Source organism: Bradyrhizobium sp. LB11.1 (assembly GCF_040549385.1).
Lineage (GTDB): Bacteria > Pseudomonadota > Alphaproteobacteria > Rhizobiales > Xanthobacteraceae > Bradyrhizobium.
Genome location: NZ_JBEPTH010000012.1, coordinates 170990 through 228660, shown reverse-complemented (window position 1 = coordinate 228660; position 57671 = coordinate 170990). Strand labels below are relative to the sequence as shown.

Sequence of the window (57671 nt, the reverse complement as noted above, 5' to 3'; positions counted from 1 at the left end):
CAGCCTCACGCGCCCCATCGTGCGTTATTTGGAGACGGCGGGCGGCGTCAGCCGGATGGGCGTCAGGGGACCGCTGCGCATCCTCGGGATGATCGCCGATCCCTCGACCAGCGAATGGCCGAAGCTCAACGTCGTCAAGGAGCGCGACCGCATCAACAAGGGCATCGATGCGCTCCAGCACGAAGGCAAGGTCGATTTCCAGTGGGTCCCCGGCGGGACCGGCAAAGACCTGATGAAGAAGCTGTTGGAAGGCGACTGGCACATCTTCCACTTCATCGGGCATGGCGGCGTCGAGGAAGCCTTGCCCGGCGCCGGCGCTTCCGGGTTCGTCGTCATGGTCGACGAGGACGGCAAGCCCGTGAAGAAGTTCGCCTCCGACCTTGCGATGATGCTGACGGGGGCACGGCGCAGCATGCGCCTGATCGTGCTCAATTGCTGCGAGAGTGCCAGGATCAATGTCGGCGATCGCTTCGGCAATCCGGCGATCGGGCTGATGAAGACGGGATGGCTGCCCGCCGTGGTGGCGATGCAGTTTCCGATCACCGACAACGCCGCGATCTCGATGTCGGAAGGATTTTACGCAGCACTCGCCGGCAACCGTCCGATCGACGATGCGGTGACGCTCGCGCGCAAATTCATCCAGGAGAAGTCCCGCGTCGAGTGGGGAATTCCAGTTCTCTACATGCGCTCGCCCGACGGCCGGATTTTCGACGTTGAAGCGCAGCAGCCGCCGGGGCCGCCACCCGAGGCGGCGCGCCCTTCGAAGGAGATGCTACGGCAGCGGCGCGACGAATTCATGGAGGCGCTGCTTGTTGCCCCGACGACGGTCGAGGCGCTGGAGGATCTGACACGGCGCGGGCAGGAGCTGCATGGCCTCTTGGCCGACGACGCCGAACTCTCGGTCCGGCTCGCGAAAGTCTATTTCGATCTTGGCACCCTTCAGCACAAGCAGAAGCAGATCCCGAAGGCCGCCGCGAGTTTCGCCTACATGCTGAAGCTCGATCCGGCGAAGCCCGAATATTTCGTGCGCCGCGCCAATTTCAACGTGACGGTCGGTCTCTACGAGAATGCGCTCGGTGACATCACCGAAGCGATCAAGCTCAAGCCGAAGAACGCGGAGTTCTACTGGATCAGGGGGATCGTCAGCATGACGGCCGCCGGCACAGACGACAAGCGCGGCTATGTCGAGGAGGCGATCAAGGCCTTCGGCACGGCGATTGCGACCAACGAGAACGAGCCGAAATATCTGGTGTCCCGGGCCAATGCCTATGCCCAGATCAAGGACGCAGCCAAGGCCCAGAACGATATGGACAGCGCGATTGCGCTGGCTCCGGACAATATCGATTTCCTGGTCCAGAAGGCCAAGATGATCGCCCAGGCCGCGTGACTCTCACGCGACCGCCGGATGCCGCGTCGTCCGGCGCGCCCTTCAACAGCGAACCCTAGCGATAGGAGTTCATCGTGCCGCTTGCTGATGTTGTAAACTCCCTGAATTCGATCTTCGAGTCCTTCGGTGGACCGCTTCTGGTCGTGCTGTTCTACTGGTTCAGGTTTCACACGCTGAAGGGGACCCGCTCGTTCACGACGCGGCCGCTGTTTTTGTTCGGCCTCGCCGTCTTCATCACGCCGTTTCTGGTGGTCTATGCCGTTCTTCCCGACAAGCTGTCGCCGCTCGCCGCGGTCTGGCTCCTGATGTTCGCCTGGCTCATTCCGGTCGCGCCGAAGGCATGGCGGAAATTCTGTCAGGAGCTGGCCGGCATTCCCGTCAGCGCGCTCGCGCTTCGCGACGCGCTGGCCGCCGCACCGTTCCAGGTCGGCCCGGACGACATGCCGAGCCTTCAGCGCAAGCTGTCCAGGGTCGGCTATCAGGTCGAGGATTTCCGCGCCACGCAATCGACCGCGATCCAGTCGCGCTTCCTCAAGATATCGGCGCTCATGCTTCATCTCGAGGGTTGGGCCGCCGAACATCAGGCTTTCATGGAGCGCAATTCCGATCTCTATGCGGAGCTGCTCGCGGTCTACGACTCTCTCTGCTTCCGCACCGTTCGCGTGCTCAAGAGCAGTGCCGAGGTCTACGGTGCGATCATGGAGGATAGCCAGGTCGAGCCGGACGACTGGCAGGCACTCGACCAGCTCTCTACGCGCCACAGCGTGGTCAGCCAGCTTCAGCTGGCCGCACAGACCGCAGCGGGATGCATGCTGGAGGATTTGCGCAAGGACATGGATTCCCTGCTCAACAACCTCCTGCTGTTCGCAGCGCGCGCTGCGCTCGCCCGCGAATGGACGTTTGCCCGCAGCAGAAAAAGGTTAGGGGCGATCGGCTTCACGCTCGAGCCGTCCCCGCCCGGCATCGTGAAGTTCGTGGCGGTCGTGGCGGGCTTCGCTTTCGTCTGGTGCCTGGTGTGGCTGCTCGGCTCGGGCAGGGTCGTCCACACGCCTGGAGACCAATATGTCGGCATGGTGCGGACGCTGCTGATGACGCCGCTGTACCTGATCGTGAACTTCTGGCTGGTCTACTATTTCAAGCGGCAATACGCGTTCGCGAACGAGACCATCTTCGGCCGGCTGCCGATCGGATTCATTCTCACGATCGGTCTCTGGAGTGCCCTGATCCTTTTCCCGATTCAGGCCGCGTTCGACTTCTACCAGTTTCCGCAAAGGCCTTATCCCGACGTGGTCCTTCACGAACTGCCGCTTTTGATCTTCCCTTGGGGGATCGCGGCGATGGCGGCCCTGCTGGTGCAGGATTCGACGTGGGGCAGGCGGTCGCGCAAGACACGGCGGATGCGCGATGGCCTCGTCTTCGGTGGTGGCATGACGGCGCTGCTGTGGGTGCTGCTGGTCATCCACCAGGTCAGCCCGATGCCGGTATTGGAGGTCGTCGACGGCGTCTCCGGCTGGATGTTCTTCTGGTCCTTCGTGCTCCCGACCTTCGCGTTCGGATTCATCATCGGCTACGCGTTGATCGCCTGGCTGCGCGAGGCAGCCGCGCGCGTCCCGGTCAGGAGCCCCGTTCTCGCAAGCCCTGCGTTTGCAGGCGCCTGACGAAACCCCCAAAAAACAAAAACCCCGCCATTTGCGGCGGGGTCCAGGCTGGGAGGAGCGAGCCCGACAGGGGCTCGCGACGTAAACGGATCAGGCGGGGATACGCTCTTCGACCTCGTGCGGCTCGCGCAGCACGTAGCCGCGGCCCCACACGGTCTCGATGAAGTTGCGGCCTTCAGAGGCATTCGCGAGCTTCTTGCGGAGCTTGCAGATGAAGACGTCGATGATCTTCAGCTCGGGCTCGTCCATGCCGCCGTAGAGGTGGTTGAGGAACATTTCCTTGGTGAGGGTCGTGCCCTTGCGGAGCGAGAGCAGCTCCAGCATCTGATATTCCTTGCCGGTCAGATGCACGCGCTGGCCACCGACTTCGACTGTCTTGGTGTCGAGGTTGACGACGAGGTCGCCGGTCTGGATGACCGACTGGGCATGGCCCTTGGAGCGGCGCACGATCGCGTGGATGCGGGCAACCAGCTCGTCTTTATGGAAGGGTTTGGTCATGTAGTCGTCGGCGCCGACGCCGAGACCCTTGACCTTGTCCTCGATGCCGGCGAGGCCGGAGAGGATCAGGATCGGTGTCTTGATCTTGGAGACCCGAAGCTGCTTGAGCACGTCGTAGCCGGACATGTCGGGCAGGTTGAGGTCGAGAAGGATAATGTCGTAATCGTATAATTTACCGAGATCGACGCCTTCTTCCCCCAAATCGGTCGTGTAGACGTTGAAGCTTTCAGACTTCAGCATCAGCTCGATCGACTGCGCGACGGCGCTGTCATCTTCAATCAGCAAAACGCGCATGCCAGTTCCCCATAGTCGCCGCTCCTGGGCGTCAGGTCGGCCGCATTCGCGGCACACAACAAAACGCCTTTGAACAACTGATTCGGATCCTGACAACAGATGGTTAACAAATTCTGATTCTGGAACGCAAGCCCTATGGATGCAATTTTCATCGAATCGCCCTAAGGTCTTGTGTGTGAAGCAGCTTTCGTTACCCGGTTGCGTTCAAGTTCCACTTTAAGAGACGGGCCTAACCGACTCCCGCGACTCAGCCTTCTTCTGAAGGGGAGCCACGCTCAGTCACAAAGACAGTGACGCAATGATTAACGATGCGGGTAAACACGGAGTTAAGCGCCGTTCAGAAATATGGCGAAACTTAAGGATTTCGCCACGAAGGCACCAATCATGAAGGCGCGTCCCTATGAAGGCCCTCTTATGAAGGCTGCTCGATAAAGGCAGGTCCATGAAAGCTCTTGCCGAACAGATCGGCGATATCGACGGCGTCAACATCTATGGCCGTGTGGTCGGCGTTCGCGGCCTGATGGTCGAAGTGGCCGGGCCGATCCACGCGATGTCGGTCGGCGCGCGGCTCGTGATCGAGACCGGCGGCAACCGTTCCATCCCCTGCGAGGTGATCGGCTTCTCCGGCAACAACGCTGTCGTGATGCCGTTCGCGGGCCTCGATGGCGTGCGTCGCGGCTGCAAGGCCGTCATCGCCAATGCCGCCAATCAGGTTCGTCCGTCATCGGCCTGGCTCGGCCGCGTCGTCAATGCGCTGGGCGAACCGATCGATGGCAAGGGGCCATTGCCGCAAGGCGCCTCGCCGATGCCGTATCGCAATTCGCCGCCGCCGGCGCATTCGCGCAAGCGCGTCGGCGCGCCGCTCGATCTCGGCGTGCGCGCAATGAACACCTTCCTCACCTGCTGCCGCGGCCAGCGCATGGGCATCTTCGCAGGCTCCGGCGTCGGCAAATCCGTGCTGCTCTCCATGCTCGCGCGCAACGTCGATGCGGCCGTCAGCGTGATCGGGCTGATCGGCGAACGCGGCCGCGAGGTCCAGGAGTTCCTGCAGGACGACCTCGGCGAGGAGGGGCTGGCGCGCTCCGTCGTGGTGGTCGCGACCTCCGACGAGCCGGCCCTGATGCGGCGGCAGGCGGCGTATCTGACGCTCGCGGTCGCCGAATATTTTCGCGACGAAGGCCAGGACGTTCTCTGCCTGATGGACTCGGTGACCCGGTTTGCCATGGCCCAGCGCGAGATCGGCTTGTCAGCCGGCGAGCCGCCGACCGCCAAGGGCTATACGCCAACCGTCTTCACCGAGTTGCCGAAACTTCTGGAGCGCGCCGGTCCGGGCCTCGGGGAGGGCGCCATCACGGCGATCTTCACGGTGCTGGTCGACGGCGACGACCATAACGAGCCGATCGCCGACGCCGTCCGCGGCATCCTCGACGGCCACATCGTGATGCAGCGCTCGATCGCCGAGCGCGGCCGCTACCCCGCCATCAACATCCTCAAATCGGTCTCCCGCACCATGCCGAAATCGGCGGATCCGCAGTTCTGGCCGACCATCCAGAAGGCGCGGGCGGTGATGGCGACCTATGCCGACATGGAGGAACTGATCCGGCTGGGCGCCTACCGGGCCGGCTCCAGCCCCGAGGTCGACGAGGCGATCCGTCTGCACGAGCCGCTGGAGGCCTTCCTGCGCCAGCGCAAGGACGAAAATGCATCACTTGCGGACGGCTACCTCCAGTTGGCGCAAATCCTCGGTAATTTGGAAACGGAACGCTAACTTTGTCCCGTCATCATCCGATCCCACAGAGTAGCAGAGCCGGTCTTGGCCCAATTGGGCCTGTGGGGAGGCCGGTGTCGTCCCACGTGCAGCTAAGGGACTTCTGGGGAGTACGAGTCGATGAAGTCACGTGATACCCTCATCCGCCTGAAGAAGTTTCAGGTCGACGAGAAGCGCCGCCGGGTCGCCCAGATCGAGTCCATGATCGCCGACTTCCAGCGGATGTCGACCGATCTTGATCGCGAGATCACGACCGAGCAGGACCGCGCCGGGATCAACGATCCCGCGCATTTCGCCTATCCGACCTATGCCAAGGCCGCCATCCAGCGCCGCGAGAACCTGACCCGCTCGGCCGACGAGCTGAAGGGCCAGCTCGAGGAGGCCAAGGCCGCGCTCGGGGAGGCCTTCGAGGAACTGAAGAAGGTCGAACTCCTGGACGAGCGCGATCAGGCCCGCGAGCGCGCCGAGGAAAACGCCCGCGAGCAGGCCGATCTCGATAGCATCGGCCTGATGCGCTCCCGCATCGGCGCCGTCGCCTAAACGACAACCGGCGGTCAGAACCGCCTGAGAATTGGCGAGCCCGGACCCGCAAGGTCCGGGTTTTTGCGTGTGCTGTCCACAGCGTGGCGCGCCGCCCCTTGGTGAGGGGCTTGGCCGCGCGCTATGGTAGTGGAAGTGCCGGGGTCCGCGCGGATGCGACGGGGCCCGTGCGTTGGGGGGCTGAATGCTGACGCCAGCAGAGCTGGTCGGGCTGATTGAGGCGGTGGCGAAGCGCGATCAGGCCGCGTTTGAGCGCCTCTACGTCGCCACGCGGGCGAAACTCTTTGGTGTCGTCCTCCGTATCTTGCGCCGACAGGATCTCGCAGAGGAGGTCATTCAGGAGACCTACGTCAAGATCTGGAACAGTGCCGGCCAGTTCAATCCGACGCTGTCATCGCCGATCACGTGGATGGCATCGATCGCGCGCAACCGCGCCATCGATATCGTACGCAAGAAGACGGAGGCCTCCATCGAGGAGGAGCCGCAGGCGATGGAAGTCGCCGCCGACAGTCCCGATCCCCTGGCGCGCCGGGAGATGTCCGAGGAGTTGAAGCGGCTGCTGGAATGTGTTGGCCGGCTCGAGCCGGACCGTCAGAGGCTCGTGCTTCTCGCGTATTACAACGGCTGGAGCCGCGAGCAATTGGCGGAGATATTTGCCGCGCCCGTCAACACGGTGAAGACATGGCTCCGGCGCAGCATGCTGGATATCCGGGAATGCCTCGGACTATGAGGGCTTCGATGATGATGATGAGGATGGTTTTGGACTGCAATTGATGGCCTACAGTGAGGACCATATCGCGCTTGCCGCGGAATTTGCGCTCGGCACACTCGATGCCGACGAGCGCGCGCAAGTTGCGACCATGATGGCGGTGGACCAGGAGTTCGCCGCAATCGTGCAGGCCTGGGAATTCCGGCTCGGCGTCCTCAATCAGATGGTCGGCACGATCGAGCCGCGGCCGATCGTGTGGGAAAACATCAGGCGCGAGATCGCGGGGATGGTGTCGTCCCACGATTTGCCGGAGGCACCGCCGGTGCTGTCGGAAGCGCCGCCCCCACCACTGCCAGAGTTCTATTCACCGGAGCCTTCTTCGCCGGAGCCTCGACCGTCGGAGGCGCCATCGCGGGACGTGCAGCCGCCGGGGCCGCCCGAATCCGGCTCGGATGCCATTCCGATTTTCCCGCCGCAATTCGTGCCGCAGACCCATGCGCCAGATCCGCGCGTTGCGCCCGTGACGCAGGTGCCGATCGTCGACGACACCAACGTGATCTATCTCGAGCGCCGCGTGAAGCGCTGGCGCAATATCGCCTCCGCCGTGGGTGCGCTCGCGGCCGCGCTGCTGGTGACGCTGTCGCTTCAGATCTTGCTGCCTGATGCACTGCCCGGCGCCTTGCGGCCCGCAGCGCGCATCCAAACGGTCGAGGTCAAGACACCGGTCGTGCCGCTATCCGCGCCCGCGCAATATGTCGCGCTGTTGCAGGGTCAGAGCGGCGGTCCCGCCTTCATCCTCACCATTGACGGCGCGACCAGGAATTTCACGGTACGCAAGGTCGGCGCGACGCCGGAGCCGGGCAAGAGTTTTGAGCTCTGGCTGATCTCCGACAGGCTCCCACGCCCGCGTTCGCTGGGCGTGATCGGCAGCGCCGACTTCACGGCACGTCCGGTGCTCGCCGGCTACGATGCCGATGTCGTCAACGGCGCGACCTATGCCGTCACCGTCGAGCAATCGGGCGGCTCGCCCAACGGCCAGCCGACCTCGGCACCGGTGTTTTCCGGCAAGCTGATCGAGACCGTGCCGCCGTCCCAGCCGCAGGCGCCCGCGAGGAAGTAGTCGCGACAAGGCCGCATAATTGTCGCCAGGGTCCATTTCGTCGTCGCAATCCGACAAGTCTAGCTGAATCCGTCTGTGATTTGAACCTCCATCCATTCTGCGGCGTCAAATGCCCGGAATTTGCAGTCGGCATCGCCGATCATGGTGCCGGAGAGGGGCTAGAAATCAGATGGATGCAGCCAAGCCGCCGGGCATTTTTATTCACCAATATGCAGGCCTGCCGCAGGGCCCGGCGTTCGAACATTGGCGCGACAGGGCCTTGGGGTCCTGTGGCCTCGAGATCGGGCCGAGCCATGGCGGCAGCATCGATTGCCGGCTGCAGATCAGCGTGGTCGACAATATCGCGCTGGCGCTTCCAGAAGGTGCCTCCGCACAATATTCCCGCACGCAGAGCGGCCTTGCCGATGGCAGCGACGATCTCGTGCTGATTGCAGCCCATGCCGGCCTCGTCAGCGTCCGACAGAACGGCCATACGGTCGAGCTTGCGCCGGCGCAGATGGTGCTTGCCGACATGAGCATCACCGGCAGCGTCGGTCACACCGACGAGAACCGCTTCACCACCATCCGCATGCCGCGCCGCGCGCTGCTCGACATCAATCCGCGGGCGGAGGAGAAGCTGTCCCAGGCGCTGTCGGACGGTGCGGTCGCCGAGACCATCGTCCGTTATCACGCGCTCGCTGCCCACCACGCACCTCATCTCGACGCCGTCGGCCAGCGCCTGACCGCGCAGCACATGATCGATCTCGTCGGCCTGCTGCTCGGGACCGACGCCGAGCACGCGGCGCTCGCGCGCGGTCGCGGCCATGCGGCCGCCCGTCTCGATCTCATGCGCGCCGACGTGATGGCCGCACTCGGCCGCAACGATCTCTGCCTCTCTGAGGTCGCCACCCGCTCAGGGCTCAGCCCGCGCCAGGCGCAGCGGCTGTTCGAGCAGGCCGGCACCACCTTCACGGAATTCGTGCTCGATCAGCGCCTGCTGCTTGCGCGAAAGCTGCTCGGCGATCCCCGTGCGCGGGCGCGCAAGATCAGCGACATCGCGCATTCCTCGGGCTTCTCGGATCTGTCCTATTTCAACCGCGCCTTCCGCAAGCGTTTTGGCGCGACGCCGTCGGCGCTGCGCGAGGCCTGAGGCCCGATTGTGTGCAGCGGCGCACAGCTGCCGCAGTTGGTCCATTCGGATGAATGAGCTATATCTGTCTGCGCGGGATCGCCGGATTTTCTCGAACAGCGAAGTCAACGGACATGGTGCGTATCGTCGTGCTCGGCGCCGGTTTGCAGGCCTGTGGGCGGCGATCGGTGCCGCGCGCATGCGCGACGAGATTGGTGCCGCCGGCCGCGACATCGAGATCCGCATCATCGACCGCAATCCATACCATAACATTCGCGTGCGCAATTACGAGGCCGATCTCAGCGAGGTCGCGCTGCCGCTTCCGCAACTGCTCGATCCAATCGGCGTCACGCACGGGATTGGCGAGGTCGAGGCGGTCGATCCGGCGCGGCGCCAGATCTCGCTGGTCACGAGCAGCGGCGAGGAGAAACTGAGCTACGATCGCCTCGTGCTTGCGCTCGGCAGCGAAGTGATGCGTCCCAATATTCCGGGCCTCGCAAAGCATGCGTTCGACGTCGATAGCTATGCTGCGGCGCTTCGGCTCGAGGATCACCTCGTCTCGCTCGGGCGCAGTGCGCCGTCGCCGGGGCGGTCGACAATCGTGGTGGTCGGAGCCGGCTTCACCGGCATCGAGGTTGCCACCGAAATGCCCGACCGGCTGGTGCGCGCCGGCATCACCGGCAGTCGCCGCATCGTCCTGGTCGATCCCAATCTCGTGGTCGGCGCCACGATCGGCGCGCAAGCTTGTCCTGTCATCGAGACGGCGCTGTCGTCGCTCGACGTCGAGACGCGGCTCGGTGTGCGCGTCGCGTCGGTGGAAGCCGCCGGTGTTCGCTTGAGCTCGGGCGAGTTCATCCCGGCGCAGACGGTGATCTGGTGCGCCGGGCTGCGTGCCAGCCGGCTCGCCGAAAACTTTCCGGGCGCGCGCGATCGGCTCGGGCGTCTTCTGGTCGATCCCTTCATGCGGGTTGCTGATCTGCCTGGCGTCTTCGCCGCCGGCGACGTCGCCTCCAGCGTGGTCGATGGCTTGCATCCGACCGTGATGTCCTGCCAGTTCGCCCGCCCGATGGGCCGCTTCGCCGGCCACAATGTGGTGGCCGATCTTGTCGGCCAGCCGATGCTGCCGTTGCAGATCGACTGGTACGTGACCGTGCTCGATCTCGGCGATTGGGGTGCTCTTTACACGGAAGGCTGGGATCGCGACGTGCGGACGACCGGCCATGCTGCCAAGGGGACCAAGCAGATCATCAACCGCAAGCGCATCTATCCTCCGCTCACCGGCAGCAAGGAGGATTTGTTCGCCGCCGCCGCGCCGACGGTGCAGGCGCCGCCGCCGACCTATGGGGCGGCGAGATAGTGTCTAATTGATGCTCGTTGGAAGACGACGGCCGTGCGTCTCACTCCGTCTTTGCGAGCGCAGCGAAGCAATCCAGAATCTTTCCGCGGAGACAGTCTGGATTGCTTCGCTGCGCTCGCAATGACGATGCGGAGGCGGCGTGCCCCAAGCCCTTGCGTTGCCCGACGGGCAAAACACCCAAATATCAGGTCAATCCGCCCCGTCAAAAATATTTCGATTTACAGAAATTCGGATATGGCGTATGTGTCGCGCAACCCGGCCCAAGGAAGAGGGGCGTATCGCGATCGTCACGAACGCGGGTCGGATTGCGGTGGACGTGAGTCACATCGGCGCGAACGTGTATCGCAGGGCGGGCAACCGTGAGCGAAAACGTCGCGCGCACGACCGGTGAGATTTGCGTACGGCAAAATCGTGTGGTCCTGGCGCCCGGGGTCTGAGCGCCAAGTCTCGTGGTGATGCGTCTCGCCCAACCGGGCGCGCACATCAGCCATCTGCGAGGCGACGGGGGCAATAGTGCATCGCTCCCCGGGGAGATCACGACATAAGCCGTCAAACCACTGCGCAGGGAAGGCCGGATGTTGGGCTTCACCTGTATGCCGCTGTGCAAATCTTCTGACTGTTACCGCGCACAGTGGACCGCGGGTGCCAGCCGGCACCCGGTCTTCCCTGCGCCCTCTTTCAGTTGAGGGTGAAGCGACAAGCAAAGCTCGGGCGAGATGAGCCGCGAGAGCGCGAAGGTGCGTCCGTGAGGCTGTAGGATGGGTAGAGCACTTGCGAAACCCATCATGCTTCGGCGAGGAGGCTACGTTGATGGGTTTCGCTTTCGCTCTACCCATCCTAACGACCCGTCATTGAGAGCTACCCCAGACATGAGAAAGCGCCCGTGGGGGGCGGGCGCTTTCTGTAGTCGACTTGGGGTTGGGGTCGTCTACATATCCACGTGGCGACTTTGGGGGGCTGATAAAGAGCCGCGTGAATTCCTGAAACTCAAATCTCCTTAGCGAACGAGGGACGCATTCGCACTCGTGATCACAACCGGCTTGCCGGCCTTGATGACGCGGGCGGTCTGCGTGAGGCCTTCGTCCGAACCCGAGCGCGCCGAGATGCCAAAACCCGCGACTGCGATGCCGGCAACGAGCGCAACGGCCACCACCTTCAGGTGGGTCGAGCGATCTGCGCTGTAAATCGAGTGGTTCATGGAAGGCTCCTGCCGCCATCTACCCGAAGTAGTCGCCTGCTTGATTGGGCAGGTTCATGCTTCCGATGCCCAACAACCTAGTATTGGGAGGATTCGTTCCCAAGAGGTCATCACAAGAGCGTGACAGGACGTGAAAGATCGCGATCAAAAATGGATATTGATCGTTCGATTTCGCAATTATTTCAACGATGTAATGTGCTCGTAAGACGCCTTGTCTGCATTTGGTCGACAAGGCGCCAGGAACTCAAAAACCATTTGCCTGTGGCCGAAAAACACACGGCTTCTTAAGGCAAATCAGATGCTTCCGACCGTTTTCAGCCTCGCTCGCGGGTGGATTTCGGCCTGCGACAGCACGGTCGTCTGGGCCCGGAACCGCTCGACCAGGGAGCGGACGAAGGGGCGAATTGCCGCAGAGGTCACCAGCACCGGCGCCTCGCCCTCGCGGGCGGCGCGCTCGAAGGCCTCGCGCACGCCGGTCATGAACTCCGACAGTTTCGACGGCTGCATCGCGAGGCTGCGCTCTTCGCCCTGGCCGACGATGGATTCGGCAAAGGCCTGCTCCCACCGTGCAGACAGCGCGATCAGAGGCAGGTAACCGCTGTAGGACGTATTCTGCGCGCAGATCTGTCGCGCCAGGCGGGCGCGGACATGCTCGACCATGGTCGCGGGATTGCGCGAGAAGGCGAGCGAATCGGCGATGCCTTCGAGGATGGTCGAGAGGTCGCGGATCGAGATGCGCTCGGCGAGCAGGAGCTGAAGCACGCGCTGGATTCCGGAGACCGTGACCTGTCCGGGCACGATGTCCTTGACCAACTCGCCCTGCTCCTTCGGCAGCTCCTTCAGCAGCTTCTGCACCTCGCCATAGGAGAGCAGGTCCGACATGTTGGCCTTGAGCAGCTCGGTGAGATGGGTCGAGAGCACGGTCGCGGCGTCGACGACGGTGTAGCCCTTGAGCGAAGCCTCCTCCTTGAGGCTGGCATCGACCCAGGTGGCGGGCAGGCCGAAAGTCGGTTCGGTGGTGTGGATGCCGGGGACCTGCACCTGGCTGCCGCCGGGGTCCATGACCATGAACTGGTTCGGCCAGATCTTGCCGGTGCCGGCATCGACCTCCTTGATCTTGATGATGCAGGTGTTGGCTTCGAGCTGGACGTTGTCGAGGATGCGCACAGCCGGCATGACAAAACCCATCTCGATCGCGAGCGAGCGGCGCAGCGCCTTGATCTGCTCGGTGAGGCGGTCGGTGCCGTCGGGGCCGTTGACGAGCGGCAGCAGCGCGTAGCCGAGCTCGATCTTGAGGTCGTCGATCTTCAGCGCCGCAGAGATCGGTTCTTCCGCCGCAGCGCCCGGTGCACCCGGCGTACCGGCCGCCGGCGCGGTCTTGGCCGCTTCTTCGGCCTTGATGGCGGTACGCTTGTGGTTACGCGCCTGCCAGGCCAGCGCGCCGGCGCCAGCGCCGAGCGCAAGGAAGGGGATGGTCGGAATGCCCGGCAGCGCCGCCAACACCAGCATGACCGCCGAGGACATTGCGAGCGCCTGGGGATAGCCGGAGAACTGCTTCATCAGCGCCTTGTCGGCGGCGCCGGAGACGCCCGCCTTGGAGACGAGCAGGCCCGCCGCTGTCGAGACGATCAGCGCCGGCACCTGGGTGACGAGGCCGTCACCGACGGTCAGCAGCGTGTAGCTGCGGCCCGCATCGGCAAAGGACAGGCCCTGCTGCGCCACCCCGATGATCATGCCGCCGACGACGTTGATGAAGACGATCAGGAGGCCCGCGATGGCATCGCCCCGGACGAACTTCGAGGCACCGTCCATGGCGCCGAAGAAGCCGCTCTCGTCCTCCAGTTCCTTGCGCCGGTGCTTGGCGACTTTCTCGTCGATCAGGCCGGCGGAGAGATCGGCGTCGATCGCCATCTGCTTGCCGGGCATGGCGTCGAGGTGGAAACGGGCGGCGACTTCGGCGATACGGCCCGAACCCTTGGTGATGACGACGAAATTGACGATGATCAGAATGGCGAAGACGATGATGCCGATGACGAAATTGCCGCCCATTACGAAGCTGCCGAAAGCTTCGATGACGTGACCGGCCGCGTCCGTGCCCTCATGCCCGTGCGACAGGATCAAGCGGGTCGAGGCCATGTTGAGCGACAGCCGCAGCATGGTCGAGATCAGCAGGATGGTCGGGAAGGCGGAGAATTCCAGCGGCGTCTGGATGAACAACGACGTCATCAGGATCAGGATCGAGAGCGTGATCGAGATCGCCAGAAACAGGTCCAGCACGACCGCCGGCAGCGGCAGGATCAGCACCACCAGGATGGTGAGGACGCCGAGCGCCAGCGCGATGTCGCCGCGCTTGAGGATGTTGACGATCTCGGAGAGGGAGGGGAGGCCCGGCTTCGCGCTGCCTACGCCCTGTCCCGCGGTGACGTCGACCATGGTAGCTGCTCCCCCGCGCGACTGTCGCCCGCGCGCCCCAAACGTCTGCGCGGCGGCCGATGGGCCGCCGCTCCGAAAGTGAGGCACCGCACTGGCGTCCACGGGAACTCCCGTTCTACCCGGCTGACGACACTCGACTCCACTGGGCAATTTTTGCCCGGTGTATGGTTAGCAAACGGTTAACAAGGGGTGCGGGAAGAGGTCAGACCGGGGTGTTTCGGGCGTCGCGCAGGAAGGAAATCGTCATGCCCGGGGCTTATCCCACGGCTGTCGGGTTTAAAGCCCGGCCACCACGACGTGATCGACGGGCCTACTTTGCCTTCTCCATCTTCGTCACCGTGTACCCCGAGGCCGCTTCCTGAGCCTCGAAGGCCACCATGTCGCCGACCTTCACCTGCTTGAGCATCGCGGGGTCCTTGACCCGGTAGACCATGGTCATGGGCTCGTCCATGCCGAGGCTTTTGGCGGGGCCGTGCTTGAGCGTGATCTTGCCGGCGCCTTCGTCGATCTTCTTGACTTGACCGTTGATGGACGCGGCTTGCGCCAGCGCGTTCACGGTCAGGCCCAGCGTCAGCGCGAACGCCGCGGTGAGGCGGATGATCGGTTTCATGGTCGTCTCCTCTTCACTTCACGGTGACGTGGCCGACCATGCCGTAGTCGCGATGGTCGGGGATCAGGCAGGAGAATTCGAAGGTGCCGGCTTTGCTGAAATTCCAGACGATCTCGGCCGTCTTGTTCGGCGCCAGCCGCACCCCGTTCGGGTCGTCGTGCTCCATATGCGGGTGCTTCTTCATCACCTTGGCATGCGCGAGGTTCTCCTTGGCGGTGGCGAGCAGGAACTCGTGATCCTCCTTGCCGACGTTGCGCAGCACGAAGCGGATCTGCTCGCCGCGCTTCACATTGATGTTCGACGGCTCATAGGCCATCTCGCTCAACGCGATCTCGATGGTGCGCGCGGGCTTGTTGGGATCGCCGGGTTCGCCAGCCGAGAAGCCGTGATGATCGTGACCCTCGTGTGCGAACGCGGGGGCGATCGACAGCGCGACCAGCGTCGAGGCGAGTTTGATCGTCTTCTTCATTGTAGTCTCCAGTTGGTGGTTCATCGAAACGCTCACATCTTCATCTTGTGCGCGGACGAGGCCGGCTGCCGCGCCGGCGCTGCCGCGGGCGGGGCGACCTCGTAGGCGACAGTGCCATGCGGGAATTGATAGGGGCCGGGATCACGATAATCGTCGCGCGCGAGGTCCTCCCGGATCTTCATCACCGTGAACATGCCGCCCATCTCGATCGGGCCGAACTGGCCGGCGCCGCTCATCATCGGCAGCGTGTTGTCGGGCGCCGGCATCTCCATGTTGCCCATCGCCATGCCGGATTGCCCCATCACCATGGCGTCGGGCGCGAGCTTGCCGACCGCCTCGGCGAGATCCTTGCGCGAGACGCCGATCATGTTGCGCATGTCGTGCCCCATCGCATTCATGGTGTGATGCGATTTGTGGCAGTGAAACGCCCAGTCGCCGGGATTGTCGGCGAGGACGTCGAACACACGTACCGCGCCGACCGGCACGTCGGTCGTCGTCTCCGGATATTGCGCGCTCTCGGGAATCCAGCCGCCGTCGGTGCAGGTCACGGCAAAGCTGTGGCCATGCAGATGGATCGGGTGGTTGGTCATGCTGAGATTACCGATGCGCACGCGCACCTTGTCGCCGAGCCGGACGGGCAGAGGATCGATGCCTGGAAACACCCGCGCATTCCAGGTCCACATGTTGAAATCGGTCATCTCGTTGACCCGCGGCAGATAGGTGCCGGGATCGACGCGATAGGTGCTCATCACGAAGACGAAGTCGCGGTCGACGGGGCGGAAGTTCGGATCGCGCGGGTGCACGACGACCATGCCCATCATGCCCATCGCCATCTGCACCATCTCGTCGGAATGCGGGTGGTACATGAAGGTCCCGCTCGTCTTCATCTCGAACTCGTAGACGAAGGTCTTTCCCGGCTCGATATTCGGCTGGGTCAGCCCGCCGACGCCGTCCATGCCGCTCGGAACGATCATGCCGTGCCAATGAACGGTGGTGTATTCGGGCAGGCGGTTGGTGACGAAGATGCGGACCTTGTCGCCTTCGACGGCCTCGATGGTCGGCCCCGGCGATTGGCCGTTATAGCCCCAGAGATTGACCTTCATGCCTTCGGCGAATTCGCGCACCACGGGCTCGGCGACGAGGTGAAATTCCTTCCAGTTGCCGTTCATGCGAAACGGCAGCGTCCAGCCATTGAGCGTGACGACGGGGCGATAGTCAGGACCGCTGACAGGGTGCAGCGGCGGCTGCATCACGGCCTTGTCCATGTGGGCAGCTTCCGGAATCGATGCGGCCTGGACGCGGCCGCTGACGGCTGATGCGCTTGCGAGCGCGGCAGTGCCCAAAAATCCTCGGCGGGAAAACATGCTGGCCTCCATGTCAGTGGCCGCCGTCGGCAGGCGCTGCCGCGGCGATATTGGTTGGATTGTCGACGCCGGAAGCAGGCGCGCCGCCGCCATTGACGGCAGTCTTCAATTCGGACTGGGCGACGAAGAAATTTTGCCTGGCGTCGATCGCGCCGCGCAGCGAGGCGAGGCGCTGCCGTGCTTCGGTCAGCAGTGCGAAGATATCGACCTGCATGCTGGAGAAGCGGAGCTGCATCTCCTCGGTGATGATCTTGCGCAACGGCAGGATCTCGCGCTGGTAGTGGCTCGCGATGTCGTAGGTGGAGCGATAGACCCGATAGGCGTCGCGCGCTTCCGAGCGGACGTTCACGGCACGCTCGGTCAGGCGGTTGAAGGCGAGGTTGTAGGTTTCTGCGGCTTGCCGCACGCGCACCTCGCCGCCATCGAAGATCGGGATCTGGAACTGCACATCAAAACCGCGCTCGCGGAACGGCGCGCCTTCCGGATCCTGGGTCCGGCGGGAGATGCCGGCGAGATCGAGCAGCGTCACGAAGCGTGTTGCTTCAGTGAGATTCAACGACTTTGCCAGCGCCGTCAGCTCGAGCCGCGCGATCTGCAAGTCGATGCGATGGCCGACTGCATCGGCCTCGATTGAGGGCAGTGCCAGCTGCCGAATTGGCAGCGGCGGCAACGCGTTGGGCAGACGGAAGTCGAGACCGTCGTCCCACAACCCCATCAGCCGTGCCAGCTTTTCGCGCGCGCTCGTCGCCGACTGGCGTGCGGTGGCGAGATCGGCTGTGGTCTCGGCGTAAAACACCTGCTCGCGCGCCTGGTCGAGCTTGTTGACCGAGCCGGTTTCGCCGAGCTTGAGCGCGAGCCGCGCAGTCGATTCCGCAGTCGTCTTCGCATCCGTGAGCAGCACCACCATCTCGTTTCCGGCGACCGCGCGAACGTAAGCGCGCCGCACATCGGCGGCGAGCCGCAGTGTTGCTAGTGCCGCGCGCAATTGGGCCTGACGAAAGCGCTCGCGCGCGATGTCGGATCGGAACGGCAGCGTGGCCAGCGCCAGAATGTCGCCGACGATCTGGCGCTCGATCTCGCTGGCGCCATTGCCCGAAATGCGCGAGACCGAGAACACCGGATTGGGCGGCAGGCTCTGCTCGACCAGATCGGTCTCTGCCAGCGCCAGCTCGTTATAGGCGGCCTGCAGCCCCTTGTTGTTGAGCAGCGCGACCTGCACGGCGGTCTCTGCGGTCAGCGTCCGTGATAGCAGCCGGCGTACGCGCGCCTCGACCGCACCGGCTCCCTCCGCCGTTCGCACGAAGGCGACGTCCTTCTTGATAGCCTGGCTCGTCAGCTCAGAGACCGCTGTCATGCCGCTATCGGGTGAGAACGCAGCGCAGCCGGAGAGGCTGAGCGCGCCGAGAACGAGCAGGCCTCGTGCAAAATACTGTGCCATGGCGTGCTCCCTACCGGTCTTGCTTTGGCTGCGGAGTGACAGCGTCGTTGCGCTCGCGCCATGGCGCCGGCGCTGCAGGCCGCAGGCTCGTGTAGGGCGCGACTGTCGAGCGATAGTCGAGGCGCGCTGCCTTTGCCGCGGGATCGGCTGGATCCGCGCCGGCCACGGACGTTGTGGCCGGCATGCAGCCGGACAACGCCAATGTGGCTGCTGCCAGCAGTGGCCAATTGAATCGAAAGTGTCCTCCACGCACCGCAGATGCGGCGGCGGACTTCGCCCCGGGAAGCGTAAGCATGATTTATCCCTGATCTGTCTGGAGACCACAGGTTCGCGCGCGCGGATTTCGCGCCCGGCCTGACGTCGTGGAATCAGATCAGATGATGGGAGGGCGGTAGAGCAGGGGCGGCGCCGCGCTGTGCAGGCTGGCCACGATCTCGGGCGAGCAGGCGGAAACCGGCTGAAGCGGCTTCGCAAAGCTCGGCAGATCGGCCGGCAACGCGCTGACGCACATCATGGCGCAGCACGGGCCAACCTTGCCCTTGCCGTCATGATGGTGCGGAATAGGCGTGTCTTGCATCGCCGCCTGATGGTGCGCCTGCATTCCCACGTGGTCATGCATCTCGTCGCCATGCATGTGACCAGACGACATCTGATGGTGCGCCGGCACGAGGTCGGTGAGCACGAGATCGTCGCCAAGGCACGGCGCGGAGCTGTTACCCCAGGCGAGGCTTGCCGCCGGCGCGAGCACGCAGAACAGATAGGCCAGCGCAATGAGGCGCCCCACCCTGATCCGCATCGATCGCGTCAATTGCAACACCATTCCCGCCGACATGCTCTTCGCGCAGCATCCTTGCACACGCAGATTGCAAACTAATGGCAAAGCGCGATTTCGCCAAGCTCTTCTTACCGCAGTGCACCGCGCATGCCCAATATCGCGGCACAATGCTTGACCACAAGGCGATCAGCGAACATGGTCCGCGCCGTGCACGCACCAAATCACCCAGGGCAGAAGCCGGCCTCATTCACCCCTGATTCCCGTCAGGCCTGGGTGCGGCTTTTGCTCGCACTGCTGATCGGCTCGATCGGCGGCGTCGGCATGTGGGCGGTCGTCGTGGTGATACCCGTCGTGCAGACTGAATTCGCCGCCACGCGCGGCGAGGTGTCGCTGGCCTTCACACTGATGATGTTCGGCTTCGGGCTCGGCGGCGTGATCGCCGGCAAGATTACCGACAAGTTCGGCATCGTGCCGGCCATGGCGATCAGCATCGCCTTTCTCGGCGTCGCCAACACGCTGGCGGGGCTCTCGACCCAGCTCTGGCAGTTCGTCGCCGCCTATTTCCTGATCGGGCTCGGCACATCAGCGACTTTCGCGCCGTTGATGGCGGAGGCGTCACACTGGTTCGAGCGCTATCGCGGCCTGGCCGTGACCATCGTTGCGAGCGGCAATTACGTCGCCGGCACGATATGGCCGCCACTCATCAATGCGGGCATCGAGAGGATCGGCTGGCGCACCACCCATATCGGCATCGCCCTCGTCTGCGTGAGCCTGATGACGATCCTGGTGCTGATCCTGCGTGGGCAGATGGGCGACGACAAGGTCCGCAATCACGCCAATGCAGCGCCGCCGCGCGTTGATCTCAGGCTCTCGACCAACACGCTGACGGTGCTGCTCTCGATCGCCAGTATTTCCTGCTGCGTCGCCATGGCGATGCCGCAGGTGCATATCGTCGCCTATTGCGGCGATCTCGGTTACGGCGTGGCGCGCGGCGCCGAGATGCTGTCGCTGATGATGGCCTGCGGCATCGTCAGCCGCATCGGCTCGGGCTATCTTGCGGACAAGATCGGCGGCATTCCGACGCTGCTGATCGGGGCATTGGCGCAGGGCTTCGCGCTGGTATTTTACCTGTTTTTCGACAGCCTCACCTCGCTCTACCTGATCTCCGCGATGTTCGGCCTGTTCCAGGGCGGCATCGTGCCGAGCTACGCCATCATTGTGCGCGAGGCGATGCCGGCGAGCGAAGCGGCGACACGCGTCGGCATCGTGATCTTCGCCTCCGTATTCGGCATGTCCTTCGGTGGCTGGGTGTCCGGCGTCATCTTCGATGCCACCGGCTCCTACGCGGCTGCGTTCGCCAATGGCGTGGCGTGGAATGCCCTCAATATCGGCATCGTATTGACGCTGCTGATCCGCTCGCGCATGAATTCGGTCAAGACAGGACCGGGTTTTGCGACCTAGGACGCCGTCACGTGTCAGCTTCCGCTGGATCTGGCTGATCCTCGCTGTCGTGCTGCTGGATCTGGGTACGAAGCAGCTTGTCGTTGGCTGGCTCGAGCCCGATCGTCCGACGATCATCTTATCGTCCACGGTATTGCCATCCATCGACTTCGTGCTGTCCTACAACAAGGGCGTTTCGTTCAGCTTCCTGCGGTTCGCGGACGATGCCCAGCGTTGGCCGCTGGTTGGTCTGTCGCTTCTCGCCTGCGGCTTGTTGGCCTGGTGGCTTCGTCGCGTGCCGCCTGGCCAACCGATCATGGCAACCGGACTTGCCCTGATCATCGGCGGCGCACTTGGCAACATGCTGGACCGCGCCCGGACCGGCTCGGTGATCGACTTCGTCCACCTATCCTATCAGGCCTGGTCGTTCGCCATTTTCAACATCGCCGACACCGCGATCACCTTGGGCGCCATCGCGACCCTGGTGTCGTTATGCCTTGAGGCGACCTAAACCGCCTGTCCTGCCTTCAGCAGCGAGCAGCCGGTGATCTTGTAGCTTCCGTCCGCCTGCTGCTCGAGCGTGTAGAGCGCTTCCCAGGCTTCGCCATCGGCATCGATGATGTGAACGCGCTGAGCGATCGAGCTGCCTTCGGTCTTGCTGTCGCCGAACTCAAAACTCTTGTGACGATAGACCGGTGCGTAACCCTTCTGCACCATGGACATGAAGATGTCGGGCGCAGGGAAAATTTCCTTGATCGCCGGCGCGGCCTGGGAATAGGCCGCAGTCGCATCGTCGTGCGCAAAAGCTTGTTCCTGAGCCCGGATCACGCCTTGCGCTGTCGCGACATCGTCGGCGCGCGCGGAGATGGGACTGCAAGCAATACTGAGAACGACGAGCACGGCGGCAATGCGCATGGCAGGCTCCGCGTTGAAATCCCGGCGATGCTGATCCTAGCACGACCCTGGCAAATACGGACGCGCTATCGCTTGGGTTTCAGCGCCGGCTTCGCGCGCTTGGCGGCGCGCGCCTTGGCTTTTGCGATCGGCTGTACGCGCAGACCGTCGACAAATACGTCGAGCATTCGTAGTACAGAGGATTGCCAGCCGGGCTGGTCGTGCATGTAGCACATGCCGATCAGGGCCCTGAATAGGTCTTCCGGGCTGATATCGGGGCGCATCTGGCCGGTCGCGACGGCGCGATCGAGCAGCGAGCCGATCGCCTTGGTCAGCCGGTCCATCGAGAACGCAGCCAGGTCCGACGAGCTCTGGAACGTCAGTGCCAGCGCAGCCGACATGCCTTTTTTCGTGGCGACGAATTCGACGGTGGAGCCGAGCCAGCGCCTGAGCGCATCGACCGGATCCTTGGCATTCTTCAACTGCTCGGCAAGCTCGCTGAGCTGCTCGACCTCGCGCCGGTACACCGCCTCGAACAGATCCTCGCGCGTTGGAAAATGCCGGTAAAGCGTGCCGATACCCACCCCGGCACGTTTGGCCACAGCCTCCAGGCTTGCCTCCGGGCCGCCCGCGTTGAACACGATTTTGGCCGCTTCGAGCACGCGCTCGCGATTGCGCACGGCATCGGCGCGGGGTTTTCGGGTCTGGTCGGTGTGGTCGTCCATGCCGGCAATGTAGATCACGAATTGGTTAGATTGAACCCTTGCAATGAACCCATGCAGGGCTGCATCGCGTTGTCTGTGCACGGGCTTTTGACGAATTCCAAATATTTTCCGGCAGCCCTTGTTAAGTGGAGGGTGCCTCCGTATCTTCGCTGGGTGCTGGTCCGGGCCTCCGTCCGGGCAGCGCGATATCGACGGCGGCCACGGCGGTGGCGCGCCGGGCGATGAGCCATGTCCATCTCTGATCGGAGCCTTGTATGAACCACTCCATCAGCCTCACCGTGAACGGTGCACGGCGCGATGTCGTCCTCGACGATCCACGCGTCACGCTGCTCGATCTCCTGCGTGAGCGCCTCCATCTCACCGGAACCAAGAAGGGATGCGACCGCGGCCAGTGCGGCGCCTGCACCATTCTCGTCGACGGCAAGCGCATCAATTCCTGCCTCGCGCTCGCCATCAGCCATGACGGCGCCGACATCCTCACTATCGAAGGTGTTGCGCGCGGCGATCAGCTTCATCCAGTACAGGCGGCCTTCATCGCCCATGACGGATTTCAGTGCGGCTTCTGCACGCCCGGCCAGATCATGAGCGCCATCGGCATGATGCAGGAAGCTCAGGCCGGCAACGATCCCGAGCGCATCCGCGAATGCATGAGCGGCAATCTCTGCCGCTGCGGCGCCTATGCCGGCATCGTCGATGCCGTGCTCGAGGCTCAGGCCGGTGCCGACGAAACCAGCCAGAGGCGGTCCGCATGAAACAGTTCGATTATGTCAGGCCCGCCACGGTCACTGAGGCCGTCGCCGCCGCCGCGCAGCCGGGTGCTGCGTATCTTGCCGCCGGCACCAATCTGCTTGACCTGATGAAGGGCGGCGTCAGCCGTCCGGATCGATTGGTCGACGTCACGCATCTCGATGGTCTCGATCAGATCGAGCATCTCGCGGATGGAGGCGTGCGTATCGGGGCGTTGGTGAGCAATGCCGATCTCGCGCATGATGCAGAGTTTGCAAAATCCTATCCGGCCGTGGCAGAAGCGCTCCTCTCCGGCGCGTCGGCGCAATTGCGTAATGCCGCCACCGTGGGCGGCAATCTGCTGCAGCGGACCCGTTGCGCTTATTTCTACGACACCGCCAGCCGCTGCAACAGGCGTGAGCCTGGCAGCGGCTGCGATGCCCGCGATGGCGAGAACCGGACGCACGCCGTGCTCGGCTGGAGCGAGAGCTGCATCGCCACGAATCCGTCCGACTTCTGCGTGCCGCTGGTGGCGCTCGACGCCATCGTCGAGATCGAAGGCAGGAACGGCCGTCGCGAGATCGCGCTCGACGAACTGCATCGCCTGCCCGGCAAGACGCCCGAGCGCGAGTCTGCACTTGAGCCCGGCGACCTCATCGTCGCAGTTCGCCTGCCGCCCGCGGCGCGTGGTTTTGCCGCGCATGCGCGCTATCTCAAGCTCCGCGAGCGCACGTCCTACGCATTCGCCGTCGTCTCGGCCGCGGCCGCACTGCGGATCGAGAGCGGCAAGGTCGCGGAGGCCCGGCTTTCGCTTGGCGGCGTCGCCGCAAAACCCTGGCGCGCCCGCGCCGCGGAAGACGTCCTGAGAGGCGTCGCACCAACGGCAGATGCCTTCCAGGAAGCTGCCTGGCGCGCGCTCACCGATGCAAAGCCGTCCGGCGACAACGCCTACAAGATCGAACTCGCGCGCCGCATCGTCGTGCGTGCGCTGTCATTAGCTGCAGCCGGAACCCCGGCGCGCCTGCCGGCACTGCCGGCTTCCCCCTTTGCTTCGACGTCTGGAGCCATTCATGCCTGAGCTCAATCTTACCAGCGCTCCCGCCCATCTCCGCCACGGCTCCAGTATCGGCCAGCCGCTGACCCGCCGCGACGGCGTGCTCAAGGTCAAGGGACAGGCGACCTATGCCGCTGACAATCATCCGCCCGGCATGCTGTTCGCGGTGATGGCCGTGTCCAGCATCTCGCACGGCCGCGTGACCTCGCTCGATGTCGCGGCTGCCAAGCGTCATCCCGGCGTTGTCGAGGTCATGACGCCGGACCACAAGCCGCAGCTCGCGATCGATCCTGAAATCAAGACCAACCCGTTCGTGTTCCGGATGGAGGTGTTGCAGAGCAACGAGGTCCGCTACGCCAACCAGCCCATCGCCGTCGTGATCGCCGAGACGCTCGAGGCGGCGACGGAAGGCGCGGTGCTGCTGGCGCCGCGCTTCGAGACGCTGCCCGCCCTCGTCGGCCTCGATGCCGGCGAAAGTTATGTGCCGCCGGTCGTCGGTGTCGGCAATCCCACGGAAAATCATCGCGGTGATGTCGAGGCGGGCCTTGCCTCGGCCGACAAGCAGATCGATGTGATTTATGAGACGCCACCGCAATATCACAACGCGATGGAGCCGCATGCGATCGTAGCTCGCTGGGATGGTGACAGTGTGCAGATCGACATGCCGACCCAGGGTCTCATGTTATCACTTGCGCGCGTCGCCGAATTGTTCGGCATCCCGCATGACAAGATCCACATCCGCAGCCCGTTCCTCGGCGGCGGTTTCGGTTCCAAGGGGCTGATGGCCGGTCCCCCGGTTCTCGGCATCATGGCCGCAAAACTGGTCGGCAAGCCGGTCAAGCTCGTGTTGCGCCGTGAGCAGATGTATGGCCCGGTCGGCCATCGCGCGCCGACGCGTCAGCGTTTGCGCATCGGCGCCGACGGTGAGGGGCGCCTGACTGCGCTTGATCACCATGCGCGCACCGTGTCGAGCACGTTCGACGATTTCTACGAACCTGCCGCCGATGCCTCGCATACACTCTACGCGGCGCCCGCAATCCGCACCTCGCACGATGCCGTCCGCGTCAATACCGGCACCCCATTGTTCATGCGCGCGCCGGGAGAGGCGACGGGATCGATTGCGCTGGAAAGCGCGATTGACGAGATGGCCTGGGCCTGCGGCATCGATCCGTTGGCCTTTCGCTTGATGAATTATGCCGAGGTCGAGCCGATCACCGGCAAGCCGTTTTCCTCGAAAGCGCTGCGTGCCTGTTATGATCAGGGCGCGGCGCGATTCGGCTGGGCGAAGCGCTCGCTCCAGCCCAAGCAGATGCGCGATGATGCCGGACTTCTGGTCGGCTGGGGGATGGGCACCGCGACGTTCCCCGCGCTGATGTTCCAGGCGGAGGCGCGCGCTGTGCTCCGCCGCGACGGCTCCGGTGCGATGGAGATCGGCGCGCATGATATGGGGCAGGGCGCCTGGACGGCGCTGGCCCAGATCGCAGCCGACGCCGTCGGGCTCGATATCGATCGCGTCTCGTTCAAGGCCGGCACGTCCGACCTGCCCGATGCCGGCATCGCCGGCGGCTCGGCTCATACGGCAACCGCGGGTGCTGCGATCCACAGCGCCGGCGCGGCCGTGATCGCAAAGCTCGCCGATCTCGCCACCTCCGACGAGCGCTCGCCGCTGTTCGGCGCCGGCAATGCCGGTGTGATCGCGCGCGATGGCAGGTTGATCCGGCGTGACGACGAGAGCCGCAGCGAGAGCTATGCCGAAACGCTCGCGCGCGCGGGTGTTGCCGAGGTGGAGGCCCGCGGTACCGGTGCGCCGAACCCGGCGGCGATGGAAGAGTATGCGATGCACGCGCATGGAGCGGTGTTCGCGGAAGTGAAGGTCGATCCCGAACTCGGCCAGGTCCGCGTCACCCGCATGGTCGGTGCCTTCGCCGCTGGACGCATCGTCAACCCGCATCTGGTGAAGAGCCAGCTGTTCGGCGGCATGATCTGGGGCATGTCCTTTGCCCTGCACGAGGAGGCGATCACCGATCGCCGCAGCGGCCGGATTATGAATGCCAATCTCGGCGAGTACCACATCCCGGTGAATGCAGACGTGCCGCCGCTCGACGTGATCACAGTCGAGGAGCACGATCCGCACGTCAATGCGCTCGGCATCAAGGGTGTCGGTGAGATCGGCATCACGGGCAGCGCCGGCGCGGTCGCCAATGCCGTCTGGCATGCGACCGGCGTGCGAGTGCGTCGTTTCCCGATTCGGATCGAGGAGCTGCTTACTTAAGCACTGACTGGACTAGCGGCGCATGTCGCGCAGGTTTTGCCGGGCGAGCGCATAGCCCTGCGCGGCCGACCTCTCGAACAATTCCCGGGCGAGCCGTGTGTTGCGCGGCACGCCCTGGGCCTCGTTGTACATCGAGCCAAGACTGTTCAGGGCGGCGTCATCGTTCAGCGCAGCCCCCTGCTCGAACAGCCGGCGCGCTTCTGCATAATTGCGCTCGACGCAGCGGCCCCGCAAATAGAGCAGGCCGAGATTGTTCATCGCCGCCCCGACGCCGGCTTTGACCGCAGCCTCATTGAGCCTGATCGCTTCCGGGCAATTCCTGGCGTTGCCATCTCCGAAGGCATAGAGCCAACCGAGTTCGAGCATCCCGAGCGGGTCGCCAGCGTCCGATGCCTTCTTGTACCAACGCGCGGCCTCGGCGTCGTCCTTCTTGACGCCTTCGCCGGTCGCATAGAGCACGCCGATATTATGCATCGCTGTCGGATAACCAGCAGCTGCAGCCTTCTCGTGCAAATGAAGTGCTTCCAGATAGTCTTTGCGGGCGGTGGCGGCTCGGCCGGCCTGGTAGGCGAACCGCGCTACTTCCGGGTAGCGCTGCATGGCGTCATTGCAGGCGGCGGTCGCTTCAGCCGCCTTGATCTTCTCGAACGCGACTCCCGGCACGCCCTCTGCACCGAGAGCGTCAGAAGGCATGCCTGCCAGGCGATCGCAGTCGGTAATGAGATCACGACGTAACATCGCGTCTGACGGTCGCGCCGACGATACGCCGGTCGGCAGGGTCAGCGCGGCCTGCATCGCCGCAGGCGGCACAGGTTTGCCGGCGAAGTAGAAGCTGGTTGCGATGGGCGACGAAGCTACCCACGGCAACTGTTGACCGTGGGTAGCCTTCTCCACCGCCAATCCCATCTCGTTGAAAGTCTTGAACAGCCCGTAACCCCGGTGCTGCATGGCGTCGGCCAGAGCGCGGGTGTAGGGGCTATGGCCGTTGTCGCCATCGAGCGCCACGCTGCGGGGCTGCGTGGCGAATGAGATCAGTGTGCCTGCTGGGGCCTGCATCTGGGCCAGTCCACCAGCGCCGACGTGAAGGCCATGACCGCCGAACGGATTGTTACGGCACGCATCCAGCAGCATCAGGTTGATCTTGGCGCCGGATTTCTTCATCTGATCGAGCACGCCGGCAAGACCGATCGCCTGGACGAAGACATCGCCTTCATCTGCGGGATGGGCATCGATAGGAACGATGTAATTGAGGCCGTGTGTCTCGACGCCGTGGCCGGCGAAGTAAAACAGCGCGACGTCCGCGCCGATCAGTTCCTTATCGAAGGCTTGCAGCGCGCGGTCGAAGGCCGCCTTGTCGAGATCGACCTGCGCGCCGCCGCCGACCACGAAGAAGCCGAGCGAGAGCAGCGTATCCGACATCAGCCTGGCGTCATCAGCGGGATTGGGCAGTTTTGCGACCGTCAGGTATGCCGAATTGCCGATCACCAGCGCGACGCGCTTCTCGGCTTGCGCCGCGGTGGCGACGCACAGCAGCAGCATCGCGCCGAGCAGGCGCGCCACGAGGCCGGCGCGGGTCGCCATGGTGATGCACTCCACAAGACAGGACGTCCTGGACCTTGGTCGCCTGCTGTGTCTTTTGGGTTCAGGACGTTTGCGGACCCGTCCCGTCCCCGTCCTGGCCAAGCCGGGTCAGTTCATCATCCGGTGGAGAGCCTTGATCTGCTCTCGCTGCTCTTCGATGTATTTCTCGATAGTCTCGCGCAGCTCCCGTGAATGGAGCTTTCGTGTATCGCGCTGGACTTCGTCGAGCGCAGCTTCAGCATTGGTGAGGGTGGCGTTCATCGCGAGCTCTGTTAGGAAGCAGCTCAGCTGCTCGGCTACTGCTCGCAACATATAGAAGACTCACGCGCGGAAATTGAGATGCCTCAAGCTCCGTAAGACACCGGGGCACTCCGTAGGATCCCGGATAATCTTGATGCGCTTCAGAATGTCGGTGGCGTGCAGGCCGAGATCACTTCGCACGGTTTGCCGCCGACGCAGCGGAAGCGATGCGGGCGGCGACTCTCGAAATAATAGGCATCGCCCGGATTGAGGATGCGGCGTTCGTCCTCGACGGTGACTTCGAGCTTGCCGGAGATCACGATGCCGCCTTCCTCGCCGTCATGGACGAGGTGAACGCGGCCGGTGTCGCTGCCGGGCTCGTAGAGCTCCTTCAGGATCTGCAGGCTGCGACCGAACAGATTGTCGCCGATCTGGCGATAGGAGATCGGCTTCTTGCCGACTTCGGTGAGCTCTTCGGCGCGGTAGAAGATCTTGCGCCGGCTGTCCGGCTCGAGCGCGAAGAACTCGGCGAGCCCCATCGGGATGCCGTCCAGGATGCGCTTGAGAGCGCCGACCGACGGGTTCATCTGGTTGGATTCGATCAGCGAAATCGTCGAATTGGTGACGCCTGCGCGCTTGGCGAGCTCGCGCTGCGACAGCTTGTGGCGCGCCCGGATGAATCGCAGCCGTCCACCGATGTCGACGCTCATGCCCCTGGCCCCTGTTGCAGGTGTTGCGGATCGCGCAAATATGGACCGGCTGCCCCAGTGAAATCAATGCCTTGCAGGTGACCAGAAAAGGACTTGTTGCGCTGTCGAAGCCGTGGCTCTGCTATGCCGTCAGCAAAGGAGCGTGGCCGTGACCCTTCATCAGATTCCGAACACTATCAAGACCGACTCGTTCTGGATGCCGTTCACGGCCAACCGTCAGTTCAAGAAGGCGCCGCGCCTCTTTTCGTCGGCCGAGGGCATGCATTACACCACCGTCGACGGCCGCAAGGTGATCGACGGCTCCGCGGGCCTCTGGTGCGTCAATGCCGGCCACGGCCGCAAGCAGATCGCCGCTGCCGTCGAGCGCCAGCTGATGACGCTGGATTTCGCGCCGTCGTTCCAGATGGGCCATCCGCTGGCGTTCGACTTCGCCGAGCGCCTCGCCGAAATCGCGCCGAAGGGCCTCGACCGCATTTTCTTCACCAACTCCGGCTCCGAGTCGGTCGACACCGCGCTGAAGATCGCGCTCGCCTATCATCGCGCCAACGGCCAGGCGAGCCGCACCCGCCTGATCGGCCGTGAGCGTGGCTATCACGGCGTCGGCTTCGGCGGCACCTCGGTCGGCGGCATGGTCGCCAACCGTCGCGCCTTCGCCACCCTGCTGCCGGGTGTCGATCACATGCGCCACACCCACGATCTCGGCCGCAACGCCTTCGCCAAGGACCAGCCGGAGCATGGCGCCGAGCTTGCCGACGATCTCGAACGTCTGGTGGCCTTGCATGGCGCCGAGACGATCGCTGCCGTCATCGTCGAGCCGGTGCCGGGCTCGACCGCGGTGCTGCCGCCGCCGAAGGGTTATCTCCAGCGCCTGCGCGCGATCTGCGACAAGCACGGCATTCTCCTGATCTTCGACGAGGTCATCACCGGCTTCGGCCGTCTCGGCACGCCGTTCGCTGCCGACTTCTTCGGTGTCACGCCGGACCTGATGACGACGGCCAAGGGCATCACCAACGGCACGATTCCGTGCGGCGCGGTGTTCGCAAGCCGCAAGATTTACGACGGCATGATGGTCGGCCCGGAAAACCAGATGGAGCTGTTCCACGGCTACACTTATTCCGCGCATCCGACCGCCTGCGCCGCCGGCATCGCCACGCTCGACATCTACAAGGACGAGGGCCTGCTGACGCGCGGTGCCTCGATCGCGGAATACTGGCGCGATGCCCTGCACTCGCTGAAAGGCCTGCCCAACGTCGTCGACATCCGCAATTGCGGCCTGATGGGCGCGGTCGAGCTGTCGTCGCGTGACGGCACGGTCGGTGCGCGCGGCTACGACGTCATGGTCGACTGCTTCAATCGCGGATTGTACTTCCGCATGAGCGGTGACTCCTTTGCGCTATCGCCGCCGCTCATCGTCGAGAAGAGCCACATCGACGATATCGTCTCGATCCTTGGCGATGCCATCAAGCGGGTGGCCTGATAATTGCTCTCGCCGCTGCAGGGTTTTATCTTGCAGCGGCGTGCGTGATGCCGCGGGAGTTTGACCAAGCGTGAAAGTTCTGATCCTCGGCAGCGGTGTCATTGGTGTCACCTCTGCCTACTACCTCGCCCGTGCCGGCCACGAGGTGACGGTCGTCGACCGTCAGCCCGAGCCGGCGCTGGAGACCTCTTTTGCCAATGCCGGCGAAGTCTCGCCCGGCTATTCGTCGCCATGGGCCGGTCCCGGCGTGCCGGTGAAGGCGGTCAAATGGCTTCTGATGAAGCACGGCCCGCTGGTGATCCGGCCGAAGCTCGATCCCGTGATGTGGGTCTGGCTGCTCAAGATGCTGCGCAACTGCACCAGCGCGCGTTACGCGGTCAACAAGAGCCGGATGATCCCGATCGCGGAATACAGCCGCGATTGCCTGCGCGATCTGCGCCGCGACATCGGCATTCAATATGACGAGCGCTCGCAGGGCACACTCCAGCTGTTCCGCTACCAGGCGCAGCTCGACGGAACAGGCGAAGACATCGCCGTGCTCAAGCAGTATGGCGTGCCCTACGAGGTGCTGAGCCGCGAGGGCTGCATCGCGGTCGAGCCGGCGTTGGCGAGCGTCAAGGAAAAGTTCGCCGGCGGGCTTCGTCTGCCGCAGGACGAGACCGGCGACTGCCACATGTTCACGCAGGCGCTGGCCAAGCATGCCGAGGCGCTCGGCGTGCGCTTCCTATTCAACACCGGTATCGATCGTATCGTCACCGACGGCGCGCGCGTCAGCGGAGTCGCGACCAGCGCCGGGATGCTGCAGGCAGACAGCTATGTCCTCGCGCTCGGAAGCTGGTCGTCGCGCCTCGTTGCGCCGCTCGGCATCGCGTTGCCGGTGTATCCGGTGAAGGGCTATTCGATCACGGTGCCGATCAAGGACGCCTCAGGCGCCCCGGAATCCACCGTGATGGACGAGAGCTACAAGGTCGCGATCACCCGTCTCGGTAACCGTATCCGCGTCGGCGGCACCGCCGAAATCTCCGGCTTCTCGACCCAGCTCTACGACGCGCGCCGCGCTACCCTGGATCACTCGCTGACCGATCTGTTCCCGCGCGGCGGCGATCTCTCCAAGGCGACGTTCTGGAGCGGCCTGCGTCCGATGACGCCGGACGGCCCGCCCGTGATCGGCCCGACGCAATACGGTAACCTCCACCTTAACACCGGCCACGGCACGCTCGGCTGGACCATGTCCTGCGGCTCAGGCCGCGTGCTCGCAGACATGCTGTCGGGCAAGAAGCCGGATGTCGATGTGAGTGCACTGACGGTGGACCGGTACGCGCACCGGTTTGGGTGAGGCTCTAACTCCTCGTCATTGCGGGGAGCGCTTGCGACAAAGCAATCCAGACTGTCTCCCTGGAAAGATTCTGGATTGCTTCGCTTCGCTCGCAATGACGGAGTGGCGCCGAGATCGACATGCCGATCACCGGCATCAATCCGATCCCGATGCACGCGTTCTGGCCGGTCGGCGTAACGACTGCGGTGATCACCGGCCGCGTGCGCGACCGACCGGGGATCTAATCTCAGCCCTCCGCCACGGCGTCGGCCCAGGGCTGGAAGATCTCGACCGCGCCGGAATTGACGTCGCCGTCGCGCATCACCACGCTCGGGCAGGCAAATTTTTGCGGCAGAGCCGGCACCGGGCTCTCTTCATAATCGAAGCGCGCGGCCAGAACTTGGCGTGCTTCCGCTGGCAGGCGGGTGTCGCCGATTACGATCGCGCCCTCACTGGCGTCGATGCGCGGCTGGTGGATGGCGGCATCGAGATCCATGTCGAAGTCCATCGCAAACGACACGAGCTGCATCACCGAAGGCAGGATGCGGCGGCCGCCGGAGGCGCCGACCGCGAGGCGCTTGCCGTCCTTGGTCTCGGCGATGACGGGCGTGTAGTTGCAGAGGCAGCGCTTGCCGGGTGCGAGCGAATTGGTGGTGCCGGGGGTCGGATCGAACCACATGATGCCGTTGTTCATGGCGATGCCGCTGTGCGGCGTCACATATTTCGAGCCGAACGATGACAGCAGCGTCTGCGTCACCGCCGCGATGTTGCCGTGGCGGTCGACCACCGAGAAATGCGTCGTGCAGGCGGGCGCGAGATAGTCGGCGCCGAGCGAGCGCTTGCCGTCGGCATCGCCCATGTCCCTGAGCCGCTCACGGAAAGCCGCCTGCAAGGCGAGCGCATACTCGACATAGGCGGCCGCATCCGGCGCGCGCGCCGGCTTCAGGCTCTGCTGCAACAGGCGCAACGCATGCGCCATGGTCGGCCCGGCCGTGAGCTCGGGCGTCGCATATACCTTGCCGTCGCGATAGGGGATCGCCAGCGGCTCGCGCAAATGGCTGCGGAACGCGGCGAGATCCTCGACCGACAGCGAGCCGCCATCAGCCCTGATGTCGGACGCGATGCTCTTGGCGAGGTCGCCCTGGTAGAAGTCACGCGGACCGGCTTCGGCGAGGTGCGACAACGTCGCCTTGAGGGTGTCCTGCGGCAGCCGAGTTTCGGATTTGATGCCCCATGGCGGGCTCGGCGGCAGGCCGTCCTTCAGGAATGCCGCGGCGCTTGCGGGATAGCGCCGCAAATCGGCCGCCGAGGCCGTGATCGTCAGCGTAGTCCACCAATCGACCAGCAAGCCTTTGCCGGCGAGCGCGGCGGCCGGCGCGACCAGATCCTTCCACGGCATTTTGGCGTAGCGGCGATGGGCTTCTTCCATGCCGGCAACGACGCCGGGCACGGCGATCGCGCCGGGCCCGTGGATGTTGCGGTCGTCCTTCACCCGCGGCCAGGGGAACAGATCGGAGGCTGGGCCTTCACCGCTGAGCGGGTAGTCGGCTGCGCGCAGGCTCTGCGGCGCGCACATACCGTAGTCGATCACCTGGTAGCGATTTTCCTTGGCGCGGTAGAGCACCATCGCGCCGCCGCCGCCGATGCCGCTGTTCCAGGGCTCCAGCACGTTCAACGCAAAAGTGGTCGCCACGATCGCATCGACACAATCGCCGCCCGCCGCCAGCACCTGCGCCCCTACCTCGGCCGCCCGCCGCGATTGCGAAGCGACGATGCCGCCCTTGGATGTGACGGCGGGTTTGCGGACGGTTTGGTTGAGGCTGAACTGATGAGGCATGATGTCGCTTGTGCCTGTCTCGTCGGTTGTCTTGGTTTCGTTGCGCTGACGTCGAAGCTCCGCAATTGGCGGAGCGCGCGAAGAATGGCACATTGGCGCCAACGAGAAAATCGAAAGGGAGGCCGACATGGCAGGTGTGAAACAGGCGCGGGATGGCGCCGTCGGGATTTTGACGCTCGACGAGCCGGCAAGCCTGAATGCGATGACGCCCGACCTGCTCGGCGCGCTCGCGGCAGGGGTCGCCGAGGTAAGTGCGCATGAGGAGGTCCGCGCGCTGGTCCTCACCGGCGCGGGGCGTGGTTTTTGCTCAGGACAGAATTTGGAGGCCGCCGGAGCGCTGGGCGAGGACCTCGCGGCCGGCGTGATGCGCTTCTACTGGCCGGCCTTCAAGGCGCTGCGCGAATGCCCCGTGCCTGTCGTCGTTGCCGTCAACGGCGTCGCGGCCGGCGGCGGCTTCAGCTTGGCGATGGCTGGCGACATGATTGTTGCGGCGCGGTCGGCGAGCTTTATCCAGGTGTTCAGCCGCATCGCGCTGGTGCCCGATCTCGGCTCGACCTGGCTGTTGCCGCGGCTGATCGGCCGGCAGCGCGCGCTCGAGTTGATGCTGCTGAACGAGCCGCTCACGGCCGAACGCGCCCAGGAGATCGGCCTGGTGCGGCAGGTCGTCGATGATGCGAAGCTGATGGAAGAAGCGATGACGTTGGCACGTCGCCTCGCCGATGGCCCGACCCGCGCCCTGGTCGCGACGCGCACCCTCGTCGAGGAGAGCGAGCACACGAGTTACGAGGCGCAGTTCCGCCGCGAGATCGAGCTTCAGGCCACCATCCGCAAAAGCGCCGACGCCGTCGAAGGCCGCAAGGCCTTCGTCGAGAAGCGCAAGGCGCAATTCACGGGGAAGTAGGGAAGAAGGAGCGGACGCTGCTCAGAGCCCGCGGTCCAGCCGGCTGGCCTGATATTTGGCGTGCCATTTCGGGCCCGGGCCGCGCATGTAGTGCAGCTCGGGACGGTAGGGGTTGCCTGCGATCCGCACGAGCTTCTGCCATTTGGTGGCGACGAAGGTGAGGGGCTGGCGGAGCAGGGTCAGTGATGCGAACAGCATGGCATCACCTCAATGCGGCTTGCCGAGCATGGCGGTGAAGGGGAGATCGAAAAGATCCTCGCCGTCAGAGCCGCTGACATGGATCACCCAGTCGCGCCAGTCTTCAGCACCGGGTGTCAGGATCATCGACTGCATGATCTGCGCGGCACGGTCACGCGCCTCGGTCAGGCTGGCCACTGCGGCGCCGTTGCGATCGATCAGCGTGCCGTCGGTATTCGAGCAGTGAAAATAGACCTGGACCATATGCGCCTCCTGTAGGGAGCGGTCGGGACGGCAAATGGATACCACCCCAAGCATTCGCGAAAAATTCGGGACGAGCCCGGTAAGGGAATCTACGGGGATTGGTCGGCACGAAGAGCCCTGGGGGTTTGATCACAGGGGGGTGATGTTCAACTGGACGGCGCCAAAGCGGCGTGGAACAACTCTCGGCCCGAATGCCGGGGAAGCCGATGTGAATCAGCTCACATTTCAGGATGGGCGCCGAAGCTGGTGCGTGGGTGTCGTCGCCTTCGCGGCGGTCCTTCTCGGCTTCGCCTCGCTGGCCGCATCCGATCCGGTGAGGAAAAGCGGCTACGCGGTGGGAACAGAGACCTGCGGTAGCGGCAATCTCGCCTTTCCCAAGATCCAGATCGACATGAAGGCGGGCTTTTGCGCGGGCCTCGTCGCCAGCGAAGAGGACCATCTCAAGTTTCCGCGATCGATCATCCAGGTGCCCGGACGTGACTTGTTCGTGGTCGCCGACATGGGCGGCTGGGGCCATGCCGATGGCCGGCTGCTGCTGCTGGATCCCCACGCCCCCGACGGCCAGCGAATCAAGGAGCTCCTGACCGGGATCGAATATCCATTCGGCCTCGTGATCGGTCCGGACAAAAAGCTCTATGCCTCGACCGCCGAGACCATCTTCCGGTTCGATCCGGTCGCGGACAATCCGCGCGGCACGGTCGAGACCATCATCCGTCACATGCCGGGCCGCCGCATCACGCTGCCCGACGGCAGCAAGCTCGATGAGAGCGCGCACCCGCTCAAGCAGTTCGTGTTCGATCGCAACGGGCGGCTGTTCGTCAATGTCGGCGCCCACAGCGACGACTGCATCACGCCGGGGCCGATCACAAAACCTTGCGCGCCGGCTGAGGGCACCTCCGCCATGGCTGCGATCTGGCTGTTCACGCCGCCGCCGGGGGGCGTCTTCCCGGCGTTGAAGCCTGGCGATACCGACCCGCCGCACATGGTTTACGCGCGGGGCTTGCGCAACTCGTTGGCGCTGGCGCTGCATCCGAACTTTCCCGATGCCGGCTACGCGTTCCTGCAAGGGGAGAACGGCCGCGATCTGTCCGATATCTTCAAGCCGAACGAGGAGATCAACGCGATCGAGCAGGGCAGGCATTATGGCTGGCCCTATTGTTATGATCTGTCGACGCCAAGTTCCGAGTTCAAGCTCGCGCTGCAATCCGGCGTCTATAAATCCCTCTGCACGGCCAATGCGCTCTACAAGGCGCCGTTCTCGCTGATGCCGCCGCACGGCGCACCGCTCGCGATGCTGTATTATCACGGCGCCAAATTTCCGGAGCTCGAAGGCAAGCTGCTGGTCGGCTTGCACGGTTATCGCCCGACGGGCAGCCGCGTCCTGGTCTACGACGTCGATGACCACGGTTTTCCAAAACCCGCCGCGGCACCGGTGCGCTACCACGTCAGTTGCGCGGCCGAGCCAACACGTAGCTTTCAGGCCGACGCCCGCGAGGTGACGGCTGCGCCATTCGAGGAGCTGATCGCCGGTTGGCACCGTGTCAACGGCGCGCGGCCGCAAGGTGCGCCCGTCGGCATGACGGTCGCGGAGGATGGAGCGATCTGGCTGGTCGAGGACAAGAACCAGACGATCATCCGCATCGATCGCGCCACGGGCGATCCACCGCCGCCTCTGCCTTGCGACACGCGCAGCCAGGCGTTGATTGATCAGCTTGCCGCTCTCGTTGCCAAGGACGCGCAGAACAAAATCCGGCTCGCCACGCTGCGCAAAAACCTCGTCGAAAAACACTGCGTCGGCTGTCACTCCGATTTCGGCTTGAAGCCAGGACAATCGGATGCGGACAAGGACGCGACCGTGCTGCGGTTCATGCTGTCGCAGGACGGCTGGATCTATCCGGGCGATCCCACCTCCGGCAAGCTGCGCACGCGGCTGCGCGGCGTTGGCGCGGAGAAGCTGATGCCGCCGGGTGGCGAGAGCCTGCCGAAGACCGAACCCGGTTATGCGGCTCTGCTCAATACGGCGGATCTGCTCGTTGCCAGGATGGTTCCGGGAACGCCGATGCGCATCAAGCTCGGCCTGCCGCAGCGCAAGCTTCTCAGCAAGGCGGACAAGGAATGCGGCGAAATACCGACCGCCAAGGTCGTTGTCGTGACACAAAGGAACGCTGTAGACAAACCGGGCTTCAGCCGGTTCTTCCGGCCGGCCGATCCTTATTTGAATGGCGAGTGCAGCGACGACGATGGCTATTACATCCGGCAGGAATTTTTGGTGCCTGTGCAGTAGCATCCTGCTCGTCGTCGCCACGCCGCTCGTCGCAGCAGAGACGAAGCTGTTCGAAAGCGTGCAGGTGACGCCGGCCAGCGAATATACGTTCGGCATCGAAGGACCGGCCGCCGATCTCGATGGCAATTTGTTCGTCGTCAATTTCGGCAAGCCCGGCACCATCGGCAGATTGCCGGCGGGCGGTGCGGCTTCGGAGGCCTTCGCAGCGCTCCCCGAGGGAAGCGTCGGCAACGCCATCCGCTTCGATCGCAACGGCACGATGTTCATCGCCGACTACAAGAAGCACAACATCTTTGCGATCCCAAAGGGGAGCACCGAGCCCAGTGTCTGGTTTCACTCCGACGAGATGAACCAGCCCAACGACATCACCGTCGCCCGCGATGGCACGATCTATGCGAGTGATCCGAACTGGAAGGGCCGGGAGGGCCACGTCTGGCGCATCGCGAAAGCCGCGGACGGATCGGTTCAGGGACAGGTCATGTCGGCGCCGCGCGCGATGGGGACCACCAACGGCATCGATCTCAGCCCTGACGGCAAGACGCTCTATATCGGTGAGTCCAGCAATGGGCAGGTCTGGTCCTACACCATCCACGGCAACGAACTCATCGATGCAAAGCTCGTCAAGGCGTTTCAGCCCGACACCATCGACGGCCTGCGCACCGACGTTACCGGCCGCCTCTACGTCGCGCGCATTCTCAAGGGGACGATCGCGCTGATGAAGCCCAATGGCGCGGTCGAGCGCGAGATCGCGCTGAGGGCTAAGGAGCCGACCAACCTCGCCTTCGGCGGCAGCGACGGCAAGACCGTGTTCGTCGCCCAGCGTCAGGGCGGCTTCATCGAATCCTTCCGCACCGACCAGCAGGGTCGCGAGCACTGTCTCCAGCGCGGCCGCTGCTAGACGCTTCAGAGGCGGCCTGCTTCCAGCGCAGAGAGACGGCATTCTTCTCGCTTGCATCCGACCGCCGCAGAGATTTAGACATCTGTGGCACCAGAGCGTTTTCGAGCGAAGTGGATGCCGGTTCGCGGAGAGAAAACGCGTCAAACAAGAGTCTAAAAAAGCGACCACGGAGTGTTGAGTGAAAGCCGTCCATACCGAACTGCACCGCAGTCACGATCCGCAATTCTTCCTGGTTCGCGGCGTCGTCAAGCGGACCACCGAGCAGCCCGAGCGCGCAGACCGCCTGCTCAAGGGCCTGAAGGACGGCAAGCATCAACTGGTCGCGCCGACGACATTCGGGCAGGGCCCGCGCGCGCGCATTCACAGCCCCGAATATCTGTCGTTCCTGAGCGAGGCCTGGGATGCCTGGACGGCGCTCGGCGATTCCGGCCCGGAGATGATCGGCAACATCCATCCCGTGCGCCATGCAGCGACCTATCCGACCCACATCGTCGGCCGGCTCGGCTGGCACACCGCCGACACCGCCGCGCCGATCGGTCCCGGCACGTGGGCTGCGGCGTGTGCCGCGACCGACGTTGCGGTCACGGCAGCGCAGATGGTGATGGATGGTGAGGATGCGACCTACGCGCTGTGCCGACCGCCCGGCCATCACGCCTATCGCGACATGGCCGGAGGCTTCTGCTTCCTCAACAACAGCGCGATTGCGGCCGCGCATCTGCGGCTCAAGCATGAGCGCGTCGCGATCCTCGACGTCGACGTCCACCACGGCAACGGCACGCAAGGCATCTTTTACGCGCGGCCGGACGTCTACACGGTCTCGATCCACGCCGATCCGATCGCGTATTATCCCTATGTGTGGGGCTATGCGCATGAGCGCGGCGAAGGCCCCGGCCTCGGCGCCAACCTCAACATTCCGCTCGCGATCGGCACCGGTGATGACGGCTACATGCTGGCGATGGACGTCGCGCGCAAGACGATCGAGTCCTTTGCGCCCGGCGCGCTCGTGATCGCGCTTGGCCTCGACGCCTCCGAGCACGATCCGCTGAAGGGCCTCGCCGTCACCACGCCCGGCTTCCGCCGCATCGGCCAGGCCATCGCGAAGATGGGCCTGCCGACCGTGTTCGTGCAGGAGGGCGGCTATCTCTCCGATATCCTGGGCGCGAACCTGACCTCGGTGCTGGCAGGATTCGAGGAGGCGCGGTGATTTCCTGACCTCTCTCCGTAAGAACAGGGAGAGGGAGAGTAGGCACCTTCAAAACATCCCGCTCGCCCTCAGCGCCTTGCGGACGTGCTGCATCTCGGTCTCGTCCGCGACCATGTCGAGCATGATCGTGGTCAGGCCCTTCGCCGCAAATTCCTTCAGCTTCGCGCCGATCTCGGCATAGCCGCCGACGAGATAGGGGCAGTCGGCCTGAAAGGTGAGGTACGGCAGCAGCCAATAGCCGTTGTCCTGAAGCTCTCCGCTCTGGCCTTCGTACAATCGTCGCTTCCAGACGGAATCCGAGTTCTCCACCGTGAGTGCGAGCAACTCGCGGTCATCAGGGTTGTCGCGGAAGCGGGCCTTCGCCGCCTGTCGTGCCTCTTCGCCGTTCTCGCGTGCGAAAATGCCAAAATTCATTCCGGGCGCCTTCAGGCCGCGATCGAGGTCGGGCGGCAGCATCTGCATCTTGATACAGCCGGTCTCCGCTGCGATGCGCTGCGCCGCCTCCGACTGCCCCGCGATCAGGAATTCCGGCATCAACTCGGCCGGCAGCCGAGGCCGGAGTTGCAAATTGCTGGCACGATAGAACCGGCCCTCGGCATTGACCGGGCGCGGGCTTGCGAGCAGCTGGCGCATCAGCGCGACGAACTCGCCGAGCCGGACGTAGCGATCGGTGTGCGACTGTTCATCACCGAGCCCTTGCAAGTCGCTGACTGCGGTCCCCGTGATCATGTTGAGATAGACTTTGCGGCCGTAGAGCTGCGCAAAGGACGAGACGAATTTCGCCGCCGTGAACGGGTGCATGTAGACGGGATTGACGGCGATCAGCGGCGAAGATCGCGTCGTCGCCGCGATGATGTGCTGGGCCATGGCCCAGGGCTCGACGAAAACGTCATTGCCTTCGAACAGCAGAATGCCTTCGAAGCCGTCGCGGTCGGCGAACTCCGCCACCCGCATCAACTCGCCCACATATGTTTTGGGATCGCGGTTGCGCGAAATCGCGGGAAAGACGCGCAGCCGCGCCGGACTCATTCCGCCGCTTCCTGGAACGGCCAGGCGTTGCGGGTGATGCGAAGGCCGCCGGCCGCACGCGAGCCGTCGGCGATCGCCAGGCGATGCGAGGGCGAGGGCGAGCACAGCGAGAAGCGCCAGCCCGCGGGATCGTCGGAGATATCGGGCTTGAAGCTGATCTCGATCGCCTCCCGCGACACCTGCATCGCGAACGCGTCGAGCGGCAAATTGAGCCCGAAACCCCTGGCTTTCAGATAGGCTTCCTTCAGCGTCCAATAGTCGAAGAAGCGCTCGATCGCGGCCGGCTCCGGCAATCCGCGCAGCGTCTCGACCTCTTCCGGCGCAAAAAAGCGAAGCGCGGTGGAGAGTGGCGCGACGCGCCGCGACACTGTCTCGACGTCGATGCCGACGGTCTCGTGCTTCGACACGACGCAAGCCACGCAGCCGTCGGCATGGGACAGGCTGAAATGCAGTGCCGTCGAAGTCGCAGGCGCCGCGACAAAGGGCCGCCCGTAGCGGCCGGTCGAAAACGACCAGTCGGTCGGTTCGACATCGGGGGCCGCGTGCGAGAGCGCCAGGCGCAACATCGCGTGCGCGTAGATATATTGCCGCTGATGCCGCTCGAACATGAAGCGGTCGGCGCGTATCCGTTCGTCGACTGAGAGCAGCCGTCGGCACGCCTCGACTGCACCCGGCGTGTCGATGCCTTCGATCAGTCCGACAAACAGTTCAATTTCGTCGTCTGCCATCAATTGGGCCCATAACGTCAGGCGGAGGCCAAATCCGGCCCTGACCGAAGAATCAACCGAGCAGGAAGCAACTGAGCGAGCCGCTTCTAGCGGCCCACCCAGGCAAATTCTTGTCGATTGCTGGCCGGTTTACAGGCGCAAGCTTGTGCGAGACCCCAACTCGACAGGCGAGCGGCCAAAATTTGAAAATGAAATTGAAGATTCGTGCGGCGTCCCGGCCGACGAGTCTTACTTTTTCTTCTTGGCCTTCTTGCCGCCCAGCATCGAAAGGCTGGCGTCGACGTCCTTCAGGGCCGCCTGGAGTTTCTTCCTCTCGTCGGAGAGAAGCTTCTGCAAGGACTTGCGGTCCTTGTCGCTCAGCGAGGTACCCTTGGTAAATTTGATGAAACCCATAATCAGCACTCCCCCGGTTGAAAATAATCGTCCAAATCAAAAATGCAGGACAATCTTGCGCGGCGTGCACCAAATAATCAAGATGCAACTTGATCACTCACAGCTTTGGCGAGTGAAACCAGCGTTCGGCGTGGGCTAACAGCCGGTCATGCCGCCCGGCGGGCGAGCAGCCGATCGAGCGGCGTATTGGGCTGGGTGATGGCGGCCCCCAGCAGCGCGACAAGATCTTCCATCCACGCGCTGACCATAGCGCCGTCGAGCAGCTCGTCCTTGTAGTTGCACGAACCTGTGATCCCGGTCGGACGCTCCTTGAGCATCAGCGATAGCCAGGTCTGGTCGACCGGCAGCACTGGCTGGCCCTCGCGCGCGACGTTTCCGATCGATCGCACCGCGACATTGGGCAGGTCGAGCGGCTGGCGCAGTGGATTTTGCAGAGTGAAATAGACCTGGAGCAGCGAAGCCGGATCGATGCCCTCCTGCTCCAGATGGTCGGCCAGGATGTTGAACGGCAGCTCCTGCCGCGCATGCGCGTCGAGCACGCTTTGGCGTACGCGCCCTAAGGCCTGCGTGAACGACAGATCCGACGTGATTCGGCTGCGGACGATCACCGTGTTCTCGAACGGGCCGACGATCCCTTCGGTGTCCGGCTGGGCGCGATTGGCCATGGCGGTCGCGACCGAGATGTCCGTGCGCCCGGTCCGCGTCAGCAGCAGGGTCTTCAGGCCGGTGAGCAGGCCCATGAACAGCGTGGCGTTGTGCTGTCGCGCATAGGCCGTGAGCCGGGCAACCAGGTCGTGCTCCAGGCTGAGAGGATGATGGCCGGTCGACGCGCCCGGGCGTGCATCCCCCTCAAACAGGGCGGCCGCATCGCGCAACGTCTCGGTCCAGTCGGCGGCCTGGCGGCGCGCCGCCTCGGTGCCGCACCACCAGCGCTGCCAGCGTGCGACGTCGGAGAACGCGAGCGGCAGCTTTTGCAGGGATGCCGACGGATGGCCCGCCAGCGCGGCGTAGCGGTTGGACAATTCCTCGAACAGCACGCCGATCGACCAGCCATCGGCGATGGCATGATGCAGCGTCAGCAGCAGGATGTGATTCTCAGGGTGAAGGCGCAGCAGCCGTGCCCGCAACAGCGGCGCCCGGGCGGCGTCAACCGGGGTGTACGTCTCCTGCGCGATCAGGAGCTCGATCTTCCTGAACTCGAGCGCCTTGCGGTGCTTGTTGTTGTGGGGCCGCCCGTCGCCGATGGTTTCGACGGTCAGGACCGGATCGAGTGTGGCGGGCGCGATAATGCGGCTGACCGGCTCCGCGCCATCCCAGCCAAAAGCCGTCCGCAGCGATTCGTGGCGGCGCACGATGTCGTCGATGGCCTGCGCCAGCCTGCGCGGATCGATCGGGCCTTCGAGGTGGAAAGCGAAGGGCAGGTTGAACAGCGGCAGATCGGGCAGGTTCTGCTCGATCCGCATCATCTGGTCTTGCGCAATCGAAAGTGTGAGTGGTCCGTGGTCGGCCAGGCGTGGGACGCCGGCCGCAGGTTTTTGCGGTTTCGTGGCCACGGCCTCGTCGACCCGCCGGGCGAGCTGTTCGATCGTCGGCGCCTCGAAGATGGTCTTGATGGGCAGCGAGACCCCGAGCGCACGGGCCACGCGCGCCATCGCCTGTCCCGCCAGCAGCGAATGGCCGCCGAGGTCGAAGAAATTGTCGGTGACGCCGAGGCTGACGACCTTCAGCAGATCGATCCAGATGTCGGACAGCACCTTTTCGGTGAAGCGGCGGGCCGGCACGGCGGCTTCCGTCCCGGCGGTCTCCGGTTGCGCGGGCGCCAGCAGGGCGGAGCGATCAAGCTTGCCGTGGGCATTGAGCGGAGCCTGATCCAGGAACAGGAAGGCCGACGGGATCGCATGAACAGGCAGCCGGCTCTTGAGGAAGTCGCGCAGTTCGCTGGCGCTAATCCGGCTGCCCGATTTGGCAACGACATGGGCGATCAGCCTGACATCGCCATTGGCGTCGCGTCGCGCCTCGACGATGCCGGCGCGCACGCTTGCGTGGTCGCCGAGTGCTGCCTCGATCTCCCTGATCTCGATGCGATAGCCGCGGACCTTGACCTGAAGGTCGGCGCGGCCGAGGCATTCGATCGTCCCGTCGGCGCGGCGGCGGGCAAGGTCGCCGGTGCGGTACAGCCGGCTGCCTTCCCGGCGCGCGAACGGATCGGGGATGAAGCGCTGCTGGCTCTGGGCGGGATCGTTGATATAGCCGCGGCCGACGCCGGCGCCGCCGATGCAGAGCTCGCCGACCATGCCGATCGGCTGCGGCTCCAGATTCGGGTCGAGCACGTAGAGCTGGATATTGGGCAGCGGCGCACCAACGGGGACGTTGATCGTCGTCGCATCCGGCGCCTTGATCAGCCGATGCAGGGAGACGTCGTCGGAACATTCCGAGGCGCCATAGGCGTTGATCAGAGGCACTTTCGGGCAGCGGGCGAACCAGGCGCGGCAGAGATCGACCGGTAGCGGCTCGCCGGTCGAGATCAGCAGCCGCAGTTTTGCAAAGGCGCGCAGCATAGGCGCCTCGTCCATCCGTTCGAAGATCACGCGGAGCAGAGAGGGGACGATCTCGAGCACCGTGATGCCCTCGCGTTCGATCTCCCGCGCCAGCAGGATCGGATCCTGCACGACCGAATTGCCGCAGACATGGACGCGCGCGCCGACCATGGGAGCGGCGAGGAACTGCCAGACCGAGATGACAAAGCTCTGCGGCGCGGTCTGTGCGATCACGTCCTTGGCTGTGAGGCCAAGCTCGGAAATGAGCGACGCCAGATGGTTCGACAGCCCGCGCTGCTCGATCATGACGCCCTTGGGCGCGCCGGAAGAGCCGGACGTATAGATGAGATAAGCGAGGCTTGAGCCTGCGCGCCGAGCCGCACGGGCAGGCTTGGTCGATTCCAGCGCGATTGCGTCCTCGAACTCGGCGACCTGGATGCGCGCGACGAGCGGCTCGAGCAACGCGTCGACCATGGCAGCCTGCGCGCGACCCGTCAGCAGCACGCTTGCGCAACTCGATCCGAGGATGGTTGCGAGCCGCGCGGGCGGCTGCTCGGGATCGAGGTTCAGGAAGGCCGCCCCTGCGCGCTGTACTCCAATCATCGCGGCGAGCAGGTCGGGCCCTCGCTCCGCCAATAAGGCGACTACGCTCTCGGCGCCGATGCCTTCGCGGGCAAGCCAGCGCGCGATCGCCTGGCCGCGGCGCGCCAGTTCGCGATAGCTCAGGGCCAGACGTCCATCGGATATCGCCACGGCATTCGGCGTCCTCTTCGCCTGCCGCTCGAAGCGTTCGCAGAGATTGCCGCGCGTCGTGAAATTTGCGGTCGTGCCCTTCGTCGGCAACCGCCGGCGTTCCGCGTCCGTCAGCAGCGGCAGGCGCGAGATGCGCTGCTCGGGGTTGGCGATGACCGCCTTGAGCAGGGTCTTGAACTGATCTGCCATGCCCTCGATCGTCACCGCGTCGAACAGGTCGGCTGCGTATTCAAAGAAGCCGGTAAAGCGGCCCTCGGCCTCGACCAGCTCGAGCGTAATGTCGAAGCGTGCGACTTCTGGGTCGATCTCCAGCCGCCGCGTCGACAGGCCCGGGAAGCGCGCCGCCTCGATCGATGCGTTCTGCAGGATGAACATGATCCGGAACAGCGGATTGCCGTCGCTCCGTCGCGCGATCTGCAACGCGCGCAGGACTTCCTCGATCGGAAGGTCCTGGTTGCGATAGGCATCGAGCGTGACCTGTCGTACCCGCCGCAGCATCTCACCGAAATTCGGGTCGCCGCCGAAATCGTTGCGCAGGATCAACGTGTTCGCAAACAGCCCGATCAGCCGCTCACTCTCGATCTGGTTGCGGTTGGCAATCAGCGAGCCCGTCGCGACATCCTCATGTCCGGTATGGCGGAACAACAGACACTGGAACACCGCGAGCAGCGTCATGAAGGGCGTCACGCCCTGATCCTGGCTTAGCGCGCGAACGTCGGCCGAAAGGGTCTTTGAGAACTCGAAATAGTGACGGGCGCCGTGACCGCTCCAGACTTCAGGCCGCGGCCGATCAGTCCGCAGCGGCAGCGTGGTGACGCCATCGAGCTGGGTCTTCCAGTAATCGAGCTGCTCTTTTGCTGCTGGTGTCTGCGCCCAGCTCTGCTGCCAGCGCGCAAAATCGCGATACTGGAAGCTGGGCGACGGCAGTGCCGTCGTGCTCCTCTTGCGAGCCGCGGAATATCCGGCGGCGAGCGCCTCCCAGAACAACCGCTGCGACCAGCCATCGGTGACGAGATGATGGATATTGACCACCAGGGCATGGCTGGACTCGTCGAACGAAAGCAGCGTGACCTTCAGCGGCGGCTCGCGGGCGAGATCAAAAGGATATTGCGCCAGCTTGAGCGCCTCGCGCCTGACGACCGCAACGCGGCGGCGCGACGGGCAGGGCTTTAGCTTGATCCGCTCGAATTGGGGTGGCGATTGCAGCACAAGCTGCACAGGTTCGCCCTCGCGTTCGACGAAGACCGAGCGTAGCGCCTCGTGACCCGCGCAGATCGAAGCCAGGCCCGACTGAAGCGCGGCGATGTCGACCTGCCCCTTGAGCAGCGCGACTTCGACCACGTTATAATTGTAGCGCGTCGGATCGAGCCGCGAGAGCACATACATCCGCTGCTGCTGGAACGACAGCGGCGCCTCTCCCTCAGAGGCGGCCTGGCGCCATGCCGGCAGCGTCATATCGCGATGCGTGGTGATCTCCAGCCGGGTCGCAAGAGCCCCGACCGTGGCGCAATCAAAAATGTCCTCGAACGAGAAGTCGACGTTGAAGCGCTCGCGCAGGCGCGAGCGCATCTGCGTGACCGCGAGCGAGTCCGCGCCGAGCGCAAAGACATCCTGATCGACGCCGACCTGCGGAAGTTCCAAAAGATTGGCCCAGATCTCGGCGAGCTGGGTCTCCAACGCATTGCGCGGCAGTTGCGTCTCTTCGTCATCATAGGACGCCGAAATCAGCTCGGCCAGCGCGTTGCGCTTGACCTTGCCGCTGGCGCCCTTTGGCAGCGCCGTCACGCCGCGGATCAAGCTTGGCACCTTGTAGGCGGCGAGACGTTTACGCGCGAACTGGCGCAGCTGGTCGGAGGTCGTCTCGGAATTTTCCCGCAGCACCACGACGGCGGCGACGTTCTCGCCGAGCTTGGCGTGGGGAACGGCGAAGACACCGGCTTCCAGCACCGCCGGGTGGGCCAGCAGCACCTCTTCCACTTCCAGCGGCGACACTTTCTGGCCGCCGCGGTTGATGACGTCCTTGATGCGGCCGACGATGAAGAGATAACCGTCGGCATCGAGATAACCGAGATCGCCAGTTCGGAACCAGCCGTCGCGAAACGCGGCCTGCGTCGCCGCCTCGTCATTGTAATAACCGCGGCTCATGTTCGGTCCGCGCAGCATGATTTCGCCACGCTCGCCGCTTGCAAGCGCGCGGCCGGTCTCGTCCATGATGGCGATCTCAGGACCTGCGGCGCGGCCGACCGATCCGATCTTGCGCAGCTCGAATGGATTGGCCGCAATCTGCGAGGTCGCTTCAGTCATGCCGTAGGTTTCCAGCACGGGCACGCCGAACATTGTCTCCAGCCCGTTGAGGATCGCGGGCGCAAGCGAGGACGAGGCCGAGCGGATCACGCGCAGCGATGACACCCGGGCGCGCTCCGGATTGGCTTCCGCGGCCGTCAGCAGCGCGCGATGAATGGTCGGCACCGCCGTGTACCAGGTCGGCTGCAGATCCCGCATCCAGCCGAAGAAGGATGGCGCGTCGAAACCGCCGGTCACGATCACGCTGGAGCCCGCTGCCAGCGCAGTCAGGAGACCGGAGATCAGGCCATGGGCGTGAAACAGCGGCAGCGCATTCAGCAGGCGATCGTGCGATGTGAGCGACAGCACGCGGCCGGCGTTTTGCGCGGAGAGACACACATTGCGATGCGTCAGCGGTACCATTTTCGGCCGCGCCGCCGTGCCCGACGTCAGCAGGATGAACGCGTCATCCTCATCGCGCGCGGCGCCGCTTGAGCTGGCCGGACCGATCGTCGGCCCGATGAACTCGCAGCCGCCGAGATCCGTCGCCGGTCCCGGCACGAAGTCGATCACCGCGATATCAAGCGCCCTGGCGACGTCGCGACTCGCTGAGTTCGTGTCGGCGCGCGTGACCAGCGCCGTCAGCTTCAATTCGCTGAAATAGCGTTGCAGCTCGTCTGCGGTCAGATCGGGATTGACGGGGACGCAGGCGCAGGTCGACGCGACGGCGATCAGAGCCAGCGCGCTGTCGGCTCCGCGCGGCAGTGCAACAGCAATCCGGTCGGCAGGCGCGATGCCCAGCCCGCGGAGCGTGCGGAGCAGGTGCTCGATCCTGGTGCCGAGCGCACCATAAGTCAGAGGCGGCCGGCCAGGGGCGAGCAGGGCGGGCGCAGCCGGTGTCGTTCGCGCGTGAAAGGCGAGAAGGCCGCCGATATCGGCAAAGGTCTTGGTTTCGGCGCTCGCGCCGTCCGATCCCTCCGTCGCCCCGAATGCAATCCGCGACAATGCCATTCCCTTTTGATCTGATTGGGCTATTCTTCCCAAGAGTTAGGGAACGCGTCCAGTCTGAGGTGAAGTTTTGGCCCCAAAATCTGTGGTTGAGGGACCTTAAGCCCTTCGGCGGGGAGAGTGTCGGGGCGGGATCACCATGCTGGAGAAAGAGCCGGGGACGGACGTCGGGTTGAAGCGTTGGCTCGAAGGCATTGGTCTCGGCCACTACACCGATCTATTCGCGCAACACCGCCTCGATCTCGACGTCATGGGAGACCTGACCGAGGCTGATCTTGCCGAGCTCGGATTGCCGCTCGGCGATCGCAAGCGGCTGCAGCGGGCGACCGCATCGCTGTTCCAGGCCGAGACGGCGGAGGCGCCGGTGGCGCCGGCGCACCCGCCGACCCGCACCGAGGTCGGCGCCGAGCGGCGTCAGCTCACCACCATGTTCTGCGACATGGTCGATTCCACCGCGCTCTCCGCCCAATTCGATCCGGAAGACGTGCGAGACATGATCGCGAGCTTCCGCGAGACCTGCGTGCGTGTGGTCAAGCATTACGAGGGCTTTGCCGCCCGCTTCGTCGGCGACGGCATTCTGGTTTATTTCGGCTATCCGACCGCGCATGAGGACGATGCCGAGCGCTCGGTGCGCGCCGGGCTCGAGATCGTGCGGGTGCTTTCGACGGCGCGCGCGATCGAGCCGCGCGGCGCGCTCAGCCACGCGCCTGCCGTCCGCATCGGGATCGCGACCGGCCTCGTCGTGGTCGGCGACCTCGTCGGCCAGGGTACCGAAGAGCGCGACTCCGCGGTCGGCGAAACCGTCAACCTTGCCGCGCGCCTGCAAGCGCTGGCGCCGCCCAACGGCGTGGTGATCTCCTCCTCGACGCAATCGTTGCTGAAGGGGAAGTTCGACTACCGCAATCTTGGCGCCCACGCGCTGAAGGGCATCTCGGAGAAGACCCATGCCTGGCACGTCGTGCGCGCCACGCGGGTGGAGACCCGCTTTGCGGCCGCCATGGGCACGCGCCTGACCCCGCTCGTCAACCGCGAGGAGGAAATCGCGCTGCTGATGGGGCGCTGGCAGCAGATCAAGGAGGGCGACGGCCAGGTCGTCGTCAAGTTCGGCGAGCCCGGCATCGGCAAGTCGCGCATCATCCAGGAGATCTTTGAGCGGATCGCAGGCGACCGCCACGGACAGGTCTCGTTCCAGTGCTCGCCCTATTACACCTCCACCGCTTTCTATCCGTTCGTCGAGCAGCTCAAATTCTTTCTCGGCCTCGATCGCGAAGATGCGTCCGCGCTGTCGCTGGCGAGCCTGGAGAATGCGATTGCCGCCGCCCACGGCGAGATCGAGCAGGTGGCGCCGTTGTTTGCCGCGCTGCTGTCGATCCCGACCGGCGAGCGCTATCCGCCGCTCGACCTATCGCCGCAGCAGCAGAAGGATGCGACCGTCGCAGCGCTGGTCAACCACTTCCTGGGCCTCGCACGCGAGATGCCGCTGGTGATGGTCTTCGAGGATCTGCACTGGATCGATCCGACCTCGCGCGAGGTGGTCGACGTCCTGGTCGACCGGGTGCAGAACCGCTCGATCCTCGCCATCATCACCGCGCGCTCCGAATTCCAGCCGAGCTGGAACGCGCATTCGCACATTACCACCCTCGTGCTGAACCGCCTGAGCCGGCCGTTGCGCGCGACGCTGGTCGAGCGGGTCGCCGGGCGCGAGCTGCCCAAGGAGGTCATCGAGGAGATCATCGTCAAGACCGACGGCGTGCCGTTGTTCCTGGAGGAACTGACCAAGACGGTTCTCGAATCCAACCTCCTGACCGAGCGGCATGGCCGCTACGTGCTGTCTGGCCCGTGGCGGCAATTGGCGATCCCGGCGACGCTGACGGACTCGCTGATGGCGCGCCTCGACCGGATGGGGCCGTTCAAGCGCATCGCGCAGATCGGGGCCACGATCGGTCGCGAGTTCTCCTACGAGACCCTGCATGCGGTCGCCAACACGCCGGCGGAGCAGATCGAGGCGGCGCTGACGCATCTGGAGGAGGCGGGCCTGATCATGCGGCGCGGCCATCCGCCCGACGCGCTCTACTCCTTCAAGCACGTGATGATCCAGAACGCGGCGCATGCCAGCCTGTTGCACAGCGAGCGGCGCAAGCTGCATGCGAGCATCGCCCAAGTGCTCGCCGAGATGTATCCGGAGAAGACCGAACGCGAGCCGGAGTTGCTCGCCCACCATCTGACCGAGTCCGGTCAGAGCGAGGGCGCGGCGAGCTTCTGGCTCAAGGCCGGCAAGCAGGCGGCCAAGAGCGGCGCCAATCTCGAGGCGATCGGCCATCTGCGCCGGGGTTTGAGCGTCGTGCAGGCCAATGCCCGTATGCAGGGCGCCGACGAGATGGAGCTCGAGCTGCGGATCGCGCTCGGCAACGCGCTGATCGCCGCCAAGGGCTACGCGGTGCAGGAGGTCGAGGAGAACTACATCCGCGCCCTCGAACTCGGCCAGCAGCTCGACGACGATGAAAAGGCCTTTGCCGCCACGCGCGGTCTCTGGGTGTGTCATTTCATTCGCGCCGATCTCACCCGCGCGCATGATCTCAGTGTCGAATTGTTGAAATTCGCCAAGCGCGAGCGGCTGAACGAGCAGGCGCAGCCGGCGCAGCAGACTGGCTATCTGATCGAGGCGCACCGCTCGATCGCGATGACCATGCTCTATCGCGGGCGCTTCGCCGCCGCGCAGCATCATCTGCATCGTTGCATCGATCTCTACAGCCCTGATCTGCACTCCGACCTGATGGAGCGGCACGGCACTGACCCCGGCGTCGTCTCGCTGTCCTATCTCGGCTACCTCCTCTGGTTCCTCGGCCAGCCCGACGCGGCGCGCCAGCACAGCGAGCAGGCGATCCTGCATGCGGAGAAGATCCGTCATCCTTTCTCGCTCGCTTTCGCGTTGGTGTTCGGCGCCTATCTCTGCCAACATCTGCGCGATATCGAGGGCACGCGCGATCATGCCAATCGCGCCTTGATCATCGCCACCGAGCACAATTTCCTGCACTGGAAGCAGCAGGCCACGATCCTGCGCGGCTGGGCGCTGGCCCAGCTCGGCGAGGCCGATGAGGGCATTAGCCAGATGCGGTTCGGCCTTGACGAATATGAGGCGATGGATTCCTGGCTCGCCGGCTGCTGGTTTCGCTGCCTGCTCGCGGAGGCCTACGCCAAAGTCGGCATGCGCGATGCCGCCTTGCGCGCGCTGGACGGTGCGCTCGCGACCGCAAGGCGGACCGGCGATCACTCCTACCTCGCCGAGGTCTATCGCCTGCAAGGCGAGATCACCTTGTCGGATGGCAATCCGGCCTCGGTGCAGGAGGCCGAAGATCTGTTCGGCCTGTCGTTGGAGACGGCGCGCAAGCAGGGCGCGTTGTCCTGGGAGCTCAGAACTGCCGTGAGCCTCGCGCGGCTGTCGCACGACACCGGCAAGCGCGAACACGCAAATCTGTTGCTCGTGCCGATCGTCGGCAAGTTCAACGAGGGATTCCTGACGCCCGACCTGAAGCAGGCCATGCAGCTCGTGCATGAGCTCGGCGGCGACACGCCCGTCCGTCAGCAGGCCGATTCGGTGAAATGAGCGATCTGCCCGCCGCCCGTGCGCGCTACGTCGAGTTGATTGCGAAACGGGAACGACTCTCCTCGCCGCGCCTGCTTGCAGCCCTGGCGGCGGTGCCGCGCGAAAACTTTCTGGCGAAGGGGCCCTGGCGCATCAAGAGCGAGGCGGCGCGCAGCTACCGGTTGACGCCTGACGCCGACGCCGTCCATCTCTACGACAATGTGCTGGTCGCCATCGACGCGCGCCGCAAGCTCGACACCGGACTGCCGAGCCTGTGGGCGCATTTCATCGACGTTCTCGACGTCCGGGAGAAGGACCGCGTGGTCCAGATCGGGTGCGGGCTCGGCTATTTCTCGGCGATCCTGTCAGAGATCGTAGGCCCGAAGGGTTGGGTGGAGGCCATCGAATGCGACGCGCGGCTTGCGGCGCGCGCTGCGAATTACCTTCGCGCCTATCGGAATGTCGAGGTTATCAACGGTGACGGCTGCCGCGACATCGGCGAACCGGCCGACGTGATCATCGTGCATGCCGGCTTCTCGCATCCGCATCCGCTCTGGCTTGCCTCGCTCCGCCCGCGCGGCCGTTTGCTGGTGCCGCTGACGCAACGGGACCGCGAAGGGGCCGCCCTCAAGATCACGCGCAAAGGCAAGGGTTTCGAGGCCGAGGCTGTGCAGCAGATCCGCATCTTTCCCGGTCAGGGTCGCGGGGTGACTGCGCTCGACGACCGCGTCGCTGACTGGTGGCAGCGGGCATCGTCGCTGGCGCCGCTGCGGTTTCGCGGCATCGCGCAGGGGCTGCCGTCGGATGGCTAACGATTCGTTTCATTTTACCTTGATTGCGAATCGAAGTTTCCAACGTCTGCCATCGCTTGTATGACTCCAGATTAATGGCCATTTGAGCACGCATCATGCATTCCGTTGCCCTGCTGACCGCCAGCTACGCCAAGGATATCGAGCGCTTTTCGCTGCTCAGCGAGAGCATCGATACCTGGTTGACGGGTTACACGCGGCATTATGTTCTCGTTAACGATGAGGACGTGCCGCTGTTCGAGCGGTTCGCGTCCGACAAGCGCGTCATCGTTCCGGCCTCGCGTTACCTGCCGAAATGGCTCTGGGCGCTGCCGCCGTCGCTCCAGTTCATCAGCAATCGCCGTGTCTGGCTGTCGCTGCTGTCGTTGCCAGTGCACGGTTGGCACATCCAGCAAATCCTGAAGATCGCCGGCGTGCTCAATGCGCCGGAGCAGCGCGTCTGTATTCTCGACTCGGACAATCTGTTCTTCCGCGAGTTCGATGTCAGCCAATATGCCGGCGCGGAGAAGACGCCGCTGTTCGTCACGCGCAAGGGGATCGACGCCGACCATCCCCTGCACGTGCTGTGGCTCCGCACCATCGATCAGCTTCTCGGTATCAAGGAGCGTTCGTTCCCGGCGGACGACTATGTCGGCAACGCGCTGGTCTGGGACAAGGATGCCGCGCGCGCGATGACCGATGCCATCAAGTCGGCGACGGGCTTGAGTTGGGCCTTAGCGCTGTGCCGGAAGAAGAAATTCTCCGAGTATCTGCTCTATGGAAACTTCGTCGCGAACTCGCCGGAGCAATTGGCGCGACACCGGGTGACGGAAGACAGCATTGCCGTCTCGCATTGGGACGATACTCGCCTCGACCGTCAGGCAATCGAGGCGCTGATATCTGCCGCATCCCCTGAGCAGGTCGCGCTCTGCATCCAGTCCTATTCGTCGACGTCGATCGACGATATCCGCGACGTCTTCCGCCTGAATTCGCGCGACCGCCGCGGTCCTAGCCTGTCTCCCGACCACATGGGCGACACGACCGCTTTCGAGACGCCTAAAACGCGCTAGACTTCACACGTCCTTCGTGAACTTGCTGATCACATCCATGAAGGGCTTCGGCTTGAACTCGCCGTCGAGCGGCAGCGGACGGTTCGGCTGCTTGTCCTTGCGGGCGAAGGTGCCGTTGATCCAGCTGTAGCGGTCGGAAATGCCCCAGGTCAGGATCGAGCGCACCGGCCCGCTGGTCGAAATCGCCGTCAGGAGGTCGTCGACACGTTTGGCGACGATGGCATCGCGCTCCGAGGGACTTCCAGTCAGCTTCTGATCGTCGACGTCGAGCTCGGTGACGTAGACCTCCAGGCCCCACGCTCGGAGCTCGGTGACGAATTCCGCGAGCCCGTGGGTGTCGATCTCGAGCTCGGCATGCAGATGCGATTGCAGGCCGACCGCGTGCAGGGGCACGCCCTGGTCGAGCAGATCCATGATGAGGTTGCGGTAAGCCGCGCGCTTGGCGATGAAGGAGTCCTTTGCCGACTCGATGTCGTATTCGTTGATCGCGAGCTTGACGTACGGATCGGCTGCGGCCGCGGTGCGGAAGGCGAGCGGAATCCAGCTTTGACCGAGATGCTGGGTCCAGAACGTGTCGCGCCGATCGGTGACGCTTTTGGGATTGTCGGGGATGGGCTCGTTGACGACGTCCCACGAGGTCAGCTTGTCCTTGTAATAGGACACGACGGTGTTGATGTGATCGACGTAGGCGCGCTCGACGCCTTTCGAATCCTGGATCTGCTTGGTCCAGTCCGGAATGTCATGATACCAGGCCAGCGCGTGTCCGCGCATGGTCAGGTCGTTCTTCTGCGCGAAATCATAGATGGCATCGGCGCGCTCGAAGGCGAAGGTGTGCGCATCCGGCCGCAGCATTGGCCATTTCAGCTCGAGCACCGGCACCACCTGCGTGCAATAGGTGCTGATGGCCTCGCCGAGCCGCGGATCAGCCTGTAGGTCCCAGAGCGTGGCGGCGGCCCCATAGCCCGGACGGCGCTGCGCAAGTTTCGACACCGGCAATGCTGAAGCCGATGCGCTCGCCGCGAGCGTTGCGGCGCTGCCGAGAAGAAATTCGCGTCTGTCGAGCTTGATCACGTGGCGGTCGTCCTTATCGGAACCAACGCGCCAATGTACCAAGCGACGCCTTGCGACGCCGCGGTTTCCTGTTGTTGGGTTAACTTTTACGGAGGAGCGTCAGCGCGCGTGACGCTGCATCGCCACCTCAGCGATCTCGTAATAGTGAAGCGCGCCCTTTTCGAGCGTCAGATGGTTCATCACATAATCGCGAGGTGCGAAGTCGCCCGCGCTGACATGCGACCAGAAGTCGCTCCAGCCGGACACGAAGCCGTTCGCGTCGATGAACGTGCTGCCGCAACGTGCGTCGAAATAGGGCACCGAGGACACGCCGCCCTCATATCTCACTTTGTCCGGAAAATACTCGGGGTCCTGCCACGGCCCGCCGCGATCCCAGGCGAACACGGGGACGCCGCTCGACAGCGCCTGCTGGTAGGCGATGCCCTGGCTCTCGTGCTCGCAGAGGAAGACCATGCCGCGGCAGCGCGCCAGCGCCGCCTTGTAGTCGTCTTCCTTGTAATGGCCGTAGCGGATCACTTCGACCGTGCGGCCGCTCGCTTCGAGATGCCCGCGGATCGGTTCGATCAGTTCGCTTTCATAATGGTCGTGTTCCCAACGCACCTTGTCGTAAAGCAGCACGTCGACACTCTTCTGCGTGGCGGCGGTCTCAGTCCACAAATCGGTTTCGATGCCGACCGGCCAGACCTTGACATGCGGCCAGTACGGTCTGCACATCTCTGCATACCAACTGCAGGGCACCAAAATCGTCTTCTTGTGCAGGTCTTTCAGATGCGCAGGCGCATCCACCGGATGGTTGTACATGGCGACACCGAGCAAAAGCGGGTTTTGCCACGCGAACCAGTCGAGCACGAAGGGACGCCCGATGATGCAGGCAAGCTCGTCGGGGTGCTTGCGGATGTAGCCGTAGTCGTTGACGCGGTAGCGGATGCCGACCCTGTCGAGGCCGGCGCAGAGATTGAGGAACACGCGCCGCTGGCCGCTGACCCAGGATTGGCCGAGCAACATGCGCCGCAGCAGCGGCCGGATGCGACGATCGCCCGGAAACCAGCGGTCATCCCGCTCCTCGAAGAACAGGTTGAGTGTCATCCGCTCGCCCCCGTCCGCGGGGGCCGCCGGAACCAGGGACGCATCCGTCCCGCCATGGGGCAGGGTCGGGTTTGCCTGCATACGTTCGGCAACGTCCATCTTGGTCACGTCCACGCATCAACTGGAGGTCGGGCGACCTCTTGAAATCATGGTTTCTTTTCGGTGATCCCGGCGGTCCGTTCAAGGACAGGGCAAATTTAACGCTAACGCGCGAAATCCGTGGACCCGCCCCATTCGGCGGCCGATTTGCAGACTTATGTGACACTCTTGGAAGATGCTGCGGCGCAGTCCGATCGCCAGATCCTTGATGGTCACGCCTTTGATGCCAAGCCAAGGTCCAACTGATTAACGGCCGCTCGATTTCAAAGGCCGCCGGTCCCGTGCACGCATGCTGAATCGCCATTTCTCCATCTATCTCGTCGCCTACATCCTGCCTGCGGCGGTTGGCTTCTTCGCGGTCACCGCCTACACGCGGCTGCTGACGCCGGCGGAGTACGGTGTCTATATCGTCGGCATCAGCATCGCCGGCATTCTAGGCGCGATCTTCTTCGCCTGGATCAAGCTGTCGGTCTCGCGCTATCAGGCGATGTCGGCCGAGGTGGATTTTCGCGGTACGGCGATGGTTGCCTTCGCGCTGACCGTCCTCGCCATGTGCGCCGCAACGCCGCTGGTGTTCCTGTTTCGCGGCGACGTCAGTATCGAGCTGGTTATCGCCAGCATGTTCGTCGCGATCATGTCGAATGCGGTCGATGTCGGCCAGGAATTCGAGCGCGCCAAGCTGCGCCCTTATCGCTTCGCGGCGATCTCGATCGTGCGTAGCGTGTCGAGCGTCGGCTTCGGTCTGCTCGGAATCTGGCTCGGCTGGGGCGGCATGGGCCTGCTCGCGGCATTCGGGCTGGGTTCGCTCACCGGCATCATCCTCAATCTCGTTGGCGACCGCACCAGGATCGCGCCTTTTCAGCGCAGCCAGTTCATGCAGCTGGCGCGTTACGGCCTGCCGCTGACGCTGGCCGGGCTCTCGGTCGCGCTCTATTCGACCAGCGACCGGCTCATCGTTGCGTGGCTGCTCGGCAAGGACGCCGCCGGCATTTTTGGCGTCGCCGCCGACCTGCCGCGCCAGTTCATGGTCATGATCGCCTCCAGCGTCGCCGCGGCCACCGTGCCGCTGGTGTTCCGGTCGCTGTCGGAGAAGAACGATGAGACGACGCGGGAGCGGTTGACGGAAAGCCTCGAGCTGCTTCTCGTCGTCGTCGCGCCCGTCGCCGTCTGGTTGGCGCTCGCGGCGGATCAGGTCGCCGGCACGCTTGTCGGTGTCGATTTCCGCGCCGGCGTATCGGCGCTGTTGCCGATCCTTGTGCTCGCTCGCTTCTTCGGCATCGCCAATCAGTTCTACGTGCAGATCAGCTTCCAGCTTGCCGAGCGGCCCTTCATGCTGGCGGCACAGTCGTTCCTCACGCTGGTTGTCGGTGTGGCGCTGATGTTCGCGCTGGTCGCGGGCTACGGCATCTATGGCGCGGCGCTGGCGACGCTCGCAACCGAGGCGATCGGCTTCGTCGTTGCCGTCGCGCTGATGCATCGTGCCCATCCCGTGCCGTTCGACGTCAACCGGCTCGCCGGCGTCGCCGCTTCCGCTGCGGCAATGGCGAGCGCGATCCTCGTCGCGCGGTCGCAGGTCAACGGCACCGGCTTCGTGGCGCTGATCGTCGTCAGTCTCGCAGGCGGTCTCGCTTACGTCGCCGCGGCGTGGCTCTTGAACGTCGCGAACGTGCGGACATTGTCGCTGCGCTTCCTGCGGACGTTCAACCGCAAGGCGCTGGGCGTCTAGGTTCGCGCGCTACCCGGCCAGAAACCCGCCATCCACCGCGACGACGGTGCCGGTCGCGTATTGCGACGCCGGCATGCAGAGGAAGGCGACAGCACCGGCAATGTCCTCCGGCTGTCCCCAGCGCTTGAAGGCGGTTCGGTCGGCGATGCGCTGATGATGCGCCAAATCAGAGCGGCCGGCAGCGTTGATCGCGGTTTCGATATAGCCGGGTGCAACGGCGTTGACGCGGACGCCGTCCTGGGCCCACTTCAAGGCGAGCGCCTTGGTCAACATCACGACGCCGCCCTTGCTGGCGCAGTAGGCCGGGATTCGCGGCAGCGCCAGCGTCGCATTCATCGAGGCGATGTTGACGATCGAGCCTTTCGTCGCCGCAAGCAGTGGGTGAAACGCCATGCAGGTCCGGAACGTGCCGGCGAGATTGACGTCGATCACCTTCATGAAGGTTTCGATTTCGAATTCCTTGTCGCGGGCGAGAATTCCGGCGCAATTGACCAGCGCGTCGACGCGCTTGTGTCGGCTTGCGAAGGACGTGACGGCCGCGTCATCGGTGACGTCGAGCGTCGCGAGCGTGAGGCCCGCACGCGCCTTGAGCAGCGTGCGGCCAAGATCGGCCTCGTTCGCGCCGGTTGCCGTGACCGTGGCGCCGAGATCGCAAAACTGGTTGCTGATCGCAGCGCCGATGTCGCCGGCGCCTCCGATCACGACAGCATGAAAGCCGGGCGCGAGAGAGAAATTCGAACTCATGGGAGGGTCTCACTTCAGGGATTTCGGAGGTGCAGCCGTCGACTCGCG

The 57671-nt window shown here is 64.4% G+C and carries 47 protein-coding genes and 1 pseudogene (2 of these 48 running past the window's edge); 23 read left to right on the top strand and 25 right to left on the bottom strand.

The genetic code is table 11. From position 1 onward, the window contains the following. A protein-coding gene (locus ABIA96_RS27880) for a CHAT domain-containing tetratricopeptide repeat protein (RefSeq protein WP_354140240.1) crosses the window boundary here: on the top strand, positions 1 to 1387 show its 3' portion. The gene continues 431 nt to the left of window position 1, outside the view; 1387 of the gene's 1818 nt are visible here — the last part of the coding sequence; its start codon lies beyond the left edge, outside the window; its stop codon occupies positions 1385 to 1387. A 74-nt stretch (positions 1388 to 1461) separates the two neighbouring features. Then, positions 1462 to 3045 carry a hypothetical protein gene (locus ABIA96_RS27875; RefSeq protein ID WP_354140239.1) on the top strand — a complete coding sequence of 528 codons (1584 nt, stop codon included), beginning with the start codon at positions 1462 to 1464 and terminating at the stop codon, positions 3043 to 3045. Between the two features lie 90 nt (positions 3046 to 3135). On the opposite strand, the gene ctrA is transcribed toward ABIA96_RS27875, so the two are convergent. Beyond that, positions 3136 to 3837, bottom strand: a complete 702-nt coding sequence (ctrA, locus tag ABIA96_RS27870) for a response regulator transcription factor CtrA (RefSeq protein ID WP_007600544.1) — start codon at positions 3835 to 3837, stop codon at positions 3136 to 3138. A 442-nt stretch (positions 3838 to 4279) separates the two neighbouring features. Between ctrA and fliI the strand changes: the two genes are divergently transcribed. The 6 genes and pseudogenes from fliI to ABIA96_RS27840 all read left to right on the top strand — a co-directional run bounded on the left by fliI (position 4280) and on the right by ABIA96_RS27840 (position 10439). Further along, positions 4280 to 5605 carry a flagellar protein export ATPase FliI gene (fliI, locus tag ABIA96_RS27865; protein WP_354140238.1) on the top strand — a complete coding sequence of 442 codons (1326 nt, stop codon included), beginning with the start codon at positions 4280 to 4282 and terminating at the stop codon, positions 5603 to 5605. Positions 5606 to 5725: 120 nt separating this feature from the next. Next, positions 5726 to 6145, top strand: a complete 420-nt coding sequence (fliJ, locus tag ABIA96_RS27860; RefSeq protein WP_354140237.1) for a flagellar export protein FliJ — start codon at positions 5726 to 5728, stop codon at positions 6143 to 6145. Between the two features lie 184 nt (positions 6146 to 6329). Continuing rightward, positions 6330 to 6875, top strand: coding sequence for a sigma-70 family RNA polymerase sigma factor (locus ABIA96_RS27855; RefSeq protein WP_354140236.1), 546 nt, complete (start codon positions 6330 to 6332; stop codon positions 6873 to 6875). Positions 6876 to 6918: 43 nt separating this feature from the next. Further along, positions 6919 to 7974, top strand: coding sequence for an anti-sigma factor (locus ABIA96_RS27850; RefSeq protein ID WP_354140235.1), 1056 nt, complete (start codon positions 6919 to 6921; stop codon positions 7972 to 7974). Positions 7975 to 8143: 169 nt separating this feature from the next. Next, positions 8144 to 9103, top strand: a complete 960-nt coding sequence (locus tag ABIA96_RS27845; RefSeq protein ID WP_354140234.1) for a helix-turn-helix transcriptional regulator — start codon at positions 8144 to 8146, stop codon at positions 9101 to 9103. A gap of 113 nt (positions 9104 to 9216) precedes the next feature. Further along, positions 9217 to 10439 (top strand): annotated as a pseudogene (locus ABIA96_RS27840) (NAD(P)/FAD-dependent oxidoreductase). Between the two features lie 997 nt (positions 10440 to 11436). Here ABIA96_RS27840 and ABIA96_RS27835 read toward each other — a convergent pair. The 8 genes from ABIA96_RS27835 to ABIA96_RS27800 form a co-directional block, all read right to left on the bottom strand. Then, entirely contained in the window at positions 11437 to 11637 is a 201-nt protein-coding gene (locus ABIA96_RS27835) for a hypothetical protein (RefSeq protein ID WP_354140233.1), read from the bottom strand. Positions 11638 to 11931: 294 nt separating this feature from the next. Then, positions 11932 to 14070: a flagellar biosynthesis protein FlhA gene (gene flhA / locus ABIA96_RS27830; RefSeq protein WP_354140232.1), complete on the bottom strand. Its 2139-nt coding sequence runs from the start codon at positions 14068 to 14070 to the stop codon at positions 11932 to 11934. A 310-nt stretch (positions 14071 to 14380) separates the two neighbouring features. After that, complete coding sequence (locus ABIA96_RS27825) at positions 14381 to 14680, bottom strand: copper-binding protein (RefSeq protein ID WP_354140231.1); 300 nt, start codon at positions 14678 to 14680, stop codon at positions 14381 to 14383. Between the two features lie 13 nt (positions 14681 to 14693). After that, positions 14694 to 15149: a cupredoxin domain-containing protein gene (locus ABIA96_RS27820; protein WP_354140230.1), complete on the bottom strand. Its 456-nt coding sequence runs from the start codon at positions 15147 to 15149 to the stop codon at positions 14694 to 14696. A 32-nt stretch (positions 15150 to 15181) separates the two neighbouring features. Further along, positions 15182 to 16513: a copper oxidase gene (locus ABIA96_RS27815; RefSeq protein WP_354140229.1), complete on the bottom strand. Its 1332-nt coding sequence runs from the start codon at positions 16511 to 16513 to the stop codon at positions 15182 to 15184. Between the two features lie 13 nt (positions 16514 to 16526). Then, positions 16527 to 17951, bottom strand: a complete 1425-nt coding sequence (locus ABIA96_RS27810) for a TolC family protein (protein ID WP_354140228.1) — start codon at positions 17949 to 17951, stop codon at positions 16527 to 16529. Positions 17952 to 17961: 10 nt separating this feature from the next. Next, the gene (locus tag ABIA96_RS27805; RefSeq protein WP_354140227.1) at positions 17962 to 18246 is read right to left on the bottom strand and encodes a hypothetical protein; all 285 of its coding nucleotides are present in this window, start codon (positions 18244 to 18246) and stop codon (positions 17962 to 17964) included. A 78-nt stretch (positions 18247 to 18324) separates the two neighbouring features. Beyond that, the gene (locus ABIA96_RS27800) at positions 18325 to 18747 is read right to left on the bottom strand and encodes a hypothetical protein (protein WP_354140226.1); all 423 of its coding nucleotides are present in this window, start codon (positions 18745 to 18747) and stop codon (positions 18325 to 18327) included. Positions 18748 to 18921: 174 nt separating this feature from the next. On the opposite strand from ABIA96_RS27800, the gene ABIA96_RS27795 reads away from it, so the two are divergent. Together ABIA96_RS27795 and lspA are read left to right on the top strand one after the other, a co-directional pair. Next, positions 18922 to 20187 (top strand): MFS transporter, encoded by a 1266-nt coding sequence (locus ABIA96_RS27795; protein ID WP_354140225.1) that lies wholly within the window; start codon positions 18922 to 18924, stop codon positions 20185 to 20187. Further along, positions 20177 to 20677 carry a signal peptidase II gene (gene lspA, locus ABIA96_RS27790; protein ID WP_354140224.1) on the top strand — a complete coding sequence of 167 codons (501 nt, stop codon included), beginning with the start codon at positions 20177 to 20179 and terminating at the stop codon, positions 20675 to 20677. Before ABIA96_RS27795 ends, lspA begins: the two co-directional genes overlap by 11 nt. Here lspA and ABIA96_RS27785 read toward each other — a convergent pair. Both ABIA96_RS27785 and ABIA96_RS27780 read right to left on the bottom strand, forming a co-directional pair. Then, positions 20674 to 21081: a DUF4864 domain-containing protein gene (locus ABIA96_RS27785; RefSeq protein ID WP_354140223.1), complete on the bottom strand. Its 408-nt coding sequence runs from the start codon at positions 21079 to 21081 to the stop codon at positions 20674 to 20676. The genes lspA and ABIA96_RS27785 overlap by 4 nt on opposite strands. 65 nt (positions 21082 to 21146) lie before the next feature. Beyond that, positions 21147 to 21785, bottom strand: a complete 639-nt coding sequence (locus tag ABIA96_RS27780) for a TetR/AcrR family transcriptional regulator (RefSeq protein WP_354140254.1) — start codon at positions 21783 to 21785, stop codon at positions 21147 to 21149. A gap of 254 nt (positions 21786 to 22039) precedes the next feature. On the opposite strand from ABIA96_RS27780, the gene ABIA96_RS27775 reads away from it, so the two are divergent. The 3 genes from ABIA96_RS27775 to ABIA96_RS27765 are packed head-to-tail and all read left to right on the top strand — an operon-like array spanning position 22040 to position 25837. Then, positions 22040 to 22537, top strand: coding sequence for a (2Fe-2S)-binding protein (locus tag ABIA96_RS27775; RefSeq protein WP_354140222.1), 498 nt, complete (start codon positions 22040 to 22042; stop codon positions 22535 to 22537). Beyond that, positions 22534 to 23589: an FAD binding domain-containing protein gene (locus tag ABIA96_RS27770; RefSeq protein WP_354140221.1), complete on the top strand. Its 1056-nt coding sequence runs from the start codon at positions 22534 to 22536 to the stop codon at positions 23587 to 23589. Before ABIA96_RS27775 ends, ABIA96_RS27770 begins: the two co-directional genes overlap by 4 nt. Then, complete coding sequence (locus ABIA96_RS27765) at positions 23582 to 25837, top strand: xanthine dehydrogenase family protein molybdopterin-binding subunit (RefSeq protein ID WP_354140220.1); 2256 nt, start codon at positions 23582 to 23584, stop codon at positions 25835 to 25837. Before ABIA96_RS27770 ends, ABIA96_RS27765 begins: the two co-directional genes overlap by 8 nt. Positions 25838 to 25849: 12 nt before the next feature. Here ABIA96_RS27765 and ABIA96_RS27760 read toward each other — a convergent pair whose 3' ends face one another. The 3 genes from ABIA96_RS27760 to ABIA96_RS27750 all read right to left on the bottom strand — a co-directional run bounded on the left by ABIA96_RS27760 (position 25850) and on the right by ABIA96_RS27750 (position 28368). Next, positions 25850 to 27418 (bottom strand): caspase family protein, encoded by a 1569-nt coding sequence (locus tag ABIA96_RS27760; RefSeq protein WP_354140219.1) that lies wholly within the window; start codon positions 27416 to 27418, stop codon positions 25850 to 25852. Positions 27419 to 27526: 108 nt separating this feature from the next. Further along, positions 27527 to 27679: a hypothetical protein gene (locus ABIA96_RS27755; RefSeq protein WP_354140218.1), complete on the bottom strand. Its 153-nt coding sequence runs from the start codon at positions 27677 to 27679 to the stop codon at positions 27527 to 27529. A 140-nt stretch (positions 27680 to 27819) separates the two neighbouring features. Beyond that, positions 27820 to 28368 carry a cupin domain-containing protein gene (locus ABIA96_RS27750; RefSeq protein WP_354140217.1) on the bottom strand — a complete coding sequence of 183 codons (549 nt, stop codon included), beginning with the start codon at positions 28366 to 28368 and terminating at the stop codon, positions 27820 to 27822. Positions 28369 to 28516: 148 nt separating this feature from the next. On the opposite strand from ABIA96_RS27750, the gene aptA reads away from it, so the two are divergent. Then, a complete protein-coding gene (gene aptA, locus ABIA96_RS27745; RefSeq protein ID WP_354140216.1) occupies positions 28517 to 29845 on the top strand; it encodes an omega-aminotransferase AptA in 1329 nt (442 codons plus the stop codon). 70 nt (positions 29846 to 29915) lie between these two features. Then, positions 29916 to 31181, top strand: a complete 1266-nt coding sequence (locus tag ABIA96_RS27740; RefSeq protein WP_354140215.1) for a D-amino acid dehydrogenase — start codon at positions 29916 to 29918, stop codon at positions 31179 to 31181. A gap of 226 nt (positions 31182 to 31407) precedes the next feature. Here ABIA96_RS27740 and ABIA96_RS27735 read toward each other — a convergent pair whose 3' ends face one another. Beyond that, on the bottom strand, positions 31408 to 32997 hold the full coding sequence (locus tag ABIA96_RS27735) for a gamma-glutamyltransferase family protein (RefSeq protein ID WP_354140214.1): 1590 nt from the start codon (positions 32995 to 32997) through the stop codon (positions 31408 to 31410). A 127-nt stretch (positions 32998 to 33124) separates the two neighbouring features. On the opposite strand from ABIA96_RS27735, the gene ABIA96_RS27730 reads away from it, so the two are divergent. After that, entirely contained in the window at positions 33125 to 33898 is a 774-nt protein-coding gene (locus ABIA96_RS27730; RefSeq protein ID WP_354140213.1) for an enoyl-CoA hydratase-related protein, read from the top strand. Positions 33899 to 33919: 21 nt separating this feature from the next. Here the strand turns inward: ABIA96_RS27730 and ABIA96_RS27725 are convergent, their stop codons facing one another. Together ABIA96_RS27725 and ABIA96_RS27720 are read right to left on the bottom strand one after the other, a co-directional pair. Next, positions 33920 to 34096, bottom strand: coding sequence for a hypothetical protein (locus tag ABIA96_RS27725; RefSeq protein WP_354140212.1), 177 nt, complete (start codon positions 34094 to 34096; stop codon positions 33920 to 33922). A gap of 9 nt (positions 34097 to 34105) precedes the next feature. Beyond that, positions 34106 to 34339, bottom strand: coding sequence for a DUF6894 family protein (locus tag ABIA96_RS27720; RefSeq protein WP_234685751.1), 234 nt, complete (start codon positions 34337 to 34339; stop codon positions 34106 to 34108). 208 nt (positions 34340 to 34547) lie between these two features. Here ABIA96_RS27720 and ABIA96_RS27715 point away from each other — a divergent pair, with 208 nt between their 5' ends. From ABIA96_RS27715 to ABIA96_RS27705, 3 genes are all read left to right on the top strand, one after another. Then, a complete protein-coding gene (locus ABIA96_RS27715; RefSeq protein WP_502918853.1) occupies positions 34548 to 36623 on the top strand; it encodes a PQQ-dependent sugar dehydrogenase in 2076 nt (691 codons plus the stop codon). Continuing rightward, positions 36580 to 37521, top strand: a complete 942-nt coding sequence (locus ABIA96_RS27710) for an SMP-30/gluconolactonase/LRE family protein (protein ID WP_354140211.1) — start codon at positions 36580 to 36582, stop codon at positions 37519 to 37521. The genes ABIA96_RS27715 and ABIA96_RS27710 overlap by 44 nt, the downstream gene beginning before the upstream one ends. A gap of 178 nt (positions 37522 to 37699) precedes the next feature. Beyond that, a complete protein-coding gene (locus tag ABIA96_RS27705) occupies positions 37700 to 38725 on the top strand; it encodes a histone deacetylase family protein (RefSeq protein ID WP_354140210.1) in 1026 nt (341 codons plus the stop codon). A 48-nt stretch (positions 38726 to 38773) separates the two neighbouring features. Here ABIA96_RS27705 and ABIA96_RS27700 read toward each other — a convergent pair whose 3' ends face one another. The 4 genes from ABIA96_RS27700 to ABIA96_RS27685 form a co-directional block, all read right to left on the bottom strand. Beyond that, positions 38774 to 39754 (bottom strand): LLM class flavin-dependent oxidoreductase, encoded by a 981-nt coding sequence (locus ABIA96_RS27700; RefSeq protein WP_354140209.1) that lies wholly within the window; start codon positions 39752 to 39754, stop codon positions 38774 to 38776. Beyond that, complete coding sequence (locus ABIA96_RS27695; protein WP_354140208.1) at positions 39751 to 40482, bottom strand: 4'-phosphopantetheinyl transferase family protein; 732 nt, start codon at positions 40480 to 40482, stop codon at positions 39751 to 39753. Before ABIA96_RS27695 ends, ABIA96_RS27700 begins: the two co-directional genes overlap by 4 nt. A gap of 228 nt (positions 40483 to 40710) precedes the next feature. After that, positions 40711 to 40875: a hypothetical protein gene (locus tag ABIA96_RS27690; protein ID WP_354140207.1), complete on the bottom strand. Its 165-nt coding sequence runs from the start codon at positions 40873 to 40875 to the stop codon at positions 40711 to 40713. Between the two features lie 146 nt (positions 40876 to 41021). Continuing rightward, entirely contained in the window at positions 41022 to 47459 is a 6438-nt protein-coding gene (locus ABIA96_RS27685) for a non-ribosomal peptide synthetase (RefSeq protein ID WP_354140206.1), read from the bottom strand. Between the two features lie 136 nt (positions 47460 to 47595). Between ABIA96_RS27685 and ABIA96_RS27680 the strand changes: the two genes are divergently transcribed. From ABIA96_RS27680 to ABIA96_RS27670, 3 genes are all read left to right on the top strand, one after another. Continuing rightward, positions 47596 to 51060, top strand: a complete 3465-nt coding sequence (locus ABIA96_RS27680) for an ATP-binding protein (protein WP_354140205.1) — start codon at positions 47596 to 47598, stop codon at positions 51058 to 51060. Beyond that, the gene (locus ABIA96_RS27675) at positions 51057 to 51851 is read left to right on the top strand and encodes a protein-L-isoaspartate O-methyltransferase family protein (protein ID WP_354140204.1); all 795 of its coding nucleotides are present in this window, start codon (positions 51057 to 51059) and stop codon (positions 51849 to 51851) included. Before ABIA96_RS27680 ends, ABIA96_RS27675 begins: the two co-directional genes overlap by 4 nt. 95 nt (positions 51852 to 51946) lie before the next feature. Continuing rightward, entirely contained in the window at positions 51947 to 52897 is a 951-nt protein-coding gene (locus ABIA96_RS27670; protein ID WP_354140203.1) for a DUF6492 family protein, read from the top strand. 3 nt (positions 52898 to 52900) lie between these two features. Here the strand turns inward: ABIA96_RS27670 and ABIA96_RS27665 are convergent, their stop codons facing one another. Continuing rightward, positions 52901 to 53968 (bottom strand): endo-1,4-beta-xylanase, encoded by a 1068-nt coding sequence (locus tag ABIA96_RS27665; protein WP_354140202.1) that lies wholly within the window; start codon positions 53966 to 53968, stop codon positions 52901 to 52903. A gap of 99 nt (positions 53969 to 54067) precedes the next feature. Beyond that, positions 54068 to 55153 carry a glycosyltransferase family 1 protein gene (locus ABIA96_RS27660; RefSeq protein ID WP_354140252.1) on the bottom strand — a complete coding sequence of 362 codons (1086 nt, stop codon included), beginning with the start codon at positions 55151 to 55153 and terminating at the stop codon, positions 54068 to 54070. Positions 55154 to 55442: 289 nt separating this feature from the next. Between ABIA96_RS27660 and ABIA96_RS27655 the strand changes: the two genes are divergently transcribed. Next, the gene (locus ABIA96_RS27655; protein ID WP_354140201.1) at positions 55443 to 56879 is read left to right on the top strand and encodes a lipopolysaccharide biosynthesis protein; all 1437 of its coding nucleotides are present in this window, start codon (positions 55443 to 55445) and stop codon (positions 56877 to 56879) included. A gap of 9 nt (positions 56880 to 56888) precedes the next feature. Here ABIA96_RS27655 and ABIA96_RS27650 read toward each other — a convergent pair whose 3' ends face one another. Together ABIA96_RS27650 and ABIA96_RS27645 are read right to left on the bottom strand one after the other, a co-directional pair. Beyond that, positions 56889 to 57623 (bottom strand): SDR family NAD(P)-dependent oxidoreductase, encoded by a 735-nt coding sequence (locus tag ABIA96_RS27650; protein WP_354140200.1) that lies wholly within the window; start codon positions 57621 to 57623, stop codon positions 56889 to 56891. Positions 57624 to 57632: 9 nt separating this feature from the next. Then, positions 57633 to 57671 carry the 3' portion of a LacI family DNA-binding transcriptional regulator gene (locus tag ABIA96_RS27645; protein ID WP_354140199.1) on the bottom strand. 1014 nt of this gene lie beyond the right edge of the window, so only the last 39 of its 1053 coding nucleotides appear in the window; its start codon lies beyond the right edge, outside the window; its stop codon occupies positions 57633 to 57635.

Coding starts and splice junctions, on each gene's coding strand:
- ABIA96_RS27825 (WP_354140231.1), bottom strand. CDS start 14,680: ATGAAACCGATCATCCGCCTCACCGCGGCGTTCGCGCTGACGCTGGGC.
- ABIA96_RS27710 (WP_354140211.1), top strand. CDS start 36,580: ATGGCTATTACATCCGGCAGGAATTTTTGGTGCCTGTGCAGTAGCATC.
- ABIA96_RS27820 (WP_354140230.1), bottom strand. CDS start 15,149: ATGAAGAAGACGATCAAACTCGCCTCGACGCTGGTCGCGCTGTCGATC.
- ABIA96_RS27795 (WP_354140225.1), top strand. CDS start 18,922: ATGGTCCGCGCCGTGCACGCACCAAATCACCCAGGGCAGAAGCCGGCC.
- fliI (WP_354140238.1), top strand. CDS start 4,280: ATGAAAGCTCTTGCCGAACAGATCGGCGATATCGACGGCGTCAACATC.
- ABIA96_RS27685 (WP_354140206.1), bottom strand. CDS start 47,459: ATGGCATTGTCGCGGATTGCATTCGGGGCGACGGAGGGATCGGACGGC.
- ABIA96_RS27775 (WP_354140222.1), top strand. CDS start 22,040: ATGAACCACTCCATCAGCCTCACCGTGAACGGTGCACGGCGCGATGTC.
- ABIA96_RS27835 (WP_354140233.1), bottom strand. CDS start 11,637: ATGAACCACTCGATTTACAGCGCAGATCGCTCGACCCACCTGAAGGTG.
- ABIA96_RS27770 (WP_354140221.1), top strand. CDS start 22,534: ATGAAACAGTTCGATTATGTCAGGCCCGCCACGGTCACTGAGGCCGTC.
- ABIA96_RS27850 (WP_354140235.1), top strand. CDS start 6,919: ATGGCCTACAGTGAGGACCATATCGCGCTTGCCGCGGAATTTGCGCTC.
- ABIA96_RS27810 (WP_354140228.1), bottom strand. CDS start 17,951: ATGGCACAGTATTTTGCACGAGGCCTGCTCGTTCTCGGCGCGCTCAGC.
- flhA (WP_354140232.1), bottom strand. CDS start 14,070: ATGGTCGACGTCACCGCGGGACAGGGCGTAGGCAGCGCGAAGCCGGGC.
- ABIA96_RS27730 (WP_354140213.1), top strand. CDS start 33,125: ATGGCAGGTGTGAAACAGGCGCGGGATGGCGCCGTCGGGATTTTGACG.
- ABIA96_RS27855 (WP_354140236.1), top strand. CDS start 6,330: ATGCTGACGCCAGCAGAGCTGGTCGGGCTGATTGAGGCGGTGGCGAAG.
- ABIA96_RS27755 (WP_354140218.1), bottom strand. CDS start 27,679: ATGAACGCCACCCTCACCAATGCTGAAGCTGCGCTCGACGAAGTCCAG.
- ABIA96_RS27765 (WP_354140220.1), top strand. CDS start 23,582: ATGCCTGAGCTCAATCTTACCAGCGCTCCCGCCCATCTCCGCCACGGC.
- ABIA96_RS27725 (WP_354140212.1), bottom strand. CDS start 34,096: ATGCTGTTCGCATCACTGACCCTGCTCCGCCAGCCCCTCACCTTCGTC.
- ABIA96_RS27760 (WP_354140219.1), bottom strand. CDS start 27,418: ATGGCGACCCGCGCCGGCCTCGTGGCGCGCCTGCTCGGCGCGATGCTG.
- ABIA96_RS27700 (WP_354140209.1), bottom strand. CDS start 39,754: ATGAGTCCGGCGCGGCTGCGCGTCTTTCCCGCGATTTCGCGCAACCGC.
- ABIA96_RS27800 (WP_354140226.1), bottom strand. CDS start 18,747: ATGCGGATCAGGGTGGGGCGCCTCATTGCGCTGGCCTATCTGTTCTGC.
- ABIA96_RS27845 (WP_354140234.1), top strand. CDS start 8,144: ATGGATGCAGCCAAGCCGCCGGGCATTTTTATTCACCAATATGCAGGC.
- ABIA96_RS27805 (WP_354140227.1), bottom strand. CDS start 18,246: ATGCTTACGCTTCCCGGGGCGAAGTCCGCCGCCGCATCTGCGGTGCGT.
- ABIA96_RS27655 (WP_354140201.1), top strand. CDS start 55,443: ATGCTGAATCGCCATTTCTCCATCTATCTCGTCGCCTACATCCTGCCT.
- ctrA (WP_007600544.1), bottom strand. CDS start 3,837: ATGCGCGTTTTGCTGATTGAAGATGACAGCGCCGTCGCGCAGTCGATC.
- ABIA96_RS27690 (WP_354140207.1), bottom strand. CDS start 40,875: ATGGGTTTCATCAAATTTACCAAGGGTACCTCGCTGAGCGACAAGGAC.
- ABIA96_RS27815 (WP_354140229.1), bottom strand. CDS start 16,513: ATGTTTTCCCGCCGAGGATTTTTGGGCACTGCCGCGCTCGCAAGCGCA.
- ABIA96_RS27670 (WP_354140203.1), top strand. CDS start 51,947: ATGCATTCCGTTGCCCTGCTGACCGCCAGCTACGCCAAGGATATCGAG.
- ABIA96_RS27735 (WP_354140214.1), bottom strand. CDS start 32,997: ATGCCTCATCAGTTCAGCCTCAACCAAACCGTCCGCAAACCCGCCGTC.
- ABIA96_RS27750 (WP_354140217.1), bottom strand. CDS start 28,368: ATGAGCGTCGACATCGGTGGACGGCTGCGATTCATCCGGGCGCGCCAC.
- ABIA96_RS27660 (WP_354140252.1), bottom strand. CDS start 55,153: ATGGACGTTGCCGAACGTATGCAGGCAAACCCGACCCTGCCCCATGGC.
- ABIA96_RS27785 (WP_354140223.1), bottom strand. CDS start 21,081: ATGCGCATTGCCGCCGTGCTCGTCGTTCTCAGTATTGCTTGCAGTCCC.
- fliJ (WP_354140237.1), top strand. CDS start 5,726: ATGAAGTCACGTGATACCCTCATCCGCCTGAAGAAGTTTCAGGTCGAC.
- ABIA96_RS27675 (WP_354140204.1), top strand. CDS start 51,057: ATGAGCGATCTGCCCGCCGCCCGTGCGCGCTACGTCGAGTTGATTGCG.
- ABIA96_RS27680 (WP_354140205.1), top strand. CDS start 47,596: ATGCTGGAGAAAGAGCCGGGGACGGACGTCGGGTTGAAGCGTTGGCTC.
- ABIA96_RS27650 (WP_354140200.1), bottom strand. CDS start 57,623: ATGAGTTCGAATTTCTCTCTCGCGCCCGGCTTTCATGCTGTCGTGATC.
- ABIA96_RS27780 (WP_354140254.1), bottom strand. CDS start 21,785: ATGGACGACCACACCGACCAGACCCGAAAACCCCGCGCCGATGCCGTG.
- ABIA96_RS27720 (WP_234685751.1), bottom strand. CDS start 34,339: ATGGTCCAGGTCTATTTTCACTGCTCGAATACCGACGGCACGCTGATC.
- ABIA96_RS27695 (WP_354140208.1), bottom strand. CDS start 40,482: ATGGCAGACGACGAAATTGAACTGTTTGTCGGACTGATCGAAGGCATC.